This is a genomic window from Acinetobacter sp. OYA S30, from assembly GCF_033599315.1.
Taxonomy (GTDB): Bacteria; Pseudomonadota; Gammaproteobacteria; order Pseudomonadales; family Moraxellaceae; genus Acinetobacter; species Acinetobacter baumannii.
Genome location: NZ_JAWVAV010000025.1, coordinates 1 through 53,261, shown reverse-complemented (window position 1 = coordinate 53,261; position 53,261 = coordinate 1). Strand labels below are relative to the sequence as shown.

Annotated in this window: 46 protein-coding genes and 1 pseudogene; 20 read left to right on the top strand and 27 right to left on the bottom strand. The window is 38.6% G+C overall.

Going from position 1 to position 53,261, the window contains the following annotated elements; translation table 11 throughout:
- The 4 genes from R5R67_RS12920 to cxpE form a co-directional block, all read right to left on the bottom strand.
- The coding region (locus R5R67_RS12920; RefSeq protein WP_318754880.1) for a CSLREA domain-containing protein at window positions 1–2,056 on the bottom strand (2,056 nt) is incomplete at its 3' end.
- Between the two features lie 15 nt (window positions 2,057–2,071).
- Complete coding sequence (gene rbtA / locus R5R67_RS12915) at window positions 2,072–3,925, bottom strand: rhombotarget A (protein ID WP_000920023.1); 1,854 nt, start codon at window positions 3,923–3,925, stop codon at window positions 2,072–2,074.
- A gap of 316 nt (window positions 3,926–4,241) precedes the next feature.
- A complete protein-coding gene (gene hda, locus R5R67_RS12910; RefSeq protein WP_001249535.1) occupies window positions 4,242–4,940 on the bottom strand; it encodes a DnaA regulatory inactivator Hda in 699 nt (232 codons plus the stop codon).
- 20 nt (window positions 4,941–4,960) lie between these two features.
- Entirely contained in the window at window positions 4,961–6,154 is a 1,194-nt protein-coding gene (gene cxpE, locus R5R67_RS12905) for a chloramphenicol efflux transporter CxpE (protein ID WP_001153980.1), read from the bottom strand.
- Window positions 6,155–6,289: 135 nt separating this feature from the next.
- Here cxpE and purM point away from each other — a divergent pair, with 135 nt between their 5' ends.
- Together purM and purN are read left to right on the top strand one after the other, a co-directional pair.
- Complete coding sequence (purM, locus tag R5R67_RS12900; RefSeq protein ID WP_000071984.1) at window positions 6,290–7,360, top strand: phosphoribosylformylglycinamidine cyclo-ligase; 1,071 nt, start codon at window positions 6,290–6,292, stop codon at window positions 7,358–7,360.
- The gene (gene purN / locus R5R67_RS12895; protein ID WP_000975537.1) at window positions 7,357–7,986 is read left to right on the top strand and encodes a phosphoribosylglycinamide formyltransferase; all 630 of its coding nucleotides are present in this window, start codon (window positions 7,357–7,359) and stop codon (window positions 7,984–7,986) included. The genes purM and purN overlap by 4 nt, the downstream gene beginning before the upstream one ends.
- A gap of 63 nt (window positions 7,987–8,049) precedes the next feature.
- On the opposite strand, the gene R5R67_RS12890 is transcribed toward purN, so the two are convergent.
- Together R5R67_RS12890 and sppA are read right to left on the bottom strand one after the other, a co-directional pair.
- The gene (locus R5R67_RS12890) at window positions 8,050–8,859 is read right to left on the bottom strand and encodes an alpha/beta fold hydrolase (RefSeq protein ID WP_000114071.1); all 810 of its coding nucleotides are present in this window, start codon (window positions 8,857–8,859) and stop codon (window positions 8,050–8,052) included.
- A gap of 18 nt (window positions 8,860–8,877) precedes the next feature.
- Window positions 8,878–9,894 carry a signal peptide peptidase SppA gene (sppA, locus tag R5R67_RS12885; RefSeq protein WP_001286615.1) on the bottom strand — a complete coding sequence of 339 codons (1,017 nt, stop codon included), beginning with the start codon at window positions 9,892–9,894 and terminating at the stop codon, window positions 8,878–8,880.
- A gap of 136 nt (window positions 9,895–10,030) precedes the next feature.
- On the opposite strand from sppA, the gene R5R67_RS12880 reads away from it, so the two are divergent.
- Window positions 10,031–11,014, top strand: coding sequence for a lysophospholipid acyltransferase family protein (locus R5R67_RS12880; RefSeq protein WP_001984639.1), 984 nt, complete (start codon window positions 10,031–10,033; stop codon window positions 11,012–11,014).
- On the opposite strand, the gene R5R67_RS12875 is transcribed toward R5R67_RS12880, so the two are convergent.
- The 3 genes from R5R67_RS12875 to R5R67_RS12865 all read right to left on the bottom strand — a co-directional run bounded on the left by R5R67_RS12875 (window position 10,967) and on the right by R5R67_RS12865 (window position 15,398).
- Window positions 10,967–13,399 carry a DNA internalization-related competence protein ComEC/Rec2 gene (locus R5R67_RS12875; protein WP_000472710.1) on the bottom strand — a complete coding sequence of 811 codons (2,433 nt, stop codon included), beginning with the start codon at window positions 13,397–13,399 and terminating at the stop codon, window positions 10,967–10,969. The genes R5R67_RS12880 and R5R67_RS12875 overlap by 48 nt on opposite strands.
- 84 nt (window positions 13,400–13,483) lie before the next feature.
- Complete coding sequence (gene lolD / locus R5R67_RS12870) at window positions 13,484–14,170, bottom strand: lipoprotein-releasing ABC transporter ATP-binding protein LolD (RefSeq protein WP_000049406.1); 687 nt, start codon at window positions 14,168–14,170, stop codon at window positions 13,484–13,486.
- On the bottom strand, window positions 14,163–15,398 hold the full coding sequence (locus R5R67_RS12865) for a lipoprotein-releasing ABC transporter permease subunit (protein WP_001984636.1): 1,236 nt from the start codon (window positions 15,396–15,398) through the stop codon (window positions 14,163–14,165). Before R5R67_RS12865 ends, lolD begins: the two co-directional genes overlap by 8 nt.
- A gap of 137 nt (window positions 15,399–15,535) precedes the next feature.
- Here R5R67_RS12865 and R5R67_RS19735 point away from each other — a divergent pair.
- Window positions 15,536–15,616, top strand: a pseudogene (locus tag R5R67_RS19735) (PilZ domain-containing protein); the annotation flags it as partial.
- Between the two features lie 29 nt (window positions 15,617–15,645).
- On the opposite strand, the gene R5R67_RS12855 reads toward R5R67_RS19735, so the two are convergent.
- Entirely contained in the window at window positions 15,646–16,554 is a 909-nt protein-coding gene (locus R5R67_RS12855; protein ID WP_001140078.1) for a DMT family transporter, read from the bottom strand.
- Window positions 16,555–16,564: 10 nt separating this feature from the next.
- Complete coding sequence (locus tag R5R67_RS12850) at window positions 16,565–17,050, bottom strand: YaiI/YqxD family protein (RefSeq protein WP_001985538.1); 486 nt, start codon at window positions 17,048–17,050, stop codon at window positions 16,565–16,567.
- Window positions 17,051–17,306: 256 nt separating this feature from the next.
- On the opposite strand from R5R67_RS12850, the gene R5R67_RS12845 reads away from it, so the two are divergent.
- Both R5R67_RS12845 and R5R67_RS12840 read left to right on the top strand, forming a co-directional pair.
- Window positions 17,307–18,248, top strand: coding sequence for a hypothetical protein (locus tag R5R67_RS12845; protein WP_000795877.1), 942 nt, complete (start codon window positions 17,307–17,309; stop codon window positions 18,246–18,248).
- 33 nt (window positions 18,249–18,281) lie between these two features.
- A complete protein-coding gene (locus R5R67_RS12840) occupies window positions 18,282–18,428 on the top strand; it encodes a hypothetical protein (protein WP_000691794.1) in 147 nt (48 codons plus the stop codon).
- A gap of 57 nt (window positions 18,429–18,485) precedes the next feature.
- On the opposite strand, the gene serC is transcribed toward R5R67_RS12840, so the two are convergent.
- Window positions 18,486–19,565: a 3-phosphoserine/phosphohydroxythreonine transaminase gene (gene serC / locus R5R67_RS12835; RefSeq protein WP_001203177.1), complete on the bottom strand. Its 1,080-nt coding sequence runs from the start codon at window positions 19,563–19,565 to the stop codon at window positions 18,486–18,488.
- A 379-nt stretch (window positions 19,566–19,944) separates the two neighbouring features.
- On the opposite strand from serC, the gene R5R67_RS12830 reads away from it, so the two are divergent.
- From R5R67_RS12830 to R5R67_RS12795, 8 genes are all read left to right on the top strand, one after another.
- Entirely contained in the window at window positions 19,945–21,432 is a 1,488-nt protein-coding gene (locus tag R5R67_RS12830) for a TolC family protein (protein WP_001142057.1), read from the top strand.
- Window positions 21,433–21,444: 12 nt separating this feature from the next.
- On the top strand, window positions 21,445–22,566 hold the full coding sequence (locus R5R67_RS12825; protein WP_001070881.1) for an HlyD family secretion protein: 1,122 nt from the start codon (window positions 21,445–21,447) through the stop codon (window positions 22,564–22,566).
- Window positions 22,567–22,569: 3 nt separating this feature from the next.
- The gene (locus R5R67_RS12820) at window positions 22,570–23,700 is read left to right on the top strand and encodes an ABC transporter permease (RefSeq protein WP_323125673.1); all 1,131 of its coding nucleotides are present in this window, start codon (window positions 22,570–22,572) and stop codon (window positions 23,698–23,700) included.
- A complete protein-coding gene (locus R5R67_RS12815; RefSeq protein ID WP_000657718.1) occupies window positions 23,697–24,788 on the top strand; it encodes an ABC transporter permease in 1,092 nt (363 codons plus the stop codon). Before R5R67_RS12820 ends, R5R67_RS12815 begins: the two co-directional genes overlap by 4 nt.
- A 264-nt stretch (window positions 24,789–25,052) precedes the next feature.
- Window positions 25,053–25,847, top strand: coding sequence for a ChbG/HpnK family deacetylase (locus R5R67_RS12810; protein WP_001140932.1), 795 nt, complete (start codon window positions 25,053–25,055; stop codon window positions 25,845–25,847).
- Window positions 25,844–26,824 carry a glycosyltransferase family 2 protein gene (locus R5R67_RS12805; RefSeq protein WP_001022409.1) on the top strand — a complete coding sequence of 327 codons (981 nt, stop codon included), beginning with the start codon at window positions 25,844–25,846 and terminating at the stop codon, window positions 26,822–26,824. Before R5R67_RS12810 ends, R5R67_RS12805 begins: the two co-directional genes overlap by 4 nt.
- Window positions 26,824–27,204, top strand: a complete 381-nt coding sequence (locus R5R67_RS12800) for a GtrA family protein (protein ID WP_000457365.1) — start codon at window positions 26,824–26,826, stop codon at window positions 27,202–27,204. Before R5R67_RS12805 ends, R5R67_RS12800 begins: the two co-directional genes overlap by 1 nt.
- Window positions 27,205–27,213: 9 nt before the next feature.
- Window positions 27,214–28,860: an ArnT family glycosyltransferase gene (locus tag R5R67_RS12795; RefSeq protein WP_001188114.1), complete on the top strand. Its 1,647-nt coding sequence runs from the start codon at window positions 27,214–27,216 to the stop codon at window positions 28,858–28,860.
- A gap of 51 nt (window positions 28,861–28,911) precedes the next feature.
- Here R5R67_RS12795 and gyrA read toward each other — a convergent pair whose 3' ends face one another.
- From gyrA to xerA, 4 genes are all read right to left on the bottom strand, one after another.
- Window positions 28,912–31,626 (bottom strand): DNA gyrase subunit A, encoded by a 2,715-nt coding sequence (gene gyrA, locus R5R67_RS12790; RefSeq protein WP_000116449.1) that lies wholly within the window; start codon window positions 31,624–31,626, stop codon window positions 28,912–28,914.
- A gap of 365 nt (window positions 31,627–31,991) precedes the next feature.
- The gene (locus R5R67_RS12785; RefSeq protein WP_000025985.1) at window positions 31,992–32,924 is read right to left on the bottom strand and encodes an electron transfer flavoprotein subunit alpha/FixB family protein; all 933 of its coding nucleotides are present in this window, start codon (window positions 32,922–32,924) and stop codon (window positions 31,992–31,994) included.
- 17 nt (window positions 32,925–32,941) lie between these two features.
- Window positions 32,942–33,691 (bottom strand): electron transfer flavoprotein subunit beta/FixA family protein, encoded by a 750-nt coding sequence (locus R5R67_RS12780; protein WP_000646179.1) that lies wholly within the window; start codon window positions 33,689–33,691, stop codon window positions 32,942–32,944.
- Window positions 33,692–34,126: 435 nt separating this feature from the next.
- Complete coding sequence (xerA, locus tag R5R67_RS12775) at window positions 34,127–35,014, bottom strand: site-specific tyrosine recombinase/integron integrase (RefSeq protein ID WP_000266278.1); 888 nt, start codon at window positions 35,012–35,014, stop codon at window positions 34,127–34,129.
- A 161-nt stretch (window positions 35,015–35,175) separates the two neighbouring features.
- Between xerA and R5R67_RS12770 the strand changes: the two genes are divergently transcribed.
- Window positions 35,176–35,799 (top strand): LysE family translocator, encoded by a 624-nt coding sequence (locus tag R5R67_RS12770; protein WP_000125207.1) that lies wholly within the window; start codon window positions 35,176–35,178, stop codon window positions 35,797–35,799.
- 87 nt (window positions 35,800–35,886) lie between these two features.
- Here the strand turns inward: R5R67_RS12770 and dapF are convergent, their stop codons facing one another.
- The 4 genes from dapF to R5R67_RS12750 all read right to left on the bottom strand — a co-directional run bounded on the left by dapF (window position 35,887) and on the right by R5R67_RS12750 (window position 39,782).
- The gene (dapF, locus tag R5R67_RS12765; RefSeq protein ID WP_000923480.1) at window positions 35,887–36,732 is read right to left on the bottom strand and encodes a diaminopimelate epimerase; all 846 of its coding nucleotides are present in this window, start codon (window positions 36,730–36,732) and stop codon (window positions 35,887–35,889) included.
- Between the two features lie 5 nt (window positions 36,733–36,737).
- Window positions 36,738–37,988, bottom strand: coding sequence for a diaminopimelate decarboxylase (gene lysA / locus R5R67_RS12760; protein ID WP_000011142.1), 1,251 nt, complete (start codon window positions 37,986–37,988; stop codon window positions 36,738–36,740).
- Between the two features lie 22 nt (window positions 37,989–38,010).
- Complete coding sequence (gene lptM / locus R5R67_RS12755; RefSeq protein ID WP_001255200.1) at window positions 38,011–38,235, bottom strand: LPS translocon maturation chaperone LptM; 225 nt, start codon at window positions 38,233–38,235, stop codon at window positions 38,011–38,013.
- A gap of 140 nt (window positions 38,236–38,375) precedes the next feature.
- The gene (locus R5R67_RS12750) at window positions 38,376–39,782 is read right to left on the bottom strand and encodes an amino acid permease (protein WP_000070815.1); all 1,407 of its coding nucleotides are present in this window, start codon (window positions 39,780–39,782) and stop codon (window positions 38,376–38,378) included.
- Window positions 39,783–40,271: 489 nt separating this feature from the next.
- Between R5R67_RS12750 and radA the strand changes: the two genes are divergently transcribed.
- Entirely contained in the window at window positions 40,272–41,660 is a 1,389-nt protein-coding gene (gene radA, locus R5R67_RS12745) for a DNA repair protein RadA (RefSeq protein ID WP_000048860.1), read from the top strand.
- A gap of 82 nt (window positions 41,661–41,742) precedes the next feature.
- Window positions 41,743–42,723 carry a Tim44-like domain-containing protein gene (locus R5R67_RS12740; RefSeq protein ID WP_318754876.1) on the top strand — a complete coding sequence of 327 codons (981 nt, stop codon included), beginning with the start codon at window positions 41,743–41,745 and terminating at the stop codon, window positions 42,721–42,723.
- A 58-nt stretch (window positions 42,724–42,781) separates the two neighbouring features.
- On the opposite strand, the gene epmA is transcribed toward R5R67_RS12740, so the two are convergent.
- From epmA to R5R67_RS12715, 5 genes are all read right to left on the bottom strand, one after another.
- Window positions 42,782–43,756, bottom strand: a complete 975-nt coding sequence (gene epmA / locus R5R67_RS12735; protein ID WP_000059544.1) for an EF-P lysine aminoacylase EpmA — start codon at window positions 43,754–43,756, stop codon at window positions 42,782–42,784.
- On the bottom strand, window positions 43,753–44,820 hold the full coding sequence (locus R5R67_RS12730) for a 4-phosphoerythronate dehydrogenase (protein ID WP_000706074.1): 1,068 nt from the start codon (window positions 44,818–44,820) through the stop codon (window positions 43,753–43,755). Before R5R67_RS12730 ends, epmA begins: the two co-directional genes overlap by 4 nt.
- Window positions 44,821–44,924: 104 nt before the next feature.
- Window positions 44,925–45,317, bottom strand: a complete 393-nt coding sequence (locus R5R67_RS12725; RefSeq protein WP_000119198.1) for a YkvA family protein — start codon at window positions 45,315–45,317, stop codon at window positions 44,925–44,927.
- Window positions 45,318–45,436: 119 nt separating this feature from the next.
- Window positions 45,437–46,228 carry a formate dehydrogenase accessory sulfurtransferase FdhD gene (fdhD, locus tag R5R67_RS12720; RefSeq protein ID WP_000187625.1) on the bottom strand — a complete coding sequence of 264 codons (792 nt, stop codon included), beginning with the start codon at window positions 46,226–46,228 and terminating at the stop codon, window positions 45,437–45,439.
- A 78-nt stretch (window positions 46,229–46,306) separates the two neighbouring features.
- Window positions 46,307–48,715, bottom strand: a complete 2,409-nt coding sequence (locus R5R67_RS12715; protein WP_000370444.1) for an FdhF/YdeP family oxidoreductase — start codon at window positions 48,713–48,715, stop codon at window positions 46,307–46,309.
- A 394-nt stretch (window positions 48,716–49,109) separates the two neighbouring features.
- On the opposite strand from R5R67_RS12715, the gene R5R67_RS12710 reads away from it, so the two are divergent.
- Window positions 49,110–50,267, top strand: a complete 1,158-nt coding sequence (locus R5R67_RS12710; RefSeq protein WP_000869493.1) for a glycerate kinase — start codon at window positions 49,110–49,112, stop codon at window positions 50,265–50,267.
- On the opposite strand, the gene R5R67_RS12705 is transcribed toward R5R67_RS12710, so the two are convergent.
- The gene (locus tag R5R67_RS12705; RefSeq protein ID WP_000868732.1) at window positions 50,264–50,830 is read right to left on the bottom strand and encodes a TetR/AcrR family transcriptional regulator; all 567 of its coding nucleotides are present in this window, start codon (window positions 50,828–50,830) and stop codon (window positions 50,264–50,266) included. The genes R5R67_RS12710 and R5R67_RS12705 overlap by 4 nt on opposite strands.
- Window positions 50,831–50,952: 122 nt before the next feature.
- Between R5R67_RS12705 and R5R67_RS12700 the strand changes: the two genes are divergently transcribed.
- On the top strand, window positions 50,953–51,735 hold the full coding sequence (locus tag R5R67_RS12700; protein WP_318754875.1) for an SDR family oxidoreductase: 783 nt from the start codon (window positions 50,953–50,955) through the stop codon (window positions 51,733–51,735).
- Window positions 51,736–51,772: 37 nt separating this feature from the next.
- Complete coding sequence (locus R5R67_RS12695; protein ID WP_001100691.1) at window positions 51,773–52,378, top strand: nitroreductase family protein; 606 nt, start codon at window positions 51,773–51,775, stop codon at window positions 52,376–52,378.
- A gap of 79 nt (window positions 52,379–52,457) precedes the next feature.
- On the opposite strand, the gene R5R67_RS12690 is transcribed toward R5R67_RS12695, so the two are convergent.
- Window positions 52,458–53,033 carry a TetR/AcrR family transcriptional regulator gene (locus R5R67_RS12690; RefSeq protein ID WP_001245306.1) on the bottom strand — a complete coding sequence of 192 codons (576 nt, stop codon included), beginning with the start codon at window positions 53,031–53,033 and terminating at the stop codon, window positions 52,458–52,460.
- Window positions 53,034–53,261 lie beyond the last annotated feature (228 nt).

Genomic DNA, 53,261 nt, shown 5'->3' with positions numbered 1-53,261 from the left:
TTTGAAGAGTATTCGCTGGTCCGTCCCCATCATCATTTGCATATTTAAGTAAATTTATGGGGATAATTTCATTAGCCAAATATTTAAATGAAACTGTTTCATCAGTAGCTACAGGAGCAATATTATCAAAACGAGCCTCTAATAAACCTGTCGATTGAATAGAACCATCTTTAGTACTTACTGTATATTTACAATAGTTGTAATCACCTGCTTGGGTAATTCTGTCATCTAAACGATAAAATATAATTTGCTGTAAAGCAGAGTTCCATTCACATTTAAGTATATTCTCTTCTTTATCCTTAATATTATAAACTTTATCATCTATTAAACCTGTTCCAATAGTTTCAACATTAATATTATAATCAGTTGTATTAAAGAATTTTAATGTGTGATTAGCACCCTCATTAGGTAAAGGCAATCCTTTAGCTTTCAAATCTATATAAATAGCACGATACTTTGCATTTGCTTTAGTTTGATCAAGAAGATTTTTATATTCTACCGATCTTATTTTTAATACTGGCCATAAATATGAAAAAGCTTGGTTCTTAAGATTTTCTTGTACATTATCATATCGAGTCTGATATGTAGAAATTCGATCAGTAAAAGAATCATTGCCTAAATCTTTTATATCTCCAGCAGTCAGTTTCATTAGCTCAATCGAACCAATATCACAACTATTCTTGATACCTGACTGATAATATAACTTATTAGTTACAGATCTAATAAGCCCCCGTTGGTCTAGAGTTATACAAGTATCTTTACCATCAGGATCTACATCTATCAAATCATTTTGTGGAGATGAGGTGTTATTCAATGGGTAATAAACAGGTAAAAAGCCTGTTTCTGGCGAAGCAGAACTTTGCGGTTCTAATAACGAACTAAAAGGAATATTCGCAATATCAATAGTCTTATTAGATGAGGTAAGTGCTTCTGTTGGTAAATCACATTTTTCAACGTTATTCGTTAAATTTAATGCATTAAATGATAGTGTAAAACCAGAATTTTTTAGGTCCGCAGCAGGTCCCACTAAATAACGACAAGCGTAACTACCTAGATTGTACCCTATTAAATTAAACCTTAATTCTTTTATACCCAAACTATCATATAAGAAGGTAGTATGTGCAGTGTTCTCAACAATCGTATTATTCTGTAAATTTAAACTACTACTTCCGCTCAGTATAGTTGAGGGATTAGTTGTACTTCCAGGAACGGCATCTCCAGTAAATTTTAGAATACTACCATTTATCTTATCAGCGATATTTTTTGCAATCGTATTAATTGTCAATATGGCGTTTGGTTCGCCACAAAATTCAAATGTACTCTTAGAGTTAAGCGAACCATTTTTGAAAATACTTGAAGACGTTATAGTGATATCACGTTTAGCATAAGCTGGTTCTTCTTTACAACTCATCGCTAAAACACTACCGGTAACTGCTTGATTACCCTGTAGTAATGAATGGCTTATTGATAAGTTTACCCCACTCCCACCCAGAAAAATGGCACCACCTTTTGGAGCTTGAGAATTTAAAATTTGGGAATCTAACAAGGTGACATTACCACCTGCATAAATAGCCCCGCCTTGGGTTGAAGCTATACCATTTTCTAAAATAATATTTTGTAAAGTTAAAGCCTTTTTATTCTCTGCAGTATTAAATATGCGTGACTTACCCGCAGCATTAATACGTGTTTTAAGTTCTGGTAGAGCAGGATAATCATTTGTTAGAGGGTTTTTTTCTGTCCAATTTTTATCTTCTCCGCGCTCTCCATAACCATAGATAGAAATATTTGCATTTGGTACTAATTCTTTATTTAAAGTATAAGTCCCTGCTTTTAACTGAATTGCCTGATTATCATCTAAGCTAAAAATAGTGCATCCATAGTCTGATTTACGTGTAGCTGCCACTTTAATTGCTTCACGTAATGAACACGCATTTGGATTTTCACCATCTTCGTCAGCAAAAGTTGTAACCTCAATCCGTTTATTTGTGCTATCAGCAAACAATGGCATGGTCGCAAGTATAGATAACGCCAATAATGCTTTTTTATAATTTTTCATAGTCTTCATCCTTGATTATGACTTAAAGCGACGTAACGCAACCAACCCTAGTAAACTTAAAATAAAACCAGCCCCTATACTTCCTCCCCCACCAGAGCTGACAGATTTATCTTCAATTCCAGACAAAGGTTCCTGTACAATTCTTGTAGGAATAGTAATGTATTGGAACTCGACTCCTTCATTAAATCTTGAAATACTTGTAACTACCTGAATACTAAAAATATCTGCACCATGCCAATTACCATTTGGTGTATAAATTACATTTCCATTCTGATCTATAGTTACGGTACCTTTCGAAACAGGTGTATCAGTACTTTGTTTTATTTTCAAACAGCCAGGTTGCCATTCTTTACCATCAGGACGTTCACCGAATAAACGCTTACACGTGGCAGGTGTAACCAAGTCTGCTTCACTTAATGAGCCTAAAATACTAAACTTTGCAACCTGCCCATATCTAATATCCTGACCAACTGAAGAGATATCACTATTTAAGATATATTCAATTGCGCCTAAATCACATAACTCATCATAACCAGTACGTCTTTTTCCACGCTGATCTAAAGTTTCACAACTTGCCAAGCCTACAGAAGTACCATCACTGTACAAACGGCCTTTATTAATAATAAGTGAATCAGCTAAAGTATTATAACTTTCAAGTAACCGTGGCTTAAAAAAGCCCAAGAAACTATCCTTTGGCGTATTAAAAGGACATAACAACCCATCCTTTGAAGCTATATCACAAACGCCCTCATCTGTACTACCAGCAATTAATTTCTGATTGGCAGGATAAAGAATATTTGGAACTTTTACTGAAGCGTTACGATTACATTCTGTAGTCACTAAATTACTTTGGATAATTGCTTTATCAGTTGAATTCGCCTGACAATTAATTGTATTTCCAACTAATATACTATTTGAAATTGAAGCATTGCCTTGTGGAGCTTCAAGGAATAATCCTTTGTCATTTTTAATCATCGTAATATTATTAACAAACATCCCATCTCGAACATTCGTAATAAAACCACCTTTATTATGAAAGACCGTACTATTGCTTAATCCTATAGCACGTTGAACTACATATTCTCCAGTACTTTCATCATCAAATGAATCTTGACTGAAGAAGAGTGAACCACTTGTATTACTAACTTCATTATCACGAATTACCGATTGAGTAATTAGAAATAATGGTTGCTCACTATAGATTACCCCACCTTGGGCTGCTTTATTATTCTGGATAAGGCTATTTACAATATAAACAAAACCAAAGGTTCTATCACTTTTTGAGGCAAACCCTTGATTGTAAATCACTCCACCTTGATTCGCATATCCACCTGTTAAACGAGAGTTTTGAATAGTCAATTTTTCACGGTTTAAAATTAAACCACCTGTTAACACTTTAGAGTTTGCACCTGCCCCTTGTAAGTTAAGATCACTCAACAAAACCGAAAATGAGGCTTTTTCAACACTCTCATCATCAATTTTAAATAGCTGATCTGTACCTGCCATTTTGATAGTTGCATTATGAGAACCGGGCTGATCAGTATCAACTAATGTAGAATCGTTTTTTGCTGTACTAATTGTAAGGGGTGCTGTAATCGTTATTCTGCTATTTAACGTATATTCTTTATCGCGCTGTAAAATAATATTTGATGAACTATCTTTATTTCCACAGCCATGATACCCATCTTTTACTGAGGCAACCACGGTAGAATCACTTGAATTACGCTTATTTATTAGTTCTACAGCCTCACGTAATGAGCATACTGTATTATCGACATCTTCATCAATTGTAGTTGTGACTTCAATATCAGCAGAATAAGCGTGCCCAGCAGCAGCCAATAATGCAAAAGCAATGCTCCGTTTGAGCATACCCTTCTCCTTACCTATTTTTTTCATTTTTCTTTGTCAATATTGCAAAGTTTCCACTTTTGCAACCGCATCCTTTGTGCGTACTTTGTCACAGGAATCAGAATTTCTCAAGATGTTTTGATCGGTCTATAGCGTCATTTTCGATAGGGAACTTTCTAAATATTTGTACAATTAAAGATCTATTGATATATGAAAATTTTACTTATAAAAATTTAAAAGTATTTTTCAAGGTTAAAAGAATAAATAGCTCATGATTTTTATAGTAAGGAAAGTTTACTTAGGCTAATAAATTAAAAGTCCAGAAGCTAGAAAATTATTATTGTTGATATTCATCAATTAAAGCATAGATTTGTCTTAACGTTGCATTTGAAAGTTTAGTCTTCTCACCTTTAAGGAGTTTTTCTAATTGTGCTACGGTTTGCAATAGAATAGAAGCTTGATGAGGCCCATGTAAAAGTAAATAGTCTACAATCTGCTGATCAAAATGGATCCCACGTCTAGCCATTACAGAAGTGACTAAAGCATAGCGGTCTGCATATAAACTTCCGCTCGGCACTTTTACACTCACTGCTTGTGTAAGTCGCGATTGTAAATCTGGTAACTCCAGCTTTAATTCAATCGGTGCAACACGTGAAGAAAATACAAGTTGTCCTTCATGGTTATTCATTAAATGAAAAACAGCTTTTTGCCAGTGAGGCACCCCACTAATTGACTCAATATCATCTAAAGCCACCAGATCATAGTGCTCTAAGCAAGTAATTGCCTCAATTGGAGCATCGAGAAGTTCAAGCAAAGAAACTTTAATTGCAGATTTACCGACCTCTAAATAAGAATCACAAATCGCTGAAAGCAAATGGCTCTTGCCTGTTCCTGCGCCACCATAGATATAAAATCTATTTACTAGACCCGCATGTAGTTGTCGCACTGCATCCACTACATGCCCCCAACCTGGTCCCGAAAAATCACTGATTCGGGCATCAAGTTGAGGTTCTATATCCAGTTGGAGTTGACGCATATAATGAATTGGCCTTGAAATTATTTCTGATCTGAAAGATTCGGGGTATCTGTATCTTGCTGTTTTTTAACTTCAAGATCAAGTTTAGTATTTTCAGTTTCTACATGAAGTTGCTCAATATTACCCTCTTGGATTAATAATGTAGAAGATGGAGCATAGAATGAACTCCGTTCGTAATTTTCTCTGAGGTGTTTTAAAAGCACTACAATGACAGCCGCTACAGGTAATGCAATTAACATTCCTAAAAAGCCAGCCAATTGAGCCCCTGCTAAAACAGCAAATACAACTGCAACAGGTGAAAGACCAATTTTATCACCGAGTAGGAATGGCTGCAGAATATAGCCCTCTACTGCCTGCCCAATCATAAAGACTACGCCAACAAGTAATAAGTGTGTCCAGTCCATTCCAAATTGGAACAAACTTGCAATAACCGCTGCAATAATCCCGACTGCAAATCCTAAATAAGGAATAATACTGGCAAGACCTGCCACCATACCAATAATTAGGCCGACCTCTAGTCCAATTAATTGTAAGCCTACTGCATAAACTACACCGAGCAAAAGCATAACAAGGAACTGACCTTTAACAAAAGCTCCTAAAACGCTATGGCATTCACGGACGATTTGTAAGGTCGTAGCCTCATATGGCCGTGGAATGAGACGACGTAAGTTTTGTAACATACGGTCCCAGTCTAATAAGAAGTAAAAAGCAATAATTGGGATTAAAACAACTGTTCCACCAATTTGAATAAAATTAAGTCCTGATTGTGCAAGCTTTAATAAAACTGCTTGAATACTATCAGCACTGTAATTGGTCTGAACATAATCCATCACAGCTTTGGACATTTGATCGGTATCAATTTCCATTTGCTGGACATGGAATGTCGAAGAAATCCACGGTAATAGCTCTGCATTAATCCAGTGGATCCCCGCTGGAATACTGTCTCGAGCGTAAACAAGTTGTTTCCAGATCAGTGGAACCAGATACCATAATGCAACGGTTAAAGTTACACCTATACCAATAAAAACAATACTAATTGCCAACCAGCGAGGTATCTTAATTTTTACTAGAACTTCGACTAGTGGACTAAATAAATAAGCCAGGAAAAAAGCACCAATAAATGGGATGACCACAGGCTTGAGCAAGTATAATACCCATACCAGCAATACAATACCTGCGAGTAAGAAAATACGGCGCAGTATACGATCTTGCATAAAATCTAGCCTTTTTTGATTTAATCGTTATAAATGGAAAAATATTTTTATTAAAGATAGCATTTTCGAGCATAAATAACATAAGAGTTTCGTATATTCAGGTTATAATCTGCCGCCAATGCGGAGACTTCATTTATGAGCAACTCAACTTCTACCCCAAATACCGGTTTAAGCTACAAAGATGCGGGTGTTGACATTGAAGCGGGCGACGCACTGGTCGATCGTATCAAGTCAGTCGCTAAACGTACAACTCGTCCAGAAGTAATGGGCGGACTTGGTGGCTTTGGTGCACTATGCAAAATTCCTAAAGGTTACGAAGAACCTGTTTTGGTTTCTGGAACTGACGGTGTAGGTACTAAATTACGTTTAGCACTTAACCTTAATCGTCATGACACAATCGGCCAAGATCTTGTCGCTATGTGTGTAAACGATCTTTTGGTTTGTGGTGCAGAACCACTATTCTTCCTCGACTATTATGCGACTGGTCACTTAAATGTCGATGTAGCTGCAAACGTAGTTACTGGTATCGGTAAAGGTTGTGAACTTGCAGGTTGCGCACTTGTAGGTGGTGAAACAGCTGAAATGCCTGGCATGTATGAAGGCGAAGATTACGATCTTGCTGGTTTTGCCGTAGGTGTAGTTGAGCAAAGCAAAATTATTGATGGCTCTAAAGTAAAATCTGGTGATGTACTTATTGGTGTTGCATCAAGCGGTGCTCACTCAAATGGTTATTCATTACTACGTAAAATCTTAGATGTTAAGAATGTAGACTTAACTCAAGTAATTGATGGTCGCCCTCTTGCAGATGTAGCAATGGAGCCAACACGTATTTATGTAAAACCAGTTCTAGAGCTTTGCAAACAAGTTGATGTACACGCGATGGCACACATCACTGGTGGCGGCTTACCAGGCAACTTACCACGTGTATTACCAAATGGTGCTCAAGCTGTAATTAATGAAGCTTCTTGGGAATGGCCAGAATTATTCAAACTTTTACAACGCGAAGGTAATGTAGAACGTTTTGAAATGTACCGTACCTTTAACTGTGGTGTAGGTATGGTCATTGCTGTTGATGCAAATGATGCAGAAAAAGCAATTGAAGTGCTTAATGCTCAAGGTGAAAAAGCTTGGAAAATCGGACATATCCAAGAAAATGCTGAATCAGTGGAAGGTGCAGACGAAAAAATTCGTGTGATCTTTGAATGATGAAAATTGCTGTTCTAGTCTCTGGGAACGGCAGCAACTTACAAGCCTTGATAGATGCAAATCTATCAGGGCAAATTGTAGGTGTACTGTCTAATAAAGCCGATGCTTATGCCCTAGAGCGTGCTCAAAATGCCAATATCGCGACAGCCGTAATCTCTCACAAAGACTTTCCTAGTCGTGAAGATTTTGATAAAGCTATGCATCAGCAACTTATCGCATGGCAAGCTGACGTGGTTATTTTAGCTGGCTTTATGCGTATTTTAACTGCTGACTTTGTCGATAAATGGCAAGGTAAAATGCTTAATATCCATCCTTCATTATTACCTGCCTATAAAGGCGTTAATACACATCAACGTGTATTAAATACGGGGGATCGATTACATGGCTGTACCGTTCACTTTGTGACTTCTGAACTTGATGCTGGTCAAGCAATTGCTCAATCTGCCATTGAAGTAAAAGAACATGACAATGTTGCATCCTTGGCCGAACGTGTACATAAACTTGAGCATTTTATTTATCCTCAAGTTGCAGAGTGGTTATGTAATGGCCAGCTCACATGGAAAAATGGACAAGCCTATTTCCGCAATCAAATTCTTGAACACCCTATCCGTTTTGCATCTTGGTAAAAGTTTGCTTAACGTCAATTAAAAAAGGACATGCATGCATGTCCTTTTTTTGCGAAAGCTTTATTAGCGTGAATTACGGTGAATAAGTTCCTTAATATAATTCACTGTATCAATCGGATGCTCTAGAGGGAACATATGCCCTCCTTCAACTACACTAAATGGAATCCCCATTTTACGTTTTGCCATTTGAGGAAAACCTCTTTTTAAGAAGGCACTCTCTTTTCCTACAACTAAATGTACTGGCATTTTCGGTTTTGGCATGGGTAACCACCACCAAGAAGGATTTTTACGGAAAATCGCAACTTCATCTTCACGGGAAATAGTTAACGTTACGCCACCACGTACCGAGTCTTCTTTCAAAGCATAGTCAATATAGGCTTGAAAGCAGTCTTCATCAAAATCCTTATAAAAACCTTTTGGACGTAACAATGCAGCTGCTTGCTCACGTGATTCCCAATGCTCGCGACGACGTGCAGATAAACCCGCTGGTGTCATATCATCAACTATTTTGGGTTTAAATAATTTTGCCATATGAAAAGCAAAAGAATATCTACCCAAAATAAGAGGCGGATCTAACATGATCACTTGTGAGAACAACTCAGGCCGTCTAAAAGAAGCCATTAAAGTTAAAACTGAACCGAGCGAATGACCCAGTCCAATCACTTTTCGCCCCTTCGCTTGACGTACAATACTATCAATTACCTGATCAACCAAAAAAGGCCAATGATTGGTAATCGGATAACGTTTGTCAGGTCCAATGAGTGGAACATAAATTACGTCATACTCATCTTTTAATTGATCAAACAATTTTTGATACACCATAGATGGCACGCCGTTGGCATGCGCAAAGTGTATAACCGGTTTTACTGACATACCGTTATCCTGCTTAAATTATTGTAGTTTTGCGTCCTGACTTGTTTGTAAGCGTTCAGCAACCGACTCACTTAAACCTTTCCCCATTTCTGATCCCATTCGCCCTAGAATAGATTGTAATGGGTTACGTTCAATCGTGTAGTCAACTTTATTATCAAGCTTCAGTTCACGCATCAAGCTTGTAATGTTACCTGAACGGTCAGCTACGCCTAACTGAATTGCTTGCTCGCCAGTCCAGAAAAGACCAGAGAAAATAGCAGGATCATTAGTTTTTAAGCGTTTCCCACGTCCTTCTTTAACTGCGTTAATAAAGTGAGTATGAACATTATCGAGTACAGATTGGATATGTTGTCTTTGTACAGGATTAATCGGTTTTGTCATACTTAAAATGTCTTTATTCGTCCCCGCTGTAAGAGTTCGGTCTTCAATTCCTAGTTTTTGAGCTAAACCAGTAATGCCATAGTTTGGCATAATGACACCAATTGAACCTACCAAACTTGATGGATTCACAATAATTTCATCGGCAGCAGAAGCAATATAATAAGCACCCGAAGCACCCATATCGCCAATTACCGCATAGACTTTCTTGTCAGGATGCTCTTTTTTCAAATAGCGAATTTCCTGCCAGATTTCATCTGACTGAACAGGTGAACCACCAGGAGAATTAATATTAAGGGCAATTGCTTTACTATTCGATGCCTCAAAAGCACGTTTAAGCGCTTTGTTTGTATCTTCACTATTCACAGCCTGATTGCTTGAAGCATCAATAGTTCCAATAATATCAACTACTGCAAGGTGAGCACTGCTACTACTTGCTGTAGAGCCATCTTTAGTGGTCGAACAGCCTTTGCCCATTAAGACGATAATGAACAATAGATAAATAAAAGTAAGTGTTTTAAAGAATATACCCCAGCGACGACTACGGCGTTGTTCTTCTACAGAAGCCAGTACAGCTTTCTCAAGGATTTGCCATTCTGGTCCGTTCTGTTTAGGGGTTATAGGTTCATTTTGTGGTTTTGGTGGCCAATCGGACATAAAATTCCAATCCAAATCAATCGAAATGATGTCATTATATACGTTGATTTGATAAAAACTGTCTAAATAATATGATTTCATTTATAATATTTTTGTCTTTTTTTACTTGTTGTTTCTTCCTTACTTACTGCTATAGATGACTAGACCAGATTCAAAAAGCATGAACTATCAATTACTCAAAACATTTAGCCGCCAACCCATTCAATTTGGGCGTTTTCTTGCTCGTCTGTTAGCAGGACTTGTAAATACTCTAAAAATTACTAGAACATCAAAAAGTATTGAGCTTAACTTAAGAATTGCGCTTCCGTATTTAACACCTCAGCAGCGTATAGCGATTACAGAAAAAGCTGTAAGAAACGAATTAACTTCATATTTTGAGTTTTTAAGTATTTGGGGCTCATCAAATAGTAAAAATATCTCACGCATTCACCGTATTGAAGGTGAACATTTTTTTCATGAAGCATTGGCTGCAAAAAAAGGTGTAGTTCTTATTGTTCCACATTTTGGTACGTGGGAAGTCATGAATGCATGGTGTGCTCAATTCACATCAATGACCATTTTATATAAACCCGTTAAAAATGCTGATGCAGACCGTTTTGTGCGAGAAGCCCGTAGCCGTGAACAAGCGAATCTCGTCCCTACCGATGAAAGCGGTGTAAGACAAATTTTTAAAGCATTAAAGCAAGGTGAAACGACAGTAATTTTGCCGGATCATACCCCTAATGTGGGTGGAGATATGGTGAACTATTTTGGTGTTCCACTTGCTTCAAGTAATTTAAGCGCAAAACTCATCCAGAAAACTAAAGCAAAAGCTCTGTTTCTTTATGCGATCCGTAATGAAAACGATGGCTTTACCATGCATATCGAGCCAATGGATGAGAAAATCTATGAAGGCACTGCGGACGATGGAACGTATGTCATCCATCAAGCGATTGAGCAACTCATTTATCAATATCCAGAACACTATCACTGGAGCTATAAACGTTTTAAAGCGAACCCTGCTTTAGACAATATCTATAATATCGATCCGACAGAAGCACTTAAAATTGTAGATAGGCTCAAAGCAGAAGCTTTAAAAACCTCTACTCAACCAGAGCCTATCCAAACGTCGGTCATGTAAAACTATTTTGTGATTTTCCAACACAAAACTTAAGGTCCCTTGTTCCACAGTGCTTTTTAGCGGAATATGTAGAGCTTTTAAACGTGCTATAACTTGTTGGCTAGGATGGCCATAACGGTTATCAAACCCTGCCGATGCAATGGCCAGTTTAGGTTTTAAGGTCGCCAAGAAATCATAAGCCGAACTGTGCTTACTTCCATGATGCCCTAGCACCAACACATCTATCTTCAAGTTAGGATAATCTTTTAATAACTCGTATTCAGCTTCCCATCCTGCATCGCCCATAATAAGAAAATTTTGGTAACCACCAACTTTTTTAAATTGAAGATATACAACACAAGAATATTGATTCTGATTAGAAGCAACAAAAGCCAGATCTTTTTCTTTAGGCCATAAAATTTGAATATCTAACTCAGGATAATGCCATTGTTGCCCTTGATAGCAATATTGGAATGGTTGCTTTAAATCATTTGGTAATTGTTCATTCGAAATAAGCTGCTTTACAGGAATCTCTTGTTGAATAAGAGGAAACGCGCCACTATGGTCTTGATCAAGATGGGATAGCACAACATGATCTAGTTGTCTTACGCCTTGCTGACGTAGAAAAGGCACTACAACATTTTGTCCAATACTAAATATTTTTTCATCGTAAGAACCGCCTGTGTCAATTAACCAGTTTTGTTCGGGATGTTGTAGAAAAATAGCCTGCCCCTGGCCAACATCTAAAATATTAAGCTGAATTTGCTGACTCGTTTTGTTCATAATAACTAAGGGTAAACAACATAATATTCCCCAAGTTTTGGGCAGAATTCCTTTAGGTAAAAATAAAATAATAATGGCACAACTAATCGCTAATAAAGACAGTGGCGTCAAGCTTATACCTTGTAATGTTAAAGAGAGTTTTTCTAATAAGCCCAAACAACTCAGCAATATGCTGAGCAACATATCATTGAAATGAAAAAGTATATTTCCAAATGGTTTTATTACAAACCATGCGCAAGCAGCCATGATGTTTAAAGGGACAATAACACCCCCAACAATAGGCACGGCAATAATATTGGTTAATGGAGCAACCCAAGAAATTTGTTGAAAGAAAAGTAAGGTTAAAGGACTCAATGCAATAAATATTTTGCCTTGAGATTCAATTAACACCTTACTCATAAAAATCATTTTTGAACTCAGACTCAAAAAATGTTGCTCAGGTAGCTGCGCTATAGTTTGGTAAATTCTTAATAAAATAAAACATGCCCCATAAGACAGCCAAAAACCTGCAGAAAGCACACTAAACGGGTCCATTAGCAACAGTAGACTTGCACTATATACGAGTAATGTAAAAGGTTTAATAGGTTGTTTTAATAATAGAAAACCAATAAATATAAATGCTGATAATAATGTTCGTAGTGCAGGAATTTCGAAACCTACAAATGCAGTATAAATTAAAACACCAAGGCAGCATGGTACAGCCATCAAAACCTGTTTCGGTTTCCATAAATAAATTTGAGGATAATAACGACTAATAAATTGATGACATGCCCAAGATAACATAATGGCAAAAATGAGCACATGTGGGCCTGAGATCGCCAATAAATGACTAATTCCTAATTGTTTGAACTGTAGTTGAGTTTCATCTGATAAAAGACTTTCATCACCTGTCAGCAAAGCTAAAATTAAACCCTTTTGCTGTAAAGATGAGCTGTTTAATATTTGCCTAAAAGTTAAGCGAAGTTTTTCTATATTTAAACGAAAACTATTGGAAAAAGACTGTTGTTCTTTTAAATGTTGCTGATAGCCCAATCGATAGATTTCATCGAGACTTAAAGGCTCAATATATCTCACGTTAAAACCAGACATAATATTTCGCTGAATAAACCACTTTTCCTGATCAAAAGCTCCTGGGGTGGCATAACTATGCGCAGGTCTTGTTTTTCCAGATATTCGATAATAGTGACCTAATTCAAGATTCTGATTATTCTTTAATAAATTTTGATTATTACTTTTTAAATATAGCAACCAATTCACCGGTTCTTTAGAAAGATTTAGAACTTGTGCAGTTTGTTGAACCTTATTATCTTTTTCTTCACTTAAACGGTTTATATAAACAATAATGTCGAGATTTCGGGTATCCGTTTCTCTTTGTTCTAATCGTTCAATCAGTGCTTTTTCAGCATAGTGGTAACCAACCATAAAAAGACTTGTTGTACATAATAAGCAAAACACTGCCTTTAAAAATGGTCGATCAACGAACATTGGTCGTTTATAAAGATAAAAAATAAAGGCAAGTAACAGTAGAGCCTCGCCCACTTTTTCATATTGCATGATTAAAGGGAAATCTATTCCCATCAATGCAATACCGCCAATCCACCCCAATAGAATAATCTTAAACATTTAAAAATCTAGTCATTATCATTTTAGGGGCAAAATTAAAGCCCAACTCAGTGGGCTTTAACAATGTGATTTAATGACAATTTTTTAAGAACCGTTTACCCACAGCCCATCTTCCATATGCAAGATTGAATCTGCTGCCTGAGCTAATTGCTCATCATGGGTCACAATTAACATTGCCATGTTTAGTTCTTTCTTAAGATCGGTGAGCAACTCGAAAATACCTACTGCTGTTTTACGATCTAGGTTACCCGTAGGCTCATCAGCTAGTACTACCGCAGGCTTAGTCACTAATGCACGAGCAAGTGCAACACGTTGACGCTCACCACCTGAAAGTTCACCTGGTTTATGGTCCATACGATGAGATAGCCCAACTCGATCTAGCAAATATTCAGCCTGTGCCTTTACCGACTTATATTGACTGTCTGCTCGAAGCATTAAAGGCATTGCTACATTTTCAAGAGCAGTAAATTCAGGTAATAAATGGTGGAACTGGTAAACAAAACCTAAGTATTGGTTACGTTGAAAGCCACGTTCCGCTTCACCTAAATTATCAAAGCGCTGACCATTCAAAAATACCTGTCCTTTAGTCGGCTGATCTAAGCCACCAAGTACATGCAACAAAGTACTTTTACCTGAACCACTTGCTCCGACAATAGATACAAACTGCCCTGCTTCCACTTGCAAAGAGAGACCTTTAATGACTTCAACCTTAGATTTACCGTCATCAAAATGTTTATAAATATCTTTTGCTTCTAAAACGACTTTACTCATAACGCAATGCCTCGGCAGGTTGAACTTTGGCTGCACGAAGCGCCGGATAAATAGTTGCCAAGAAACTTAAGAGTAAAGAAACAATCACAATAATTGTCACGTCTTGCCATCTTAAGTAAGAAGGTAAGTAATGTACAAAATAGGCATCGAACAGATTAAGTCCGAGAACATTATTAAACCAAGAAATAATATCGCTGATCGTAAGTGCCAGAATAACCCCTAAAACCGTACCCGCAACTGTACCGATCACACCAATAACCGTACCTTGCACCATAAAGATTTTAGTAATCATAGATGGCGATGCACCTAAAGTACGTAAAATTGCAATGTCTGATTTTTTGTCAGTCACGACCATAACTAAAGACGAAACAATGTTAAATGCAGCAACTACAATAATCAGTACAAGCAATAAACCAACTAATGTTTTTTCCATTTGGATGGCATTAAATAAGTTGCCATGTGTATAAGTCCAGTTGGTTGCGTAGAAATTGCTTGGTAAATTTTTCACAATGTCATCGGCAACTTGAGGAGCGGCAAAAATGTCATCTAATTTTAGACGAACGCCTTGAGCGCCATCAGGTAAACGCAATAAGGTTGAAGCATCATATAAAGCAATGTATCCAACCATCGAGTCAACTTCAGCACCTACACTGAAAATACCCACCACTTTAAAGCGTTTAAAACGAGGTACAACACCAGCTGGAGATGGAGTCGCTTCAGGTAAAACCAATGTCACGCTATCGTTTAAACGTAAGCCAAGCGAATCGGCCATGTCTTTACCAAGTACGATACCGAATTCACCTTTTTTAAGTGAGTCGAGACTACCGGCAACAATATGGTTTTGAATGATAGAGACATTCTTTTCATATTTAGGATCAATACCCGTCACCATAATACCTGCCACTTGCCCTTGAGCAGTTAACATACCTTGCAATTGGGTAAAAGGTGCAACTCCTGTCACGTGGGGATGATTTTCAACTCGTTTAACCAGTTCAGGCCAATCCGTAAGGATTTGCGTCGATGAAACTGTCGCTTGCGGTACCATTCCCAAAACACGATTTTTTAATTCGCGGTCGAAACCGTTCATTACAGAAAGTACCGTAATTAGTACAGCGACACCAAGTGTCAAACCGACCATCGAAACCAATGCAATAAAAGAAATAAAATGATTACTGCGTCGAGCGCGAGTATATCTCAACCCTATATACAGTGAGATTGGTTTAAACATACCTTCTAAATCCAAGGTCATTGATGGAAAAAGAGAAGTGTCCATTCACACTTCTTATTTAGCCATATCGTTAGATGCTGTATTAAGGCTTAAAAATCAGTAAGTTCTGATCTATCCTTAACAATCCTAATATTATATTGCTGCGCTATTTTCTACTACTTAAGATATGAGATCAATTTGATCATGCATTTAGCTACGAATTAGAACAATTTAATGAATAAGCTCAACAAATTACCCTCATCTTCTCCTACTTAGACTTAATATGTTGAGCAAAATTACGATTTGCTTGAATGTCTTTATAAAAATATAGAAATAGACCAAATAAGATAATGAAAGCTCCCACAAAAACCATAATCGACAATTGTTCATGGTTTAAAACAGCTCCAATGATCATTGCTAGCATTGGTGTAATGACTGTCGTTAACGATAAAGTGGTTGGTTTTATATTCTGAACAAGTTTGAAATAACAGAACATAGCCACAAGTGAAGCCATCAGAACTGTATAAATTAATGCAAATAAAGATTTAGCTTGTGGTAAATGAGTCGGTGCATATTGCCAAATAAATGGAATAAGGCAGCTTGCCAAAATTGAAGAAACCAAGATCGAACCGGTCGCTTGAGCCATTGGCTGAATTTTGGCATTCACTTTCTTTACCCAAAATATAGAAAATGAATAAACAAAAACACTGACCAACATTAAGACAATGCCAAATGGATGCACATGTTGATTTGAACCATTTAAACAAATGATCGCTAGTCCACAAACAGCAACAGCCATACCTAGCCACTGCAATTTAAAAAGATGCTGACCAAAAGCAAAACGACCAATCAACCCAGCCATAATGGGTGCTAGACCAAACATCAAGGCAATCATGCCAGAACTTAAATATTGGGTCGCAGCATAGGTAAAAATTTGCGAGCCGATTAAACTAAAAGACCCTGCAAAATAACTATGTAAAGCTTGCTTATGAGTTGGAAAAGAAGTTTTTAGAACAAGTAAAACAATAACCGACAGAGGCAAAGCTATATAAAACCGTAACAGTAAGGCCCACATGACATGTAAGTCAGATACGCTCCATACAATGGCTAAAGGTGTCGTTGCCCAGATAAATACAAGCAAGACATAAGTTGAAGCCAAGTTGGTTTGGGATGGCATAAGAGGCTCACTAAGCAGTTTTACGTTTTTGCTTTAAAATCGTTTGGTCGAGTGCGCTAGAAAATTCGCGCTTATCACGTTCTGAAATAGGTGGTGGACCACCCGTCTGTACACCTGCGCCGCGCAACGTATCCATAAAATCACGTAAGTGCAAACGTGCTTTTACGTTCGCTGTGGTATACACCTCACCACGTGGGTGAATCGCAATACCACCTTTCTCAATAACTTGAGCTGCGAGCGGAATATCTTGCGTAATGACAATGTCATTTTCAGACATACGATTCACAATTTCCTGATCGGCTTGATCGGCCCCACTTAAAACTTGCAGAGATTTAATACGTACTGAAGGAGTAATACCGACATTTTGATTGGCTACAAAAATCACTTCTAATTGATAACGATCCGAAGCTCTTAAAATGACTTCACGCAAAATTTTAGGTAATGCATCTGCGTCTACCCACAACTTGAATGGCAGCACGTTATTCTCTATTTCCACTAAAAATATAAGTCTAACAGATGCATTTCATTAGAGAATAGCGCTAAATATAAAACTTGTTTTCTAAATTTAATTTGAACAATATGTTAATGATTATTTATATGCACTCTTAACAACACATGTTTTGCTAGATGGAGAACTTTTTAATAACTAAATACGTGCTTTTACAAGAGAATTTACATATATTGACTTGAAAAATAGCAATTACCCTCGATTTAATATATCAAGTGAGATAAACCCAACATCAATCGTACCTATGAAAAATCAAAACAGTCCAGAAGTTATTACGGTAAACGACCAAAATTTTGGTAGTCATGGAGAGCATTGGAATCTACTGACTTCCCGTCCAGAGACAGATGTACCAAAATGGCTTGGACTAGCGCTTGATGCTCCTGTAATGCCAATGGGTTTATGCCAAAATGAAGACGAAATGGATCAATCTTTTTGGCTCATTCAAGGCCCACAAGGTCAGAAGGTCACTATTAATCAAATTATTGCAGTTGAAAATCAAAAACCTCGCGCTTTAAAAACTGCCTTCCCGAGTTTTGATAGTCCTTATCAATATAATGCCCAAATTGAGCGCATCATTACTTGTGACTCTGCTACTCAAGCGGTATTAAGTTTAAAATTAAATAAAAGTACAACGATTTATGCATTTGATAATTTATTTAGCGTTAATCGTTGCCAATATGACAAAACCCAAACTTATCAAGTCCAATTTAATGCATGGGCCTATGAATTAGAATCAGTGCCTGCGGGAGAAACAATTGTCGTAGATGATCCAGCGTCAATTAAACATCACCGTGCATTAAATGCGATTTTAACTGAACATAATGGAATTGCACCCGAAAACCTACAAGAACTGATTAATGAATGGCAACCAAAAACTAAAGAAGATCAAGAACCTGTAACGGTTGATTTTTCTAAAATGGTTGCATATTTATATGGAGAAAATCTTGGTCAAGAAGATGAAGCTTGGTTCCAAGGTAATATTGTCGGTAAAACTTCAATGTCATTTATGGGTGCAGAATATACCCTTTATGATGTCACTTTAGTTTTAGAAGACAACCTTCCTGCCATATTAGTGCGCATTGCTACAAAAAATGATTTGTACAAAAACTTTAATATTGGCGAATATATTCGTGGCAATATCTGGATTCAGGCGAATATTTATGCTAAAAATAGTGAAACTAATTGAATTTCACTAATATTTTAAAAATTAGGCTATTGAATGAAGATTATACCTGAACAAACCACCAGCCTCATTCAAACTAGTAACCCACGTATAAGGGTCGATACTGGTGCGTTTTGCTTTTTCGTTTTGGGTATGTTCTTAGCCGCAATTATGATACATCAATTTGGTTTTATGCCTTTTTAATTGATCATTTATATAAAAATAAAGCCCTCTTTTTGAGGGCTTTATTCATTTTATAATTTAACCATTACGTTTAGCAAAATCATCCATAAAGCGGATAAGCGCCTGAACGCCTTCTAATGGTACAGCGTTATAAATACTTGCACGCATACCACCTACTGAGCGGTGACCTGCTAAGTTCAATAAGTGATTTGCTTCAGCTTCTTTCAAGAATTGCTTTTCTAAAGCTTCATCTGCCAAAGTAAATGGTACATTCATAATTGAACGATTTGGAATGGCAATCGGGTTATTATAAAAGTCGCTTGAATCGATATAACCATAGAGTAACTGAGCTTTTTCAAGGTTAACTTTATGGATAGCATCTACCCCACCCTGCTCTAGTAACCATTCAAATACTAAACCAGACAAGTACCAAGCATAAGTCGATGGTGTATTTACCATAGAGCCATTCTTGGCTTGATCAGCATATTTTAAAATGCTTGGAATTTCTGCTTTAGCTTGATCCAGTAAGTCATCACGGATAATAACAATTGTTAAACCAGCAGGACCAATATTTTTTTGCGCACCTGCATAGATGAGACCAAATTTCGAAACATCAAGTGGAGCAGATAAAATGCTTGATGAGAAGTCACATACCAGTGGTGCTTTAACATCAGGAACGCTAGCAAACTGTAAACCGCCAATTGTTTCGTTATCGGCATAATGGACATAAGCTGCATCGTCAGATAAGTTCCAGTCGCTTTGCTCAGAAATGGCGAACTTACCGTCTACTTTAATACCAGCTTCTACAACATTAATATCGCCATAACGTTTTGCTTCTTTTAAAGCTTTTTCAGACCAAATGCCAGTATGGATATAATCTGCTTTGTTATTTTTTCCAAGCAGATTTAAAGGAATTGCTGAAAATTGTAATGACGCGCCACCTTGTAAAAATAGCACTTTATAGTTTTCAGGAATATTCATGAGCTTACGCAAATCTGCTTCAGCTTTTTCCGCAACAGCAACATAGTCAGCACTACGGTGACTCATTTCCATGATGGATAGGCCCTTACCTTGCCAATCCAACAATTCTTGTTGAGCTTTTTCTAAAACGGCAGTAGGTAATGCAGCAGGACCAGCACAGAAATTGTACGCGCGCATGATTTTTCCCTTGTAAAAGTGAAACACAATAAAAAAAGGCATTTAACCACAGATTGCTTAAGGTTGCAGCAGCTTCTCTAGTAAATATTTCAATGCTAGGGCGTGTTTATGCCTATTTTTTCAATAACTATTTTATTTATTTCATTGCTTTCACTTATTTTTTTATAAGTTTTATTAAATAAAGTTCAACTTGACTTGTGAATATAGTTTCCCATACTGTGATGAACATATAAAAACTTGCTGTATGATTTTCCATCAAGCAAAAATAAACTCAAAATCATTTTGTGCTTTTATACAATTGTATAATAAACAATATGATAATTGAATTTAATAACAAGAAATTTAAACTATAAGGGATGATCAAAAATTGTTATATAAAATGCCAACACATCAATATCGACAGTCTAAACGTCCTTTTTTGTTTAAACCCAATTACCTTGCGTTGGTATTGGGAGTATTAATTGCAACGCCTATTTATGCGCAAAGTTTAAGTTATGCTGAAGCAGAACAACAGGCTTTAAAAAGCTCATACAGCACTCAAGCCAACCAAGCATTACAACAAGCCTCTCAGTTAGAAGCCAAAGCGGTAAAAGGTTTAGGACTCCCCAGAGTTGATTTAAATGTGAGAGCATATGCTTTTCATAGCGAAACAGATGTACCCTTAGGCTCTTTTAAACAAAAACTTGAAAATGATTTAAGCCAAGGACTCAATGATAAATTATCCCAGTGGAACAATGTCATTCCATCAGATGTTTTAGGTCAAGTTCAGGAAGGCTCAAACCAAATCATACATGACGGTATAAATCGTTTTCCTGACTACGCTAATTTGACTGTAGAAGACCAAGTAGTCCGACCATCTATTTCAGTGGTGATGCCGCTCTACACAGGGGGCTTAACGACTAGTGCAAAAAAAATAGCTAACATTCAGGCTCAACGCTCCGAGCTTTCAAGCCAACAACAACAAGATATCCAGCGCTTCGAAGTCGTACAAAGTTATTTTAATGTGCAATTACAACAACAACTGGTTGCAAGTAGTCTATTTAACTTTAATGCAATGCAAAAACATTACAGCAATGCGTTAAAGCTCGAACAGCAAGGTTTTATTAGTAAAGGGCAACGTATGCAGTTTGAAGTTGCTCGTAACAATGCCGAACGAACTCTACAAAATGCGCAGGCAAATCTGAATGCTAGCCAATTTAATTTAAACAATCTTTTGCACCAGCAAAATAATGCTGATTTAAGTACTCCTCTTTTTGTAAATACTGTTCGTAGCCAATCGTTAGAATCTCTTTTAAGCAGTTACTCTCAAAAATCTAGCCTTGTGCAAAAAATGCAGTTAGACACTCAATTGGCAAATGCAAATATTCAGGCTCAACAAGCAGCAAAAAAACCGAGTCTTTTCGCTTTTGGTGAGTATTCACTCGATGAAAATGAAAACTGGATTGTAGGTGTTATGGCAAAATACAATCTTTTTTCTGGCGTAGATAAAAATAAGAATATTCATGCTGCCGAGTTAAAACGTTATGCTTCAGAACTCATGACTGAACGAACTAAACAAGAGATTGAAGCATTATTGAATAAGTCTTATAACGAGCTCAATTCAGCACAGCAAAGTCATACGCTATTACAAAGGAATATCAGCGCAGCTCAAGAAAACCTACGTATTCAGGAACTTTCTTTCCGAGAAGGCATGGGTACAGCGACTCAAGTGATCGATGCACAAAATGCATTAAGTGCTTTAAAAACAGAAATGGCTTTAAATGCTTATAAATATGTCATGTCGCTCGCAACTCTGTTGCAAAGCCATGGTTCTATGGACCAGTTTAAAGCTTATGTGACTCAACCACACACTGACTATATTCGCTAATGGGGGCATAACATGAATCAAGACTCAGCTCATTCAGAACAAAATTCTCCTGTTGCGGGTACGGCAGAAACTCACCAAAATCAGCAAAATACTCAAACCGACAATACTCAAGAAGTAAAAACGAGTAAAAGTGATTCTCAACCTCCTAAAAATTCGAAAATTAAACTAATTATTGCGGTCGTGGTTATTGCTCTATTAGGATTAATCATTTTTGGTTTGTGGAAAAGCTATCAACCTAAGCCTATTGAATTACAAGGCCGAGTTGAGGCTGAAACAGTTCATGTCAGTACTAAGGTTCCGAGCCGTATTGAAGAAATTTATGTGCAAGAGGGCCAGAAAATTTCCAAAGGTCAGCCCCTTGTTCGTTTAGTCAGCCCTGAAATAGAAGCTAAAAAACAACAAGCTTTAGCCACCCTACAATCAGCTTTGGCATTTCAATCTACGGTAGACCGAGGCTCTCAACAGGAAAATATTGATACTCTTTATGCCAATTGGCAGAGTATGAAAGCACAGGCAAACCTTGCTAAAACCACTTATCAACGTGGAGAAAATTTATATAGACAAGGTGTTATTTCTCGTCAAAGACGAGATGAGATGTTAGCCGCACAGACTTCTGCTCAAGAGTTAAGTGAAGCAGCTTATCAACAATATGCTCGAGCAAAGCGCGGAAGTACCAGTCAGCAGAAATCTACAGCGGATGCACAAGTTGAGATTGCAAAAGCCGCGGTAAGTGAAGCTCAAGCACTTGAGGCAGAAACTCGTTTACTCGCTCCTATTTCAGGTACAGTTTCAAAAACTTATGGCAAACCTTCTGAACTCGTTGCTATGGGTGTACCTGTTGTCAGCATTTTAGAAGATGATGATTTGTGGGTTAGTTTAAATGTCGGTGAAAACCAATACGCTTCTGTTTATAAAAACAAAACACTGGAAGGTTTTATTCCTGCGCTGAATCAAAGTGTGATGTTTAAAGTGAAAAATATTGATGCCGAAGGCGAATTTGCCACCATTAAAACCACACGTCAGACCGGTGGTTATGACATTCGTAGTTTTAAATTACATTTGGTGCCTGAGCGTCCTGTCAAAGACTTAAAAGTGGGCATGAGTGTTCTATTTAAAATTAAAGAAGAAAAATAAAACATGTTTGCCAGCATATTACGTGAACTAAACTATTTAAGAAGCAATAAATGGGATTTGTGTATGGTGACACTCATCCCTGCTTTTATCATTTTTTTGTTTAGCAGCATGTTTTATGCAGGTAAAGCTGAACATTTACCCATTGCCATTATTGATCAAGACCAGAGTGAACTGAGCCGTAATATTGGAAAGTATCTTTCGCTAAATCATACAGTCGATATAAAAACAATTACTACAAGCTCAAGTGAAGCCGAGAGATTACTCAATGAAACCAAAATATGGGGTTATGTTTTTATTCCGGATGGTGCCGAAAAACGTTTTGTGAAAGCTCAAGATGCTCAAATCAGTATTGCTTTTAACCAATCTTTTTTTAGTGTCGGGAACACGATTTCCTCGGCGATGTTAGTCAGCACTCTCAATGCTTTAGCAGACTATGCTGGCCAGAATTATCTTGCAAATAATATTCCCTATTTAGATGTACCTACAGCACACGTCAAAATTTCAACGCTTTATAACCCAAGCATGAGCTATGAGTTCTATTTAGAACCCTTCATGGTTCCAGCCGTATTACATTTATTACTATGTTGCTGTGTGGCATTTGCCATTGGACAAGAAATTAAACGCGGCACACTAACACAGTGGGTGAACCGAGAGAGTTTTATTCAAGGCTTATTGGCTAAAAATTTGCTGTATAGCTTTATTTTCTGTTTCTGGACTTGGTTATGGATGTTTTGGCTGGTTGAAATTCGAGGCTGGTTTGTAGCAGGTTCACTAAGTTTCTTATTAGCTGCTCAGTTCTTGCTTTATTTTTCTTATGCTTTAATTAGTAGTACCGTCATTCTCGCGACCAAAAATTTAAGTAAAACTTTTGGTTTTATTGCAGTATATGGCGGATCTTCTTTAAGTTTTGCAGGCGTTACTCTACCATTAAATAATGCACCGATTTTCACTAAATTTTGGTCACTGATTATTCCGTACACCCCTTATGCAAAGCTCCAGACCGAACAATGGGTGATTGGAAGTCCACTTTTCATTTCGATGTCTCCTTTCTTAATACTTATTGGCTACTGCCTTATTTATTTCTTTTTAAGTTGTTTGCTGCTTAAAAAACTGGTTCAAGGAGCAACACCATGAAGGAATTTTTAAAGGCTTACGTTCAAACATTTAAAGATATTGTTAGTAACAGTTCAGTTTTCACAACACTTATTTTATCCGTCATTCTTTATAGCTTTTTTTATCCGACAGCCTATAAAGCTGAGCGCGCAGAATCAATTCCAATTGTCATTGTTGATGAAGAACAAAGTCTTTTAACTTCTCAAGTCATTGGTCAAACAGCTAATAGCCCTCACGTTAAAATTGTTGATGTCACTGGTAATTTTCTTGAAGCTGAACAAATGGTTCGTGAACAAAAAGCCGATGGTATTTTACTTTTACCAAGCAATTTAACGCAGAGCTTACGCCGCGGAGAAACTGGCGGAATCGGCTTATACTTAAGCACAACCAACTTTTTAAAAACTAAAGAAATTGGGTTAGGTCTTGCCACCTCTATTGAAGCAACTTTAAAGAAATATATTGAAAGGTTTGGACAACGTACACACTTCCAGCCTGCTCTTTCTATTCATCAAATGCCTTTATTTAATACGCTTTCAGGCTACGGTAGTTATATTTTTCCTGCAGTTGCATCACTTATTATTCACCAAACAATTGTGTTAGGTCTGGCCATGCTGGTTGCAAGTTACCGCGAACAACATGAAAAAATTACCCCTATTCGTTTTGCAGGAATTTTTGCCAGTATCTTTACAATTGGTTGTTTAGGAAGTTTTTATCTTTTTGGTTTTACCTTGTGGTTCAATGACTATCCACACGGTGGAAACTTTATCGGTTTGCTAGTCGCTGTTCCTATTTTTATTAGCTGTGTAATTGGACTAGGTATGCTGATTGGCTCACTTTTAGACATGCCGGAACGTGCCGGTCATATTATTGTATTTAGCTCAGTTCCTCTTTTCTTATTAACTGGTGCCGCCTGGCCTCATCAAGCCATGCCTGAATGGTTGCAATGGTTTGCTTGGTATTTACCCTCTACACACGGCGTACAGATGTTTGTACAACTTAATCAAATGGGCGTTCCTTTAAATGTCGTGGCCCCGAAATTAATTTTTCTTGCGACTATTGGGGTTATATTTTTAATTACTGCCTATTCACGTTTAAAAGTATCTAAATAAACTTATTTACAGGCTAATTAAAGTGTACAGATTATATTTTTATTTACTATAAAATCTTATAGTTAAAGCTTATTTCTTAAAAAAATTGACTTAAATTTTATAAAAAATCAAATAAATTCAATAAATTAATTTATATCAATTGTCATAAAACCTTAAGAAAACTTTAAGTTGGAATTAAGGAAATTTCTCCATATTAAAAACGTATAGTTTTTCAGCAGCTAAGCAGAATAATTCTGTAACCCTGCCCTATGGTGGAATTTAGATATGGCAAAGGTGTGCTATTGCGCAGATGACTTTGCAATGAATGCAGAAATATCTGACGCAATTATTCAACTTATTGAACAAGGTGCGCTTCAAGCCACCTCATGTATGACCCAATCTGATTTATGGGAAACTGCTGCTGCCAAATTAAAACCGTTTAGTGATCGAGTTGATATAGGTTTACATTTAAATCTTACCCATGCTTTCGCTTCGGGTAATCTGGTTTTTCCCTTACCTATGCTTATAGTCCGAGCATGGTCTGCAAGTCTTAATCGCGAATTAATCACTCAATGTATTGAGGAGCAATGGGACTTATTTGTTTCAGTATTAGGAAAACAACCTGACTTTATAGATGGTCATCAACATATTCATCAATTTCCATTTATACGTGATATTTTGCTGCAATTACTAAAAGAGAAAAAATTTACGGGTTGGATTCGAAATTTACAACAGCCGATCAATCCCCCTCATTACCGTTTTAAAACTTGTATGCTCTCAGCATTAGGTTCTAACTCTTTGGCAAAAGCTTGCCAGACATATCACTTTAATCAAAATGGCCAATTTGCTGGCATCTATGATTTCAAACTGACCAATTATGGCCAACTCAATCAATATTGGCTTGCGAATGCAAAAGACCATTTACTGATTATGTGCCATCCAGCACTTGCACAATCAAAGGATCAAGATCCAATTCAACACGCCCGAATTCAAGAATATCAATACTTCAGTTCGGATCAGTTCCAACTTGATTGTCAACAATACGGTATCCAGCTCACCAGACTAGGGGCAATGCAATGAATATAAAACCCTTTTTATCCTGCGTTGTTCCAGCCTACAACGAAGCAGAGAATTTAAAAACCTTTATTCCTGCTTTGGCAAATAGTCTAAAACAGCAAAATCTTAGCTATGAAATTATTGTGGTAGATGATGGAAGTAAAGACGATACCATTCCAATTTTACAAACAATGATTGAGGATTATCCTTTAGTTGTGCTGGAGCTTTCACGGAACTTTGGCAAAGAAGCAGCTTTAAGTGCCGGTTTAGACCATGTGACTGGTGAAGTTGCTCTACTGATTGATGCTGATTTTCAACATCCATTTGAAGCAATTCCAACCATGATTAATCTTTGGAAAAATGGTTATGACATGGTCTATGGTATTCGTAATCGTACAACCGAATCATGGCTTAAACGTGTTTTAACCCAAGCTTATTACCGTATTTTAAACTTAAGTTCACCTATTGATATTCCAGAAAGTGCTGGAGATTTCCGGCTTCTTGATGCAAGAGTTGTTGAAGCCATCAAACAGTTACCAGAAAAAAATCGTTATATGAAAGGCCTATATGCTTGGGTTGGCTTTAAAAGTATAGGCATTAATTTTTCTGAGCAAGAACGTCAACATGGCCGTTCTAGCTTCAACTTAAAATCTCTTTTTAACTTAGCCATGTCAGGTTTAACGGGTTTTTCTGATTTACCTTTACGCGTATGTATTTACTTAGGTGCAATTCTAGCCTTAGGTGCGATGAGCTACGGAGTGTGGATTATCATTAAAACTTTGATTGAGGGAATTTCCATTCCGGGCTGGGCAACACTTGCGGCAGGTATGACGCTATTAGGTGGCATTCAATTGTTATTCATTGGAATTTTAGGTGAATACATTGGCCGCATTTATGCTGAAGTTAAAAACCGCCCAAAATATATTATTTCTACCGAACATTCTCGTACTAAGCAGGAACATTCAATCGCCCACCAAGAAAATACGTTCTCTAGTTTCTAATGTTTGCTCATATTCTTCAGCTTGCGCGGTTTACTACTACAGGGACCGCAGCAGCACTTACTCATTATAGTGTAGCCATGCTTCTATTTAAGAAACATGTTGCACTGCAATATGCCAATTTATGCGCTTTTCTACTCGCCTATTGGGTGAGCTATTTTGGGCACCGCGTTTTTACGTTTAAAGCGCAACATCTTACGCATCGGCAGACTCTCCCGAAATTCACGTTGGTTGCCAGCTTAGGGTTTTTATTTAATGAAAGTTTTCTTTTACTTTCAAACCTCTATTTTAACGTACCTGTTTCAACCTTAGTGTGTACTGCAATTGTTCTGACATCTATGGTGACTTTTTTACTTAACCGTTTTTTTGCATTCCAACATTAAGGATTATGTATGCAGCAATGGCTTCGTAGTTCCAAATTTTTATTAATATTCTTACCGATTTGGCTATTTGTTTTGTCTTGGATTAGACCCTTATCTGTACCAGATGAAGGTCGCTACGGAGATATTAGCCGTACTATGTTCGAATCTGGAGACTGGTTAACTCCACGAATCGATGGCTTACCTTTCATGCATAAGCCTCCTTTACTACATTGGTTAAGTTCTATGTTTATGGAGCTTTTTGGTGTGCATGTATGGGTGTTACGTTTAGTACCTGTTTTGGCTGGTACCCTCATGTTAGTGGGACTATTTTTATTTGTAAAAAAGCATATTTCAGAAAGCGTTGCACAACTTACCGTTATTATTTTAGCCACTAACCTGCTTTTTTTTGGTAGTAGCCAATACATTAACCATGATTTACTGCTCGCCTCTTGGATCACCATTAGTGTTTTATGTTTTGTGGACTTCACCATTTATGCACGGAAATCTATTTTATTTTTAGGTTATATCGCTGGTGCAGCAGCCTTCTTAAGCAAAGGCTTAATTGGAATTTTAATTCCCGGCATGATTCTTTTACCGTGGTTAATTTACACCAAGCAATGGAAGAAAATACCTTCTCTTCTTAATCCATTGGCTATCTTGTTATTTTTATTCATCGTTAGTCCGTGGCTCTACTTGGTACAAAGTAAATATCCTCAATTTTTACACTATTTTTTTATTGATCAACAATTTAATCGTTTCAGTTCAAAAGAGTTTAATAACAAACAACCATGGTGCTTCTATCTGATGATTTTATTTGTCAGTTTTTTACCATGGCTTTTTGCGAGTAGATTTACGTCTATAAAAACCATTTTTAAAGATTATAAATCATGCTCTTTACTTGCCCTATTTGTATGGTGGTTTGTTTCTGTTACGGTTTTCTTCTCTATTCCGCCTTCTAAGCTAGCAGGCTATATTTTACCTGCTGTTCCGCCTTTTGCCATTTTCTTCGCGCTTGTGATGAATAAGGTTCTTGAAAGCAGTAATAAAACCAGATTGCAGACTTGGGGTATTCCTGTATTTACTATACTTGTTGGAATTGGCGTTAGTGCAACACCACATTTTATTCGTGCACATCAGCCTTTTTTCCAAAACCAAGCCATATTTATTTATCTCATTGGTGCCTTATTAATTGTGCTTCCACTTGTGTTAGTTGGGCTATATAAAAAACAGAAATTGAAATATTTGACCTATATTTTTATAAGTTTAATTGTTCTATGTAGTGCAGTCCCATTTGCTGTTCGTATTTTAGATACCAAAAACAATGTAGGCCAAACAGATTTTGCTGAGTACATTGCCCCATCTACAAAAATCGTTTTCTACAATTATTATTTCTATGATGTTCCATTCCTTTTAAAACTTAAGCAGCCCGTTTATATCGTAAACCAATGGGATACTGTACATTCAGATAGTGCCTCTTTAGAAATTAAAGATGGTTTGTTATTTGAACCGCAACTCAAAAAGTACTTGTGGAGCGAACAGCAGCTTCAAGATGCTCTAATGCAAAAACAAGATCTGATCGTGATAAGTCAACCTCATAATTTTGCAACTAAAGACCCGTCAGTAAAAACTTTGCATTACAGAAACTATGATGTGTTTATTTTCCATCCCTCGAAATAAACCAGAAATAAAAAAGGAAGCCGAAGCTTCCTTTTTTTATTTTAAAACGTTTTACTCTTCAGAAGTATCTTCATTATTAGATACAGCTTCTTCGCTATCAGTTTCAGTCGTATCTACTTCACCTTCAAGAAGTTCTTCTTCGTCTTCTACAGCTTCAATTGAAACTACGCCAACGAGCGTTTCTTCTTCGCTTAAACGGATCAGACGAACACCTTGAGCATTACGGCCTGTCATTGCAACTTCTGCAGCACGCGTACGAACAAGCGTACCACCATCAGAAATTAATAATAACTCTTTGGTTTCATCAATAGAAACTGCACCAACTAGCTCACCGTTACGTTCACTTGTCTTGATCGCAATAACACCCTTACCACCACGTTTCTTGGTCGGGAAGTCATTTACTGGAGTACGTTTACCATAACCGTTGGCACTCGCACACAGTACTTCACCTGTCTCAGGCACAACAACAAGCGATACGATGCGACTTACTAGACTTGAATCTGCTGAATCATCATTATCATCTGAATCATCATTTTCAACATCTGCATCTTCTTCACTTAAGGTGCTGCTTGCAAAGCTTACACGCATACCACGTACACCTTTCGCTGTACGACCCATTGCACGTACGTCAGTTTCAGCAAAACGAATTGCTTTACCTTCGTTAGAGAACAACATGATTTGCTGATTACCATCAGTAATCGCAACACCAATTAAGGTATCTTCTTCATTAAGTTCAATAGCACGTAGACCATTTGAACGAATGTTTGCAAATTGTTCTAACTCAACACGCTTAACCGTACCAGAAGCTGTCGCCATAAACACATAGTGGTTTTCCGGGAACTCGGTTAACGGCAAGATTGCGGTTACGGTTTCTGTTGCATCTAGAGGTAACAAGTTCACGATTGGACGGCCTTTTGCCCCACGTGATGCTTGAGGAACCTCAAATACTTTCAGACGGTACACTTTCCCCACATTGGTAAAGCAAAGTACGGTCGCGTGGTTCGATGCTACAATCAGATGTTGAATAAAGTCATCATCTTTCATTGAAGTCGCAGACTTACCACGTCCACCACGGCGCTGTGCCTGATAGTCTGAAAGTGGTTGAGTTTTTGCATAGCCCGTTTGCGAAACCGTTAATACCACTTGTTCTTCTGGAATTAAATCTTCACGGCAGAAATCAACACGAGATTCAACAATTTCGGTACGACGTGCATCGCCATATTGTTGTAAAACTTGTGCCAACTCTTCGCGAATAACACCCATTAACAAGTTGAAGTCATTTAAAATTGCAGTAAGTTCAGCAATTTGACCTAAAATTTCAGTATATTCCGCATGTAACTTGTCTTGTTCAAGACCAGTTAAACGGTGTAAACGTAATTCTAAAATTGCGCCTACTTGTGTTGGTGACAGACGATAAATTGAATCACTTAAACCAAATGGACGATTTGGATCTTCACCTTCAATTTCATCTGGGCGAACAGAAATTGCACCAGCTTTTTCAAGTAGTGCAACAACGCCACCACCTGCCCACTCACCCGCAAGTAAACGCTCACGCGCTTCAGCAGGGTTTGCAGAAGTTTTGATGGTTTCAATAATTTCATCAATATTGGCTAAGGCAACTGTCAAGCCTTCCAAGATATGACCACGTTCACGTGCTTTACGTAATTCGAACATGGTACGGCGTGTCACAACTTCTTGGCGGTGACGAATAAATGCCGCAATAATATCTTTTAGATTCATCAATTTTGGTTGTCCATTGTCTAGACAAACCATGTTGATGCTGAATGAGTTTTCAAGCTGGGTATTTAAGAATAAGTTATTTACAACGACTTCTGCGTTTTCACCGCGTTTCAAGTCAATTGCAATACGCATACCTTCTTTATCAGACTCATCACGAAGTTCTGAAATACCTTCAAGCTTTTTCTCTTTTACTAACTCGGCAATACGTTCAATAACTCTTGCTTTGTTTACTTGATATGGAATTTCAGTAAAGACGATGGTTGTACGACCTGTCTTTTCATCTTCTTCGAAATGGTATTTACCACGAATGTGTAAACGACCTTTACCGGTACGGTAGGCATCAACAATACCTGATTTACCGTAAATAATACCGCCTGTAGGGAAGTCAGGACCGGTAATGTATTCCATCAATCCTTCAATCGAGATATTCGGATTGTCAGCATAAGCCAAACAAGCATTCACAACTTCTGTCATGTTGTGTGGTGCCATGTTAGTTGCCATACCTACAGCAATACCAGCAGCACCGTTAATTAACAAGTTTGGAACACGTGTCGGAAGTACTTCAGGGATACGTTCCGAACCGTCGTAGTTATCTTCCCAGTCAACTGTGTCTTTTTCTAAATCTGCAAGAAGCTCATGTGCCAGCTTAGTCATACGGACTTCGGTATAACGCATTGCCGCGGCGCTATCGCCATCGATCGAACCGAAGTTACCCTGACCATCAACCAATAAATAACGTAAGCTAAAGTCTTGAGCCATACGAACAATGGTTTCATAAACAGCTGAGTCACCATGCGGGTGATATTTACCGATTACGTCCCCAACGACACGAGCAGATTTCTTGTAGGCTTTGTTATAGTCATTGCCCAATTCGTGCATGGCATAAAGCACACGACGGTGAACAGGTTTAAGACCGTCTCTCACATCCGGCAATGCACGAGATACAATTACACTCATCGCGTAATCTAAATATGAATGCTTGAGTTCGTCCTCAATGGCAATCGGTCGGATTTCCGATACGCTCATGCATACTCCTTCTTACAGATAGATATTTCTATCCGTTTATATGTCTTGATCTTGCAAAAAATTTAGTTCCGGAAAGTGAACTAAAATCGAAAAAAATATAGCTGTATACTATAGCATAAAAGCGCTCTGTAATGTGCGGAATCTACACTGCCAATCTGGTGATATTTGTATAATTTAATTGCATATTATTCTACTCTTTTAGCTGCAATCATTATCTTCATGCCTAATCAAAACTATGTGAATTTTATTTTATAAAAATCAAACATCCAAAGCTTAAATTTTCTAATTTTTACTTCTAACTTCAGACTCTAAAACAAAAAACCCCTAGTTCAAAACTAGGGGTTTTTAACTTTAATCAATAAAGATTAAAGCTTAGATACCAACTCTGGTACTACAGCGTTCAAATCACCAACTAACCAGTAGTCAGCAACGCTGTTGATTGGTGCTTCTTCGTCTTTGTTGATAGCAACAATAACTTTAGAATCTTTCATACCAGCCAAGTGCTGGATCGCACCAGAAATACCTACAGCAATGTAAAGCTCAGGTGCAACGATTTTACCAGTTTGACCAACTTGGAAGTCGTTAGGTACGAAGCCTGCATCAACTGCTGCACGTGAAGCACCTTGTGCTGCACCAAGCTTGTCAGCTAATGGGTCAAGTACTTTGTGGTAGTTCTCACCAGAACCTACACCACGACCACCAGATACAACAATACGAGCAGCTGTTAATTCTGGACGATCAAGTTTAACGATTTCTTCAGATACAAACTTAGAAACACCAGCATCTTTTACTTCGCCAACTGTTTCAACAGCAGCTGAACCACCTTCCGCAGCAACTGGATCAAATGCCGTACCACGAACAGTACCAACAATGATTGCTTCGTCAGATTGAACAGTTGCAATTGCGTTACCAGCGTAGATTGGACGCTTGAATGTGTTAGCCGATTCAACAGAAATAATGTCTGTGATCATGCTTACATCAAGAAGCGCAGCAACACGTGGAAGAATGTTCTTACCAGTAGTTGTAGAAGCAGCTAAAACGTATTTGTAACCTTTAGCCAAGTCAGCAACTAAGCCAGCTACGTTTTCAGCTAATTGGTTTGCATAAGCAGCGTTGTCAGCAAGTAATACTTTGCTCACACCAGCAACTTTAGCAGCAGCGTCAGCAACTGCTTGAGCGCCTGAACCAGCAACTAATACAGTAATATCACCACCGATTTTTTGAGCTGCAGCAACAACGTTTAAAGTAGCACCGTTAAGTGTCTGGTTGTTGTGATCAGCGATAACTAAAATACTCATGATTTTATCCTTCCGTATTAGATCACTTTCGCTTCATTTTTCAATTTTTCAACAAGCTCATCTACAGATTTCACTTGTACACCAGCTTTACGTTCTGCAGGCGCTTCAACTTTAATCGTTTTAAGCTTAGTACCAGCTGTAACACCGTAATCAGCAGGAGATTTAGTATCAAGCGGTTTTTTACGAGCTTTCATGATGTTAGGCAATGCAGCATAACGTGGCTCGTTTAAACGCAAGTCAGTTGTAATGATTGCAGGAAGTGCAAGTTCAACAGTTTGTAAACCACCGTCGATTTCACGAGTCACTTGTACTTTACCGCCATCCACTTTCACTTCAGAAGCAAACGTACCTTGACCAGCGCCTAATAATGCACCAAGCATTTGACCTACTTGGTTAGAGTCATCATCAATTGCTTGTTTGCCAAGAAGGATAAGTTCTGGTTTTTCAGCGTCAACAACACCTTTTAAGATTTTAGCAACTTCTAGAGCGCCAATTTCGTCAGTAGTTTCAACTAAAATACCGCGGTCTGCACCCAAAGCCATTGCAGAACGGATTTGTTCTTGAGCTTCTTTAGGACCAATAGAAACAACAACGATTTCTGATACTGTTCCTTTTTCTTTTAAGCGAACCGCTTCTTCCACTGCGATTTCACAAAATGGGTTAATTGACATTTTAACGTTGGTAAGGTCAACCCCACTATTGTCCGGCTTAACACGAACTTTAACGTTGGCATCAACCACACGTTTTACAGCAACAAGAGCCTTCATGTAATCCTCGGCTGTTCTAGCAAAAGTAAATGTTGAGAAAAGTATATTAACTCTTCGATTAAAATTTTTTAGGTACCCTATCTTGCAATGTGTTTGGCATTTCGGTCAAGTCACAATTTTCTGGAACGGGGCAAAAAAAATGAAATCATCAGTTCATAAAAAAAATTTTATACATATCTAACTCCTATTTTATTCTTTTTAAAGTCTATTTTATACATTGATTTTTATTATCTTTTTATCTTATTTACCTTATTAGTCAGAGGGATAAGACTCTCAAAAATGAGTCAAAATTTATAGTTTTTAGACTATATATGCCGACAAAATGTGCAAAGATCAAAATGGTCAATTGGGTAATTTCATCGATTTCTTTTAAACAAATTTGTAAAAAAATACAAATGATCTCTACATTCTGCTTTTTATTCCAGTTAAAGCGGCTTAATGCTTAGTGGCTCGTGGATGGGCCTGATCGTACACTTGGGCCAAATGATCAAAATCAATATGTGTATAAATTTGAGTAGTCGATAAATTGCTGTGACCTAACATTTCTTGAACTGAGCGTAAATCACCACTACTTGATAACATATGACTAGCAAAACAATGTCGAAGTAAATGTGGGTGTAAGTCGACATTTACACCCGCTCTTTGTGCCTGAAGTTTTACACGCTTTTCAATTTGCCTAGGGGTTAATGCACCGCCTCGCTGTGAAATGAAAACGGAAGCATTTTGGTCAAAATGGCCTTTCCAGATATTATAAATTTTTAGCCAATTCAATAAGCTTTCTTTTGCCTTTTTCCCAAACGGTACAATACGGGTTTTATTTCCTTTACCTGTAATACGAACGAGTTGACGATTAAAATCAATATCTTTAATCGTTAAGCCTTGCAGTTCAGCGAGCCGTAAACCACTTGAGTACAGTAGTTCCAACATGGCTTTATCTCTTAACCAAAGCTGCTGATCAATTGGTTTTTCAGGCATGGGTTGATCTAAAATTTGATTAACCGTTTCTATGTCAATCATGCCCGGTAAAGGTCTAGGCTGACGTTTCAATTTAAAATCGTCAGTAGGATTAATTTCTAGGTATTTGCCCTGTTCAGCCCACTTCATAAACTGACGAATAGAAGTAAGATGACGTTGCATGCTACTTGAACTTAACTGATCTTGCTCAACACGTTGAGCCAAATATTCACGCAAATCTGAAGCTTCAACATTTCTTAAATCAACTTTTTTAAGCTCACAAAACTCAAGGAAGCTTCTAACATCTCGCTCATAAGCGGTAATTGTATGCTCAGACTGGTTTTGAATTTTTCTTTCTTTTAACCACATTGAGAGCAGTTGTAATGCAAAATCCAAATTGCTCTCCATTTATTTGCCCATTTTTTTGAGTGTACCAAAAACTATTTAATCAGGAAAATTTGATATCGCACAGCATAATGAATCCAACTTATATATTACACTTTATACTAAGTATCCGTTGGACTTACACCATGACCGCCATACTCATTCCTTATTTAATTGCCATTACTTTACTTACCCTTACCCCTGGTTTAGATACAACTTTAATTATTCGTACTGCAACACTTGAAGGAAAATCTAAAGCGTTTCAAGCAGCTCTAGGAATTAGTCTTGGCTGTATTGCTTGGGGAATTGTCGTGGCATGCGGTCTAGGTGCCCTACTGATGGCATCCGACTTAGCATTTAATATATTGAAATGGATGGGCGCCGCTTATTTAGCATGGCTGGGTTTAAATATGATTTTAAAACCTCGTAGTCAGCTCGCAGATATACAAGACAATCATTCAAATCGCTCTACTTCAGAGAATTGGTTTATTAAAGGTTTCTTTGGCAACTTACTCAATCCAAAAGTTGGTATTTTTTATATTTCATTTCTTCCCCAGTTCATTCCAGCGCAAGCATCGGCTGTTACTTGGGTAATGGGACTAGTAATGATTCATGTGGTGATTGGCGTGTTATGGTCAAGTCTATTAATTCTGACTATGCAGCCACTTTCACGTTATCTAAAGCAACCCAAGTTTGTAAAATATATGGACCGAATTACGGGCAGTATTTTTGTTCTATTCGCTTTGAAATTGGCGTTGAGTAAAAGGTAATAAAATTAAAAAATTATTGTACATATAAAAGAAAGCCTCTTTTATCACGTTAACTGATGAAAAGAGGCTTCTATTTAGGCCATGCGATTAACCTTGGAAATAACGTAAATCCAAACGTCCATCATATACATGAGTTGTTGGACCAGTCATCCAGACCACATCGCCTTCTTGCCATTCAATTTGTAGCTTACCGCCAGCAAGTTCAACTTCTACAGAGTTCGCAAGTAGACCACGGCGCATGCCACTTACCGCAGCAGCACATGCTCCTGTACCACACGCAAGTGTCTCACCCACACCACGTTCAAATACACGTAAGCGAACATGTTTGTCATCAATCACTTGCATGAAACCAGCATTAACTCGCTCAGGGAAACGTTTATGTGATTCAACTTGCGGGCCAATACCTGCTACATCAGCAGTAAGCACATCTGGAACAATAGTGACCGCGTGTGGGTTACCCATGTTCACAACATCAATACTAATGTTTTGGTCATTTGCCAACTCAAGGGTATATAAAGCTTCAGGTTCATCAGCCACAAATGGAATTTCATTTGGCAGAAACTTTGGGTAACCCATATTTACGCGCACCCAACCATTTTGCCCAAGCTCTGGCTTTACAATACCCGCTTTGGTTTGTACGGTAATGTTGGTTTTATTAGTTAAATGACGTTCGTGGACAAAACGGGCAAAACAACGCACACCATTACCACATTGCTCAACCTCAGAACCATCTGCATTGAAAATACGGTATTTAAAATCAGCTTCGGGTACATCTGGTGGTTCAACAATTAAAAGCTGATCAAACCCCACACCAAAGTGTCGGTCTGCCAAACGTTGAATTGTTGCTGTATCTAAATAAGCTCTTTGGCTAATTAAATCAACTACCATGAAATCATTGCCTAAACCATGCATTTTGGTAAATTCTAATAACATCTCATTTACTCCTCAGGCAATAAACGTTCTTTTTCCCAAAGCGACTCAACCGTTTCACGTTCACGAATTAAATAGCTCTTTTCACCTGATACCATGACTTCTGCTGCACGGCCACGCGTGTTGTAATTTGAGCTCATGACAAAACCATAAGCCCCGGCACCAAGTACAGTCAACAAGTCATTTTCTTGTAATGCGAGTGAGCGGTCTTTACCAATGAAATCACCTGTCTCACAAATTGCACCAACCAAATCCCAAGTTTTTTCTTCGGTATCTGTACGTGGTACAACAGGTTGAATATCCATCCAAGCTTCATATAAAGCAGGACGAATTAAATCATTCATTGCTGCATCAATAATCGCGAAGTTACGATGCGTCGTTGGTTTAAGCAAATCAACTTTGGTTAAAAGTACACCTGCATTTGCACTGATGCTACGACCCGGCTCCATATAGACTTTCAAGCCTAATTTTTCTAAAGCCGGCTTCATAGAGTTTGCATATTCTTCAACACTTGGCGGTATTTCATCTTTATAACAAACCCCTAAACCACCACCGATATCGATATGTTTCAGATTAATGCCTAGTTTTTTCAACTCATCAATCATCACAATGACACGGTCTAAAGCATCAACAAATGGTTTAGTTTCAGTGAGCTGTGAACCAATGTGGCAATCAATACCTACGATTTCAAGGTTAGGTAAAGATGCAGCATATTGATAAGTTTCATAAACTGCATCACTTGGAATACCAAATTTATTTTCTTTTAATCCTGTTGAAATATAAGGATGCGTTTTTGCATCGACATCAGGATTTACACGTAAAGAAATAGGCGCTTTTTTGCCTAGGCGAGCTGCTACTTTTTGAATACGGTCCAACTCTGCATAAGACTCGACATTAAAACAGGCAATACCTACATTTAATGACGTTTCAATATCAGCTTCAGTTTTACCTAAACCTGAAAAAACAATTTTAGAAGCATCGCCACCTGCTTTTAAAACACGTGCTAGCTCACCACCAGACACAATGTCAAAACCCGCACCAAGTTTTGCCAAGACATTAAGAACAGCTATATTTGAGTTTGACTTCACCGCAAAACAGATTTGATGATCAATAAAGTCAAAGGCACGATCCATATCTAAATAATGTTTTTCAAAAGCTGCTTTTGAATAAACATATAACGGTGTGCCAAATTGCTGTGCAAGCTGCTCTAGAGAACATTGCTCTGCATGCAATACTCCATTAATGCGGGTGAAACTCATGAAGGTGTCCTTATTTCAAAGCTTAAGGTGATGTAGTTTGTGATTGAACGGCTGATGATTCGACTGACTGTTCAGCCTGTTCATCTTGTTGCACAACTTGTTTCTGTTCTTTATTACGATAGAGCAAGTATTTTGCACGTTTGTCATAATTTGGATCAGAAGGTAGCTGCAATGCTCCTGACTGACCGCAAGCGCTAAGCAAAATACTGCTGCTCAATAAACTGATGAGGCAAATGACACGACGCATCTGAGCACCTGATTTAAACAATTCGATGCAGTATACCGTGATCAGGCAAGCGGCTAAAGAGTAAACTTGAATAGAAAAACAATATGCATAAAAAACGCCAGCTTTTCAGCCAGCGTTTGATCATAACCAAATAAATTTAATTATTTTTTATGACGTGGTTTATAGAAGAAGAAATAACCAATGATCAAAATAACAAACCAAATTGGGCTGACTTTAAGCGCTTTAAAAGTGTCTGGCTCTAAAGACAATACGTAAATCATACCAATAAAGAAAATAATCGTGATCCAACATGTAAATAAGCCACCCGGCAATTTAAATGTTGATTTGGCATGCAGTTCAGGACGCGTGGTGTAATAACGGATGTAACTCCAGATAATAAGCAACCACACGCAGATGAAGAGAATCGTTGAAAGTGTTGTTGCAAGCGTAAATGCTTCAACTGTATTTGGTACAAAATACTGTAATGCTGCACCTAACAATAAACACGCAGCAGAGAAATACAATGCATTTGCCGGTACCGCACGTCTGTTAAGTTTACCAAAAGCTTTTGGCCCCTGATCTTCACGAGATAAACCAAACAACATACGACTTGTTGAGAATACACCACTGTTCATGGATGACATGACTGATGACAATACCACCAAGTTCATCAAAATCGCGGCTGCCGCTACCCCTGCTTGACTAAACAGGTTTACAAATGGACTGATCGCCGGATCAATTCTGTTCCATGGTGTTACTGACATTACAATGAGTAGCGCCAATACATAGAAAATAATGATACGGATTGGAATTGAGTTAATCGCCTTAGGCAAATTACGCTCAGGGTCTTTAGTTTCCGCAGCTGTTGTTCCTACAAGCTCGACACCCACGAAAGCAAAAATTGCAATCTGGAAACCGGCCAAGAAACCATGCACACCTGTTGGGAAGAAACCACCATTTGCCCAAAGATGAGTAAATGAAGCGACTTCACCTGTAGTAGACGTAAAGCCTGTAAAGATCATCCACAGACCCACTGCAATTAAAATAATAATCGCAAGGATTTTAATAAGTGCAAACCAGAACTCTAATTCACCAAACAATCGAACTGTTAATAAGTTCAATCCCATAATGAACACAATCGCGGCAACACTAATCATTGCGCCTTCAACAGGCGAGAAAGGTAAGCCATTATTGAAGAACTGTAAGTAATAAATAATTGCAGACAGATCGGCGATACCAATCGTGATCCAACACAACCAGTAGGTCCAACCCACGAAGTAACCAGCCCATGGGCCAATTAAATCGGTAGAAAAATCAATAAATGATTTATAGGTTAAATTTGACAGAAGAAGTTCGCCAAGCGCACGCATGACAAAAAACACCATCAAACCAATAATCATATAAATAAATAAGATAGAAGGTCCGGCAAGACTAATTGTTTTACCTGAACCCATAAATAATCCGGTACCGATGGCACCACCAATCGCGATCAGCTGTAAATGCCGATTAGAGAGACTACGATGGAGCTCACCTTGTTCATGAGGGTCGCTCAGATTTTGATTCGACATTTTATGAATACACTCCAGTAATTTTTTTAGTCCGTTAGCTAAAATCAAATCAAAAAGACGATATCGCACCATTTGCAGGTATCTTTTAAATGTATATTTTTTGACAACTTTTCAGCTAACCAATTTTTGTCTGTATTGCTGATAATTTCAAGATACATACAATTAAATCCGATAATACGCACAAGAACCTAGCAATACAACGCACTTTTCAGTCTAAAATTAAGACTTGAACCACTTTGATTTTTAAATTAAAAAGCCATATCAATTGATCAACTTTTTAACTACCAATTCCCTCTCGAGCTTCTAATACTTTCTCGAAATTTGACTGACTACTACGTTATCTCTCTATTTTTAAAACATGACATTTACTCTTTAATTTTGCTCACCGAAGCTTAAGCAAAATGTATTCCATATCGATTAAGTTCTCTATTGGGCTTTTTGCTATACTCTGCTTTTAATGATTATGAAGTTATCTCACTGAAGTCGAATATGAGCAAAGTCAAAACCGTTTACCGTTGCGAGCAATGTGGTGCCGATCATCTAAAATGGGCAGGTCAATGTTCAGAGTGTGGTGAATGGAATTGTCTTAATGAAGTCAAACTAGAACCCACCACTGCTCATCGTGCACGTCCTAAAGTTGGGGGTTATGCGGGTCAAGTCGCCAATATTACAACGCTTAATAAAGTCTCTGTTTCTCATGAAACCCGTTTACCAACAGGTATTAGCGAATTTGACCGTGTGCTTGGTGGTGGCTTGGTGACAGGTTCTGTAGTACTCATTGGTGGTGACCCGGGTATTGGTAAATCGACCATTCTTTTACAAACAGCAACTCACATGGCAAGTGCAAAAAGTTCTGCACTTTATATTACGGGTGAGGAATCGCTGTCACAGGTTGCCTTACGCGCCCAACGCCTTGACCTACCAACAGACCAGTTAAAAGTCATGGCTGAAACTTGTGTCGAACGCATTTGTGAAGTTTTAGAACAAGAACGTCCTGTTGTCGCAATCTTGGACTCTATCCAAACGCTTTACACAGAAACGCTTCAATCTGCGCCGGGTGGGGTTTCACAAATTCGTGAATCTGCTGCGTTATTAACCCGTTATGCAAAAAATAGTGGCACAGCGCTATTTATTGTTGGTCACGTGACCAAAGAAGGTGCATTGGCAGGTCCTCGTGTTTTAGAACACATGGTGGACTGCGTACTTTACTTTGAAGGTCAATCAGACTCACGTTATCGAATGATTCGTGCAGTGAAAAACCGTTTTGGTGCAGTCAATGAGCTTGGCGTATTTGGCATGACCGATAAAGGCTTACGTGAAGTGGCTAACCCTTCTGCTATCTTTTTAAGTCGTTATGACGAAGCCATTCCCGGTTCAATTGTCATGATCAGCCGTGAAGGAACTCGCCCGCTTTTAGTTGAAGTTCAGGCTTTAGTCGATGATGCTCAAGGACAACCAAGACGTGTTGCACTTGGTCTTGAACAAAACCGTTTAAACATGCTGCTTGCTGTTATGCATCGTCATGGTGGTGTACAAACCACCGGACAAGATGTGTATGTCAATATTGTAGGTGGTTTAAAAATTACCGAAACAGGTTCGGACTTGGCTGTTTTACTTGCATGTGCTTCGAGTTTACGAACAAAAGCCTTACCTCAGCAGCTTGCAGTTTTTGGTGAAGTTGGGCTCTCAGGTGAAATCCGCCCTGTACCTAATGGTCAGGAACGTTTAAAAGAAGCAGCAAAACATGGGTTTAAATACGTCATTTTACCAAGAGGTAATGCCCCGCAAAAAGCAATTCCGGGCGTACAAGTGATTGCTGTTGCCCGCTTGCATGAAGCCTTGACTGAGGCGATGCAACTCAGTGATGAATTGACATAAAAAAACATACTTTTAAGGTTGAAATTTAGAGTAAATACCTGCATAAATACTACTACAAATTAACTTTAAACAGGAATTTCCTATGGAAGTACACCAGCGTGGCTTGATTACCGGTATTTTAATGGCTGCTTTAGCAATTTCTCCGCTTGCTGAAGCTAAACGTGCAGGTGGTGGTAAAAGCCATGGTATGGCACGTTCTACTACTTCAAGCCAGTCTTATCAACAACCTCGTCAAGTGACTCCAGTTCAACAACCTGCTACTACAGCACCTCAGAGATCTGGTCCGGGTGTTGGTTCAATGGTTGCCGCTGGTGTGGCTGGTGCTGCCGTAGGTGCTGTTGCAGCAAATGCTTTAGCAGATGACAAATCAACATCAGCTGAACACCAAGTAACTCAACCTGGTAATGAACAAGCTGTTCAAGCCCAAGAAGAGAAAAAAGGTGGTATTCCTGGCTGGCTTTGGGTATTACTTGCAGCCGCTGTAGCTTTCTTTGTATTCCGTAAATTGGGATCAAAAAAAAAATTAGCAGCTAATAACCCTTATGCACCAAATAATGGCGGTCAAAACCCATTTGGCCGCTCGGCAGCTCCAACCAATACAGGTGACAATACCAATATCTTTGGTCAATCTGTAGGTGGTGGTGCAGCAACACAAGCTCCTTTTGGTAGCGCAACGACGAATAGTGGTAACCAATTACCAGATGGTAGTGAGCCTGCTTCTTTCTTACGTGTTGCCCGTCAGCGTTTTAACCATATTCAGTCAATCAATAGTGCAAGTAACATTGAAGAAATTCGTCGTTACTTAACCCCTGAACTTTACAACTCTATGTATAACGACATCATGGAGAACCAAGATCAGGACGTTGCTGAGTTTAGTAACTTAAATGCAATGGTTGTAGACAGTGCGACTGAAAATGGTCAATACATTGTGAGCGTACGTTTCACAGGTACAGTAAGTGAAGATTTAAACAGCTTGCCACAGCCATTTACTGAAATCTGGCACTTTGTAAAACCTGTTGGTTTACAGCAAGATTGGGTTGTTGCAGGTATTCAACAAGCCTAACTTAAATAAGTTCTAAATAAAAAAGCCACATTATTGTGGCTTTTTTATTTCGTTGTTTTCAGGCAATTTCGGCTGGAAAAGCAATGACTTTTTCAATTTTAAGTTGATCGGTTGCAACCATGAGTAATCGATCAATTCCCAAAGCAATGCCTGAGCATTCTGGCATATGAGGCAATGCTGCTAACAAGTGCTCATCTAATGGCATGATATGAAGTCCTTGTTTAGCTCGCTCTGCATTATCTGCTTCAAAGCGAGAACGCAACACGTCTGAATCGAGCAATTCATCGTAAGCATTGGCTAGCTCTAAGCCTTCGATATAAACCTCAAAACGCGCTGCAACCTCTTCCCCATCTTCATCTAATTTCACTTTCGCTAAAGATGCCATTTCTGGTGGAAAGTCAGTTAAAAAGACAGGTGCATCAAACCCTAAACTTGGTTCAACAAAATGAGAAAACAACAAATCCATATAAGCTAAACGGTCATCGCCCAAGTCGAGATTTAACCCAACACGATTTGCTGTGTCTTTAAGTTGCTTCAAAGTCGCTTGCAACGGGTTAATATCTAAACGGTCCTGAAAAGCATGCTTATAACTTAAAATAAATGGACGAACTTCGCCAAAACGATGCTGTAAACAGGTTTGTAATAAATCGGCTGTTTCGTGCATTAACGCTTTTAAGTCCAGACCCGGACGGTACCATTCAAGCATGGTAAATTCACTGTTGTGCTTGCGCCCGTGCTCATCGTCTCGGAAAACCTTACAGATTTGATAAATCGGTCCGCTGCCACTTGCCAGTAAACGTTTCATGGCAAATTCAGGCGAAGTCTGTAAATACTGAGTCTGCAATTTGCCATTGATATGACGTAAAGCCTGAACTGAGGCTAAATGTACGTCAGTCACACCTGCTTGTGAAACCACGGGTGTTTCAACTTCCATGACACCACGTTCTGCAAAAAACTGACGGATTTGAGTATAAAGCTTGGCACGAGCCTTTAAAGCATCAATTGAACAAGTAGGTTGATAACTTAAACTCATGCCTGTGGTCCCCCGTGAGCTGCCCATTCACGGCGCAGCGGATAATTCTTACGTAATAAATCAAATGCTTTTTGCTCTACCTTGCCCTCTTTAACACAGGCACGGATGTTGGCATCATCTTGCGCAATATCATAAATTTGAGATAGTTTTTGCTTGAGCACTGCTTTTAAATCATGTCCTGAAAAATAGTCTTCACATGCAGGCAACTGGGTTTCGAAACGCTTATTAATGTCATATCCAAATTTTTGACAAAACGCCTCATAAATCATTTGAGTACCACGAGCTTTTCCTTCCAAGCTATAACCTGCAATATGCGGTGTCGCCAAAGCCAACATATTTAAAAGCTCTTCAGATATCACTGGCTCATGCTCAAATACATCGAGTACCACTTTACGCTGGGTACATTGAATGTCTTCGATTAAAGCGGCTTCTTTTAGGACCGGACCGCGTGCACTATTAATTAAAATCGTGTTCGGTTGAAGCGCTGCAAAAGCTTTTTCGTCAAACAGATGATATGTCGCATGTTCGCCTTTTTTGGTCAGCGGCACATGAATTGAAACTGCATTGGCTTGTTGCAACAAGGCTTGAAAGCTTACATTTTCAATTGAATCTAACTGTACATAGGGGTCGAAGCCAATCACTTTCCAACCAAGCAACTGAGCCATATAGGCCAAGCGCTTACCGACATTGCCAAGACCCACAATACCTAGCGTAAATTTTTCTTGTTGTTCTAAAAGGCTAGCATCTAAATGCAGTAAAGCTGTAATCACATATTCAGCAACCGCCTGTGCATTACAACCTGCGGCATTGGCCCATGTAATGCCATGCTTTTCTAAAGCTTGAATATCTAAATGATCGGTCCCGATTGTGGCACTACCCACATATTTTAGGGCGGTATTTTGAATTAAACTTTCATTTACTGCGGTGACTGAACGGACCAATAAAGCTTCAGCATCTTGTACGTCTGTATGCGTTAAGGTGCGCCCTGCTTTATGTTGAATATCGCCAAACTCTGAAAAAAAGTAATCGGTAAACGCCAAATTTTCATCTGCGACGATTTTCATGGTCTGCAACCCATAGCTTATAAAAACGTTATTATCCTTTGAGTTGTGGCAAAGTACAATGTTAAGGGTATTAAATTAGTACAGGGTTTCAAGACTCAGTTCACTTACAAACCACCGCCAAAATAAAAGTAAGCCATCACGGCAAGTGTGAGCCAAATTAAAATAATAAGTACGGCAACCAAATAGTTTTTTGGCCGCTTTTCATGTTCATCTAGCCATTCTTTAGCTTGTTGTTCAGCATCAAAAATGACTTGCTGAGGCGTAAAACGAACTGCTAACCAAATGAGTATGGGTAAAATAACCGCATCATCAATAAAGCCTAAAATAGGAATAAAGTCTGGAATTAAGTCGATTGGACTAAACGCATAAGCCACCGCTACCACAGCAATAATTTTGGGTAACCACGGCATTTGAGGATGCCTTGAGGCAAACCAAAGCATAATAATTTGTTTTTTTAGACGTTTTGCCCATTCTTTTATTGATTGTACCCAAGACATTTGGACAGACTCTGAACCTTTAGAATTTTATAATAATCTATAAAAACTAACCTTAGCTTAAAAGTGAAAGGAATATCGAATGAACCCAGCCCTAATTCCTTCACATTAAAAGATATATTTTATATTTCCGTATATAAAACAAATCCATCGCCCCTACAAAAGCTTGCCAAAGACAGGCCAGATTGCTTGGCTAACTGAATGGCCATACTGGTAGGCGCTGAAATTGAAGCAAGCAAGCTAATATTGAGCTGAGCACATTTTCGTATCAGTTCATAACTTGCCCGACTGGTCATCACCACAAAACCTAAACTGGTGTCGTAGTTTTCTTGCGCTAAATAACCGAGCAATTTGTCTAAGGCATTATGGCGGCCAACATCTTCAAATAAAGCCACGATTTGACCGTCAACTACCCACGCTGCGGCATGCGCCCCACCCGTTAAAGCAGTAATTTCTTGTTGAGTTTTTAAATGGGAAATAGCACTCGGAATTTGCTCAAGCCATATTTTTGATGCATGCGTTGTAATTTTTGGCACGTCTAACTGAAACTGCTCTAAGCTTTCAATTCCACATAAACCGCAGCCTGTACGGCCTACCATCATACGGCGATGTTCCTTTAGGGCGGCGAATGCTCTTGATGAAATGGTCATTTCCACCGTAATGCCTAATTCATTTTGATGCACCTCAAGGGCATAGAGCTCTTTTAAGCCAGTTAAAATTCCTTCCGAAAGACTAAAACCTTTGGCAAATAAATCGACATCAGTCGGTGTCGCCATCATCACCGCATGCGAAATACCGTTATATACCAAGGCAATTGGGTACTCTTGCACAATATGATCTAAGACATTTTCAGATTCGGTTTTGTTAAACCGCTGTACTGGCAATGTTTCAACCCCATAAGCATGTGGTGTCAAAATTATTTCCTTTATTTCAAAATGGCGCTTGTTTAGAGCGCCTTTTGCTTAAATTTCATTTTAAAAAATCAGATTCACTTAAAGACTACTAACTTTCTTATTGGCATCTTCAGGGTCAACGGCTGTTGCCAAGTTAAAATGCTCTGGCGCATTTCCGGGATGTAAAATCACAGGAACACTTTTAGAAGCCGGAATCTTGGCATATTTATCATGACTGCTTAAGGCCACCAAAGGATTGGTTTCCGGATAATAAGCCGCTAAGCTGCCTCGTGGAATGTTGTACGGCACAATACGGAAACTATGCACAATGCGCTTCACACCATCCGAGAAAACACTTTCAATATCGACCCACTGATTTGCTTCAAAGCCCGCTTCATCAATATCGGCTTGATTCATAAACAACACACGGCGCTGACCAAAAACCCCACGGTAACGGTCATCCAGACCATATAAAGTGGTGTTGTATTGGTCGTGAGATCGGGTGGTCATTAAGGTATAAACCTTACTTTCGGTATATGCGGCAGCGTACTGATTTTCTTTATCCGCATAGACTTCTTCAAGTGGCGTAATCAGGAATTGCGCTTTACCACTCTTTGTATTCCAGATGTGCTGATTAGCTGGATGTTCTAAATGGAAACCGCCGGGTTTATAAACGCGTAAATTAAAATCATGGAATTCATCAAACACATCGGCAATTGAGTCACGAATGCGGTCATAGCTTTCAATGTACCATTTCCATTTAATCTGACTCTCTGGCAGCACGGTCTCAGCCATTCTTGCCACAATATCGGGTTCAGACAAAATATTTTTAGAAATTGGAGTATTACGCCCTGCAGACAAGTGGACATTACTCATTGAGTCTTCAACTGTAATAGCTTGTGGTCCATGAAGCTGCTCATCAATTTCGGTACGGCCTAAACATGGCAAAATAAGCGCATCTTTACCACACACCAAATGGCTACGATTTAACTTGGTTGCCACATGTACGGTTAAATTACATTTTCTAAGCGCTTCTTGTGTATAAGCGGTGTCAGGTGTTGCAACGGCAAAATTTCCGCCCAAACCAATAAAGACTTTGATATCACCTTCGGCCATGGCTTTAATGGTTTCAACCACACCATATCCATTTTTTCTTGGTGATTTAATACCAAACACACGGTCAATATTATCGAGAAGTTTCGGGCTTGGGAGTTCATTAATGCCCATAGTGCGGTCGCCTTGCACGTTACTGTGCCCGCGAACCGGACAAAGCCCTGCACCCGGTCTGCCAATTTGACCACGCGCCAACAATAAATTTGCCAGCATATGTACGTTAGCAGTTCCGTGACGATGCTGGGTAATCCCCATTCCCCAACAGAAAATTGAACGCTCTGACTCTAAAAAGAGTTTAGCCAGTTTTTCTAAATGTTCAGGTGACAGACCTGAGTGCTTATAAAGATCTGCCCACTCCGTTCTTTCTACCTCCGCAATCATTTCGTCGAAACCAACGGTATTGACTGCAATAAAGTTTCGGTCAAAAACGCTTGGTTTACCTGATGCAAGGGCCTTTTTATCCCACTCATGTAAGTGCTTTAAAATACCTAACATCAGTGCATAGTCGCCGCCAATTTTAGGTTGGAAATAATAGCGGCTAATTGGTGTACTGCCATTGGTCATCATTTCAAGCGGTGCTTGCGGATCTTGGAAACGTTCGAGACCTCGCTCTTTAATAGGGTTAATCGCAATAATGTTGCCACCGCGTTTAGACACTTCACGCAAAGTACCTAACATACGTGGATGGTTGGTTCCCGGGTTATGCCCAAAACTAAAAATGGCGTCGGCTAAATCAAAATCTTCTAGGGTGACTGTACCCTTTCCTAAACCAATCGAGTCGAGCAAACCCACACTTGTGGTTTCATGGCACATGTTTGAACAGTCTGGAAAGTTATTTGTACCAAAGCTTCGTACAAATAACTGATATAAAAATGCTGCTTCGTTACTGGCACGGCCAGAGGTATAAAATGCCGCTTGGTCTGGATGGTCTAGCGCATGTAAATGTTGAGCGATGAGCTTAAAGGCATCGTCCCATGAAATAGGCACATATTTATCGGTTGCAGCATCATAACGAACTGGGTCGGTTAAGCGGCCTAGGTCTTCTAGGAAAAAGTCACTTTGTTCTGATAGCCAACTAACGGTATGCCCTGCAAAATATTCGGGAGTGACGGTTTTACTGGTTGCTTCAAAAGCAACCGCCTTTGCACCATTTTCACAGAAGTTAAAGGCATGAGCATCTTTCTTTTCAGGCCATGCACAACCGGGACAGTCAAAACCTGTAGGCTGGTTAATGTTGAGTAAGGTAATTGAACCTTTACCTAAAATATCTTGTCGCTTTAAGTTACGAGCAACACTTAGCAGTGCGCCCCACCCGCCAGCAGGATGAGTATATGGCTCAATTCGCGCAAAACCGTTATTTTCCTGTATGTGCTTTTGTTCTTCTGAATTATCCACTTTTTCATCCTCTTATCTTTTTTACACTCAACAGGCTCAGTGAAATCACAATTTAATTATGGTTTTATCAAAGCTACCCGCTGTTTACCGATGAGTAGAGTCCACTTTTTATATTATTGCCACTATGCTAAAAGCCGGCTCAACCGTTCTTATAATATGTGCCATATTCTTTACAATTACAATAATTCAAGCCAACCACATTATTTGCATAAAAACATATAAAACAAAGAGTTAAATAGATATTAATTCTATCTTTTACAGATAAAAACATTATTAGGTTTCATTTTTAACAGACTGAAAGCTTTTTAAAATTGACACTTACACGACTTTATCTATGTTTTTTTCGCATTAAGCAGTATAAAACAATTAAAAATTTATCTGCATTAGAGCATTTATGAAGGTTGTGATCGCCCCTGATTCATTTAAAGATAGCTTATCGGCTTTAAAGGTAGCTCAAGCCATTGCCCAAGGATGGCAAGCAGTATTTCCTCATGCAGAAACGATTTTGTGCCCAATAGCCGATGGCGGCGAAGGAACCATTGAAGCTGTTTTAGAAGTCTGCGATGGTCAATGGCGTGAAAAAACTGTAGTCGGGCCATTAGGTCAGCCTGTTCAGGCCAAATGGGGTTGGTTAGAAAAACAAAAAATTGCCATGATTGAAATGGCTCAAGCGAGTGGCATACAGTTAGTTCCACCGTCTGAGCGTGATGCCTGCCAAAGCACAACATTTGGAACAGGCCAGCTCATTTTGGAGGCTTTAGACGCGGGCGCAAAAGACATTATTTTAACTGTGGGCGGCAGCGCCACCAACGATGGCGGCACAGGCTTACTTAGTGCTTTGGGCGCAGTTTTACTCGATGCTAACCAAAACGTTTTACCCGCGGGTGGCCTTGCCCTTAGCCACCTATCCAAAGTTGATTTAACACATTTCGACTCACGTATTCAGCACACACGGTTTTTACTGGCTGCCGATGTGACCAATCCACTTTGTGGCCCAAACGGCGCATCACATATTTTTGGTCCACAAAAAGGTGCTTCTCCTGCTCAAGTACAGTTACTCGATGCAGCCCTTGCCCATTTTGCCGATGTCACGGCACAACTTTTAGGTTTCGACAAACGAAATGAAGCGGGTTCTGGTGCCGCTGGTGGTTTGGGTTTTGCCGCCAAAAGTTATTTAAATGCAGACTTTAAAGCTGGAGTTAAAGTTGTGGCTGAACTGAATCAGCTTGAGCATAAAATTTCTAATGCAGATTGGGTGATTACGGGTGAAGGTAAATTTGACCAACAAACCTTAAGTGGTAAAACTGTTTTTGGGGTAAGCCAAATTGCCAAAGCCCACAATGTTCCGGTCATTGTGATTGCAGGAACTTTAGGTGAAGACTACCAAGCACTTTATGAGCACGGTGTAAGCGCTGCTTTTTCACTAGCCAATGGCCCCATCACCCTAGAACACGCCTGCGAACATGCAGCAGAACTCATTTATGAGCGAACAGTGGATATTGCGAGATTAATTCAGTTTAGCCAAACCAACTTAAAAGATAAAAAAACTTAATCGGTTAATTTTAAAAGACTCTCTCTACAGCTCTCCAAGATTTCATCGCTAAGGTTTGATTGGTCTGGGCATGCACGAGACAATGCAATTGCCCCTACTGACTGAGCAAGAATATTAATAGCTTGCTTTCTCAGCTCTTCTGTTTCTAAAGAAACTTGTTTTGCGCGTTCATTCATAATGAACTCAATAAGCTGCTCAATGCCCTCTTCAAACTCGACTTTTACTTCGTCGGGCTGTCTTGCGGCATCACAAGATAGCGCTGTTAAGGTACAGCCCTGATCACGGTTGTCCCGATGTGTACGAGACACATACATTTGAATAAATTGGGTTAAGTTTAAACCTTCTATTCTTTTTAAAACCTGCTCAAGACCATATTTGGCAGTAATAGTAACAAGGTCTGTTTTCGAGCTGAAATGTTTATAAAACCCACCATGAGTAAAGCCTGCGCTAGACATTAACTCGGCAATACCTACCCCGTCGTAACCTTTGCTACGAAACAGTTGAGTCGCCTTTTCAACAATTTTATCTCGGTTTTCTTTTACCTGAGTTTTACTGACTTTCATGTTGGTGCGCTCACTTTTATTCACCTTGCTCGTCATTATTATACATTGATTATGATTGACATCAAAACCTGTATATTTTAGATTATTATCATCATCTAAAAATTAAAGCGTGGAGACATCACATGTCAGTTCAATCAAAAGTACTTATTACAGGGGCCTCGTCAGGAATTGGTTCTGTTTATGCAGATCGATTTGCTCAACGTAGCTATCACTTAATCTTGGTGGCACGAGACACCAACCGTTTAGATAAAATTTCAAAAGACCTTCAAGAAAAATACGGCGTACAGCTGGAGTTCATTCAAGCCGATTTATCAAATGATCAAGATATTTTCAAAATTGAAGATGTACTCAAAAACGATGCTGATATTGAAATTTTGGTAAATAACGCTGGAATTGCCCTTAACGGAAACTTTTTAACTCAAGATCGTAATGAGATTGAAAAACTTCTGACTTTAAATATGACTGCGGTGGTACGGTTGTCTCATGCAATGTCGCAATCCCTTATACGCAAAGGTAAAGGCGCCATTATTAATTTAGGCTCTGTGCTTGGCTTAGCGCCTGAATTTGGTTCTACCATTTATGGCGCAAGTAAATCTTTCATCCAATTTTTTAGCCAAGGCTTACATTTAGAGCTAAAAGATCATGGCGTGCATGTTCAAGCGGTATTGCCTTCTGCCACTAAAACCGAAATTTGGGAACGTTCAGGTATAGATTTAAGCCAAGTTCCGCCATTAATGGATGTCAATGATTTGGTCGATGCAGCCCTGATTGGTTTTGATCGTAAAGAAACAATTACAATTCCTGTGCTGAAAGATGAAAATCAATGGAATAATTTTGAAAAATCGCGTATGACATTATTACCAAACTTCTCTTCGGCTGAAGTAGCCCAACGTTATAAAAACTAACGACTACGGCTACCCAACTCTCAAGTAGGAAAATCTTATGAATGTTATTGATGCTCTCCGCAAACGCCGTGCAGTTAAACGCTTCGACCCTGCTTTTCAACTCTCTGAAGATGACAAAAAGCAGTTATTACAAGAAGTTTTAGCAAATGCACCAAGCGCTTTTAACTTGCAGCATTGGCGTCCAGTCATTGTTGAAGATGCAGAGTTAAGACAAAAAATTCGCGCGATTGCTTGGGACCAACCACAAGTAACAGAGTCATCATTACTGATTGTGTTATGTGCCAAAGTAAATACATGGGAAGTTGACGCTAAACGTGTATGGGATGGAGCGTCTCCAGAAGTTCAAGATATTATGGTTGGTGCAATCGACCAGTATTACCGTGACCGCCCACAAACCCAACGTGATGAAGTGATGCGTAGTGCGGGCATCTTTGCTCAAACCCTTATGTTACTTGCTCAAGAGCATGGTTTAGATAGCTGTCCAATGGATGGTTTTGACTTTGATGCAATGGCAAAGCTTATTAACTTACCTGAAGATCACGTGGTGTGTTTAATGATTGCGGTTGGTAAAGCAGCTTCAGAACCTTATCCACGCGTGGGTAAACTTCCTTACGATGACGTCATTATCAAAAATACATTCTAAGTTGTAATTCAAATTTTAGGCTTTCATTCTATTTGTTGTTTTTATCATAAATAGATGAAAGCCTTTAATATGGCATTAATTATAAAATTGACTTTGACTCGGTTATAAACTGCCCCAAAAAGCAATTTAATAATCTCTCCCTTTCATCTACCCCACCAGAGCTTAAAAGCTGAATGATTGTGCCCTCCACCATATATAAAAATAGTTTGGCATCATTAAATGAAGCATCAGATTTAAGCATTCTAAGCTGGCTATAAATTTCATTTTTTAGCCATGTTCGATACCGTACCGCGGTTTGATAAGCGTTGGGATAGCTATTTTTAATCTCAAAAATGGCTTTAAATAATAAGTAATACGGCCCTTCTACATCGGTATGTAGAAAGTAAAGCTTTTTGAGTTTATCTATTGCGGAGGTACTTAAGTCATACTCAATCATTGCGACCACTTGTTCTTGGAGTTTTTCTTTTTGCACCATCAGACAGATTTCAATAAGCCGCTCTTTAGAGTGAAAATAATTATAAAAAGTGGCTTTCGTAACTTCTGATTCTTTCACTAATCTGTCGACGCCAACAAGGTGAAAACCACGGTGATGGAACAGATCAATTGCTTTATTTACAACATATAAGGCACGTGTTGGGAGAACTAAATTTCGCATAATTTTACCGTTATAAATTCTTGTTGTTTGTAAATGAGATACTTTTTTGGGAGAAAAAAAGGCACAGCAAAGCCTATAAAGACTGTGCTTGGCACATCTCACGTTTTATTGTTGCTAAGTTTTTGGTTGTGACGATTTAAAGCCTGAAAAGCCTAATGGCCCTCAAACTGTTTTAAAGTTTATGTGGTGTCGTTATAGCTTTTGGCAAAGGCTGCCAAGAAATAATGG

What these genes read in the sequence shown, in the direction of transcription:
- rbtA (WP_000920023.1), bottom strand. Translation starts at nt 3,925, where the DNA reads ATGCTCAAACGGAGCATTGCTTTTGCATTATTGGCTGCTGCTGGGCAC.
- hda (WP_001249535.1), bottom strand. Translation starts at nt 4,940, where the DNA reads ATGCGTCAACTCCAACTGGATATAGAACCTCAACTTGATGCCCGAATC.
- cxpE (WP_001153980.1), bottom strand. Translation starts at nt 6,154, where the DNA reads ATGCAAGATCGTATACTGCGCCGTATTTTCTTACTCGCAGGTATTGTA.
- purM (WP_000071984.1), top strand. Translation starts at nt 6,290, where the DNA reads ATGAGCAACTCAACTTCTACCCCAAATACCGGTTTAAGCTACAAAGAT.
- purN (WP_000975537.1), top strand. Translation starts at nt 7,357, where the DNA reads ATGATGAAAATTGCTGTTCTAGTCTCTGGGAACGGCAGCAACTTACAA.
- R5R67_RS12890 (WP_000114071.1), bottom strand. Translation starts at nt 8,859, where the DNA reads ATGTCAGTAAAACCGGTTATACACTTTGCGCATGCCAACGGCGTGCCA.
- sppA (WP_001286615.1), bottom strand. Translation starts at nt 9,894, where the DNA reads ATGTCCGATTGGCCACCAAAACCACAAAATGAACCTATAACCCCTAAA.
- R5R67_RS12880 (WP_001984639.1), top strand. Translation starts at nt 10,031, where the DNA reads ATGACTAGACCAGATTCAAAAAGCATGAACTATCAATTACTCAAAACA.
- R5R67_RS12875 (WP_000472710.1), bottom strand. Translation starts at nt 13,399, where the DNA reads ATGTTTAAGATTATTCTATTGGGGTGGATTGGCGGTATTGCATTGATG.
- lolD (WP_000049406.1), bottom strand. Translation starts at nt 14,170, where the DNA reads ATGAGTAAAGTCGTTTTAGAAGCAAAAGATATTTATAAACATTTTGAT.
- R5R67_RS12865 (WP_001984636.1), bottom strand. Translation starts at nt 15,398, where the DNA reads ATGTTTAAACCAATCTCACTGTATATAGGGTTGAGATATACTCGCGCT.
- R5R67_RS12855 (WP_001140078.1), bottom strand. Translation starts at nt 16,554, where the DNA reads ATGCCATCCCAAACCAACTTGGCTTCAACTTATGTCTTGCTTGTATTT.
- R5R67_RS12845 (WP_000795877.1), top strand. Translation starts at nt 17,307, where the DNA reads ATGAAAAATCAAAACAGTCCAGAAGTTATTACGGTAAACGACCAAAAT.
- R5R67_RS12840 (WP_000691794.1), top strand. Translation starts at nt 18,282, where the DNA reads ATGAAGATTATACCTGAACAAACCACCAGCCTCATTCAAACTAGTAAC.
- serC (WP_001203177.1), bottom strand. Translation starts at nt 19,565, where the DNA reads ATGCGCGCGTACAATTTCTGTGCTGGTCCTGCTGCATTACCTACTGCC.
- R5R67_RS12830 (WP_001142057.1), top strand. Translation starts at nt 19,945, where the DNA reads ATGCCAACACATCAATATCGACAGTCTAAACGTCCTTTTTTGTTTAAA.
- R5R67_RS12825 (WP_001070881.1), top strand. Translation starts at nt 21,445, where the DNA reads ATGAATCAAGACTCAGCTCATTCAGAACAAAATTCTCCTGTTGCGGGT.
- R5R67_RS12820 (WP_323125673.1), top strand. Translation starts at nt 22,570, where the DNA reads ATGTTTGCCAGCATATTACGTGAACTAAACTATTTAAGAAGCAATAAA.
- R5R67_RS12815 (WP_000657718.1), top strand. Translation starts at nt 23,697, where the DNA reads ATGAAGGAATTTTTAAAGGCTTACGTTCAAACATTTAAAGATATTGTT.
- R5R67_RS12810 (WP_001140932.1), top strand. Translation starts at nt 25,053, where the DNA reads ATGGCAAAGGTGTGCTATTGCGCAGATGACTTTGCAATGAATGCAGAA.
- R5R67_RS12805 (WP_001022409.1), top strand. Translation starts at nt 25,844, where the DNA reads ATGAATATAAAACCCTTTTTATCCTGCGTTGTTCCAGCCTACAACGAA.
- R5R67_RS12800 (WP_000457365.1), top strand. Translation starts at nt 26,824, where the DNA reads ATGTTTGCTCATATTCTTCAGCTTGCGCGGTTTACTACTACAGGGACC.
- R5R67_RS12795 (WP_001188114.1), top strand. Translation starts at nt 27,214, where the DNA reads ATGCAGCAATGGCTTCGTAGTTCCAAATTTTTATTAATATTCTTACCG.
- gyrA (WP_000116449.1), bottom strand. Translation starts at nt 31,626, where the DNA reads ATGAGCGTATCGGAAATCCGACCGATTGCCATTGAGGACGAACTCAAG.
- R5R67_RS12785 (WP_000025985.1), bottom strand. Translation starts at nt 32,924, where the DNA reads ATGAGTATTTTAGTTATCGCTGATCACAACAACCAGACACTTAACGGT.
- R5R67_RS12780 (WP_000646179.1), bottom strand. Translation starts at nt 33,691, where the DNA reads ATGAAGGCTCTTGTTGCTGTAAAACGTGTGGTTGATGCCAACGTTAAA.
- xerA (WP_000266278.1), bottom strand. Translation starts at nt 35,014, where the DNA reads ATGTGGTTAAAAGAAAGAAAAATTCAAAACCAGTCTGAGCATACAATT.
- R5R67_RS12770 (WP_000125207.1), top strand. Translation starts at nt 35,176, where the DNA reads ATGACCGCCATACTCATTCCTTATTTAATTGCCATTACTTTACTTACC.
- dapF (WP_000923480.1), bottom strand. Translation starts at nt 36,732, where the DNA reads ATGTTATTAGAATTTACCAAAATGCATGGTTTAGGCAATGATTTCATG.
- lysA (WP_000011142.1), bottom strand. Translation starts at nt 37,988, where the DNA reads ATGAGTTTCACCCGCATTAATGGAGTATTGCATGCAGAGCAATGTTCT.
- lptM (WP_001255200.1), bottom strand. Translation starts at nt 38,235, where the DNA reads ATGCGTCGTGTCATTTGCCTCATCAGTTTATTGAGCAGCAGTATTTTG.
- R5R67_RS12750 (WP_000070815.1), bottom strand. Translation starts at nt 39,782, where the DNA reads ATGTCGAATCAAAATCTGAGCGACCCTCATGAACAAGGTGAGCTCCAT.
- radA (WP_000048860.1), top strand. Translation starts at nt 40,272, where the DNA reads ATGAGCAAAGTCAAAACCGTTTACCGTTGCGAGCAATGTGGTGCCGAT.
- R5R67_RS12740 (WP_318754876.1), top strand. Translation starts at nt 41,743, where the DNA reads ATGGAAGTACACCAGCGTGGCTTGATTACCGGTATTTTAATGGCTGCT.
- epmA (WP_000059544.1), bottom strand. Translation starts at nt 43,756, where the DNA reads ATGAGTTTAAGTTATCAACCTACTTGTTCAATTGATGCTTTAAAGGCT.
- R5R67_RS12730 (WP_000706074.1), bottom strand. Translation starts at nt 44,820, where the DNA reads ATGAAAATCGTCGCAGATGAAAATTTGGCGTTTACCGATTACTTTTTT.
- R5R67_RS12725 (WP_000119198.1), bottom strand. Translation starts at nt 45,317, where the DNA reads ATGTCTTGGGTACAATCAATAAAAGAATGGGCAAAACGTCTAAAAAAA.
- R5R67_RS12710 (WP_000869493.1), top strand. Translation starts at nt 49,110, where the DNA reads ATGAAGGTTGTGATCGCCCCTGATTCATTTAAAGATAGCTTATCGGCT.
- R5R67_RS12705 (WP_000868732.1), bottom strand. Translation starts at nt 50,830, where the DNA reads ATGAAAGTCAGTAAAACTCAGGTAAAAGAAAACCGAGATAAAATTGTT.
- R5R67_RS12700 (WP_318754875.1), top strand. Translation starts at nt 50,953, where the DNA reads ATGTCAGTTCAATCAAAAGTACTTATTACAGGGGCCTCGTCAGGAATT.
- R5R67_RS12695 (WP_001100691.1), top strand. Translation starts at nt 51,773, where the DNA reads ATGAATGTTATTGATGCTCTCCGCAAACGCCGTGCAGTTAAACGCTTC.
- R5R67_RS12690 (WP_001245306.1), bottom strand. Translation starts at nt 53,033, where the DNA reads ATGCGAAATTTAGTTCTCCCAACACGTGCCTTATATGTTGTAAATAAA.